The 57,671-nt window shown below is 44.0% G+C and carries 51 protein-coding genes and 3 pseudogenes (2 of these 54 running past the window's edge); 36 read left to right on the forward strand and 18 right to left on the reverse strand.

The genetic code is table 11. The annotated features are described in order from the left end of the window. The 7 genes and pseudogenes from DWU89_RS02290 to DWU89_RS02315 all read left to right on the forward strand — a co-directional run. Window positions 1–201 carry the 3' portion of a carboxymuconolactone decarboxylase family protein gene (locus DWU89_RS02290; protein WP_392391917.1) on the forward strand. It extends 627 nt beyond the left edge of the window, so the window shows 201 of its 828 coding nt (coding positions 628–828); its start codon lies off the left edge, out of view; it ends in the stop codon at window positions 199–201. Between the two features lie 11 nt (window positions 202–212). Continuing rightward, on the forward strand, window positions 213–782 hold the full coding sequence (locus DWU89_RS02295) for a flavodoxin (RefSeq protein ID WP_115498056.1): 570 nt from the start codon (window positions 213–215) through the stop codon (window positions 780–782). Between the two features lie 37 nt (window positions 783–819). Then, window positions 820–1,074: pseudogene (locus DWU89_RS02300) on the forward strand (twin-arginine translocase subunit TatC); the annotation flags it as partial. Window positions 1,075–1,084: 10 nt separating this feature from the next. Further along, window positions 1,085–3,418, forward strand: coding sequence for an ATP-binding protein (locus DWU89_RS02305; protein WP_115498058.1), 2,334 nt, complete (start codon window positions 1,085–1,087; stop codon window positions 3,416–3,418). Beyond that, window positions 3,393–4,709: a sigma-54-dependent transcriptional regulator gene (locus DWU89_RS02310; protein WP_115498059.1), complete on the forward strand. Its 1,317-nt coding sequence runs from the start codon at window positions 3,393–3,395 to the stop codon at window positions 4,707–4,709. The genes DWU89_RS02305 and DWU89_RS02310 overlap by 26 nt, the downstream gene beginning before the upstream one ends. Before the next feature lie 368 nt (window positions 4,710–5,077). Beyond that, a complete protein-coding gene (locus DWU89_RS20730) occupies window positions 5,078–5,242 on the forward strand; it encodes a hypothetical protein (protein WP_167451614.1) in 165 nt (54 codons plus the stop codon). Window positions 5,243–5,477: 235 nt separating this feature from the next. Then, a complete protein-coding gene (locus tag DWU89_RS02315) occupies window positions 5,478–5,975 on the forward strand; it encodes a DUF3408 domain-containing protein (RefSeq protein ID WP_115498060.1) in 498 nt (165 codons plus the stop codon). A 94-nt stretch (window positions 5,976–6,069) separates the two neighbouring features. On the opposite strand, the gene DWU89_RS02320 is transcribed toward DWU89_RS02315, so the two are convergent. Both DWU89_RS02320 and DWU89_RS02325 read right to left on the reverse strand, forming a co-directional pair. Continuing rightward, the gene (locus DWU89_RS02320; protein WP_115498110.1) at window positions 6,070–6,483 is read right to left on the reverse strand and encodes a hypothetical protein; all 414 of its coding nucleotides are present in this window, start codon (window positions 6,481–6,483) and stop codon (window positions 6,070–6,072) included. A gap of 45 nt (window positions 6,484–6,528) precedes the next feature. Continuing rightward, on the reverse strand, window positions 6,529–7,086 hold the full coding sequence (locus tag DWU89_RS02325) for a sigma-70 RNA polymerase sigma factor region 4 domain-containing protein (RefSeq protein WP_115498061.1): 558 nt from the start codon (window positions 7,084–7,086) through the stop codon (window positions 6,529–6,531). A 414-nt stretch (window positions 7,087–7,500) separates the two neighbouring features. Between DWU89_RS02325 and DWU89_RS02335 the strand changes: the two genes are divergently transcribed. After that, entirely contained in the window at window positions 7,501–7,821 is a 321-nt protein-coding gene (locus DWU89_RS02335; RefSeq protein ID WP_115498062.1) for a helix-turn-helix domain-containing protein, read from the forward strand. 22 nt (window positions 7,822–7,843) lie between these two features. Continuing rightward, entirely contained in the window at window positions 7,844–8,164 is a 321-nt protein-coding gene (locus DWU89_RS02340; RefSeq protein WP_115498063.1) for a helix-turn-helix domain-containing protein, read from the forward strand. 226 nt (window positions 8,165–8,390) lie between these two features. On the opposite strand, the gene DWU89_RS02345 is transcribed toward DWU89_RS02340, so the two are convergent. The 6 genes from DWU89_RS02345 to DWU89_RS02375 all read right to left on the reverse strand — a co-directional run bounded on the left by DWU89_RS02345 (window position 8,391) and on the right by DWU89_RS02375 (window position 16,644). Further along, window positions 8,391–10,109 (reverse strand): ATP-binding protein, encoded by a 1,719-nt coding sequence (locus tag DWU89_RS02345; protein ID WP_115498064.1) that lies wholly within the window; start codon window positions 10,107–10,109, stop codon window positions 8,391–8,393. Further along, complete coding sequence (locus tag DWU89_RS02350; RefSeq protein ID WP_115498111.1) at window positions 10,096–11,349, reverse strand: SIR2 family protein; 1,254 nt, start codon at window positions 11,347–11,349, stop codon at window positions 10,096–10,098. Before DWU89_RS02350 ends, DWU89_RS02345 begins: the two co-directional genes overlap by 14 nt. Before the next feature lies 1 nt (window position 11,350). Continuing rightward, window positions 11,351–11,956 (reverse strand): RloB family protein, encoded by a 606-nt coding sequence (locus DWU89_RS02355; RefSeq protein WP_115498112.1) that lies wholly within the window; start codon window positions 11,954–11,956, stop codon window positions 11,351–11,353. Window positions 11,957–11,960: 4 nt separating this feature from the next. Beyond that, on the reverse strand, window positions 11,961–13,259 hold the full coding sequence (locus DWU89_RS02360; RefSeq protein WP_115498065.1) for an AAA family ATPase: 1,299 nt from the start codon (window positions 13,257–13,259) through the stop codon (window positions 11,961–11,963). A 931-nt stretch (window positions 13,260–14,190) separates the two neighbouring features. After that, a complete protein-coding gene (locus DWU89_RS02370; protein ID WP_115498066.1) occupies window positions 14,191–15,393 on the reverse strand; it encodes a site-specific integrase in 1,203 nt (400 codons plus the stop codon). 21 nt (window positions 15,394–15,414) lie between these two features. After that, the gene (locus tag DWU89_RS02375) at window positions 15,415–16,644 is read right to left on the reverse strand and encodes a site-specific integrase (protein ID WP_115498067.1); all 1,230 of its coding nucleotides are present in this window, start codon (window positions 16,642–16,644) and stop codon (window positions 15,415–15,417) included. Between the two features lie 279 nt (window positions 16,645–16,923). On the opposite strand from DWU89_RS02375, the pseudogene DWU89_RS02380 reads away from it, so the two are divergent. Next, a pseudogene (locus DWU89_RS02380) lies at window positions 16,924–17,109 on the forward strand (tyrosine-type recombinase/integrase); the annotation flags it as partial. Between the two features lie 104 nt (window positions 17,110–17,213). On the opposite strand, the gene DWU89_RS02385 reads toward DWU89_RS02380, so the two are convergent. The 3 genes from DWU89_RS02385 to DWU89_RS02395 all read right to left on the reverse strand — a co-directional run bounded on the left by DWU89_RS02385 (window position 17,214) and on the right by DWU89_RS02395 (window position 18,675). After that, window positions 17,214–18,023, reverse strand: coding sequence for a hypothetical protein (locus DWU89_RS02385; protein ID WP_115498069.1), 810 nt, complete (start codon window positions 18,021–18,023; stop codon window positions 17,214–17,216). Between the two features lie 65 nt (window positions 18,024–18,088). Further along, entirely contained in the window at window positions 18,089–18,382 is a 294-nt protein-coding gene (locus DWU89_RS02390) for a helix-turn-helix domain-containing protein (RefSeq protein ID WP_115498070.1), read from the reverse strand. A 5-nt stretch (window positions 18,383–18,387) separates the two neighbouring features. After that, window positions 18,388–18,675: a helix-turn-helix domain-containing protein gene (locus DWU89_RS02395; RefSeq protein WP_035449922.1), complete on the reverse strand. Its 288-nt coding sequence runs from the start codon at window positions 18,673–18,675 to the stop codon at window positions 18,388–18,390. Window positions 18,676–19,017: 342 nt separating this feature from the next. On the opposite strand from DWU89_RS02395, the gene DWU89_RS02400 reads away from it, so the two are divergent. The 6 genes from DWU89_RS02400 to DWU89_RS02425 all read left to right on the forward strand — a co-directional run bounded on the left by DWU89_RS02400 (window position 19,018) and on the right by DWU89_RS02425 (window position 24,057). Further along, window positions 19,018–19,323: a helix-turn-helix domain-containing protein gene (locus DWU89_RS02400; protein WP_115498071.1), complete on the forward strand. Its 306-nt coding sequence runs from the start codon at window positions 19,018–19,020 to the stop codon at window positions 19,321–19,323. Continuing rightward, window positions 19,304–20,536, forward strand: coding sequence for a VapE domain-containing protein (locus DWU89_RS02405; RefSeq protein ID WP_115498072.1), 1,233 nt, complete (start codon window positions 19,304–19,306; stop codon window positions 20,534–20,536). Before DWU89_RS02400 ends, DWU89_RS02405 begins: the two co-directional genes overlap by 20 nt. A 335-nt stretch (window positions 20,537–20,871) precedes the next feature. Beyond that, complete coding sequence (locus tag DWU89_RS02410) at window positions 20,872–21,903, forward strand: toprim domain-containing protein (RefSeq protein ID WP_115498113.1); 1,032 nt, start codon at window positions 20,872–20,874, stop codon at window positions 21,901–21,903. 157 nt (window positions 21,904–22,060) lie between these two features. Then, window positions 22,061–22,444: a MobC family plasmid mobilization relaxosome protein gene (locus DWU89_RS02415; RefSeq protein WP_115498073.1), complete on the forward strand. Its 384-nt coding sequence runs from the start codon at window positions 22,061–22,063 to the stop codon at window positions 22,442–22,444. After that, on the forward strand, window positions 22,410–23,327 hold the full coding sequence (locus DWU89_RS02420) for a relaxase/mobilization nuclease domain-containing protein (RefSeq protein ID WP_115498074.1): 918 nt from the start codon (window positions 22,410–22,412) through the stop codon (window positions 23,325–23,327). The genes DWU89_RS02415 and DWU89_RS02420 overlap by 35 nt, the downstream gene beginning before the upstream one ends. 4 nt (window positions 23,328–23,331) lie before the next feature. Next, on the forward strand, window positions 23,332–24,057 hold the full coding sequence (locus DWU89_RS02425; protein ID WP_115498075.1) for a hypothetical protein: 726 nt from the start codon (window positions 23,332–23,334) through the stop codon (window positions 24,055–24,057). 49 nt (window positions 24,058–24,106) lie between these two features. On the opposite strand, the gene DWU89_RS02430 is transcribed toward DWU89_RS02425, so the two are convergent. The 5 genes from DWU89_RS02430 to DWU89_RS02450 all read right to left on the reverse strand — a co-directional run bounded on the left by DWU89_RS02430 (window position 24,107) and on the right by DWU89_RS02450 (window position 26,460). Next, the gene (locus DWU89_RS02430) at window positions 24,107–24,433 is read right to left on the reverse strand and encodes a helix-turn-helix domain-containing protein (RefSeq protein ID WP_115498114.1); all 327 of its coding nucleotides are present in this window, start codon (window positions 24,431–24,433) and stop codon (window positions 24,107–24,109) included. A gap of 130 nt (window positions 24,434–24,563) precedes the next feature. Continuing rightward, entirely contained in the window at window positions 24,564–24,983 is a 420-nt protein-coding gene (locus DWU89_RS02435; protein ID WP_035450064.1) for an RteC domain-containing protein, read from the reverse strand. Then, entirely contained in the window at window positions 24,937–25,176 is a 240-nt protein-coding gene (locus tag DWU89_RS20975; protein WP_115498076.1) for a hypothetical protein, read from the reverse strand. The genes DWU89_RS02435 and DWU89_RS20975 overlap by 47 nt, the downstream gene beginning before the upstream one ends. A 44-nt stretch (window positions 25,177–25,220) precedes the next feature. Continuing rightward, a complete protein-coding gene (locus tag DWU89_RS02445; RefSeq protein ID WP_115498077.1) occupies window positions 25,221–25,859 on the reverse strand; it encodes an HAD family hydrolase in 639 nt (212 codons plus the stop codon). Between the two features lie 4 nt (window positions 25,860–25,863). Further along, the gene (locus DWU89_RS02450) at window positions 25,864–26,460 is read right to left on the reverse strand and encodes a sugar O-acetyltransferase (RefSeq protein ID WP_087375414.1); all 597 of its coding nucleotides are present in this window, start codon (window positions 26,458–26,460) and stop codon (window positions 25,864–25,866) included. Between the two features lie 110 nt (window positions 26,461–26,570). Between DWU89_RS02450 and DWU89_RS02455 the strand changes: the two genes are divergently transcribed. From DWU89_RS02455 to DWU89_RS02465, 3 genes are all read left to right on the forward strand, one after another. Beyond that, window positions 26,571–27,410, forward strand: a complete 840-nt coding sequence (locus DWU89_RS02455; RefSeq protein WP_008656803.1) for an AraC family transcriptional regulator — start codon at window positions 26,571–26,573, stop codon at window positions 27,408–27,410. Window positions 27,411–27,487: 77 nt separating this feature from the next. Further along, window positions 27,488–28,867 (forward strand): AlbA family DNA-binding domain-containing protein, encoded by a 1,380-nt coding sequence (locus DWU89_RS02460; RefSeq protein WP_115498115.1) that lies wholly within the window; start codon window positions 27,488–27,490, stop codon window positions 28,865–28,867. Next, window positions 28,864–30,771 (forward strand): DUF4435 domain-containing protein, encoded by a 1,908-nt coding sequence (locus DWU89_RS02465; RefSeq protein ID WP_115498078.1) that lies wholly within the window; start codon window positions 28,864–28,866, stop codon window positions 30,769–30,771. Before DWU89_RS02460 ends, DWU89_RS02465 begins: the two co-directional genes overlap by 4 nt. 435 nt (window positions 30,772–31,206) lie before the next feature. Here DWU89_RS02465 and DWU89_RS02470 read toward each other — a convergent pair whose 3' ends face one another. After that, window positions 31,207–31,857, reverse strand: a complete 651-nt coding sequence (locus tag DWU89_RS02470; RefSeq protein WP_115498079.1) for a DUF1349 domain-containing protein — start codon at window positions 31,855–31,857, stop codon at window positions 31,207–31,209. A 28-nt stretch (window positions 31,858–31,885) separates the two neighbouring features. After that, entirely contained in the window at window positions 31,886–32,545 is a 660-nt protein-coding gene (locus tag DWU89_RS02475; protein WP_115498080.1) for an NAD(P)-dependent oxidoreductase, read from the reverse strand. 236 nt (window positions 32,546–32,781) lie between these two features. Here DWU89_RS02475 and DWU89_RS02480 point away from each other — a divergent pair, with 236 nt between their 5' ends. The 17 genes and pseudogenes from DWU89_RS02480 to DWU89_RS02560 form a co-directional block, all read left to right on the forward strand. After that, window positions 32,782–33,156, forward strand: coding sequence for a winged helix-turn-helix transcriptional regulator (locus tag DWU89_RS02480; RefSeq protein ID WP_115498081.1), 375 nt, complete (start codon window positions 32,782–32,784; stop codon window positions 33,154–33,156). 80 nt (window positions 33,157–33,236) lie between these two features. Next, window positions 33,237–33,514, forward strand: a pseudogene (locus DWU89_RS02485) (hypothetical protein); the annotation flags it as partial. Window positions 33,515–33,782: 268 nt separating this feature from the next. Further along, window positions 33,783–35,720: a 1-deoxy-D-xylulose-5-phosphate synthase gene (gene dxs / locus DWU89_RS02490; protein ID WP_115498082.1), complete on the forward strand. Its 1,938-nt coding sequence runs from the start codon at window positions 33,783–33,785 to the stop codon at window positions 35,718–35,720. A gap of 1 nt (window position 35,721) precedes the next feature. Further along, the gene (trkA, locus tag DWU89_RS02495; protein ID WP_115498083.1) at window positions 35,722–37,059 is read left to right on the forward strand and encodes a Trk system potassium transporter TrkA; all 1,338 of its coding nucleotides are present in this window, start codon (window positions 35,722–35,724) and stop codon (window positions 37,057–37,059) included. A gap of 1 nt (window position 37,060) precedes the next feature. After that, window positions 37,061–38,515 (forward strand): TrkH family potassium uptake protein, encoded by a 1,455-nt coding sequence (locus DWU89_RS02500; protein WP_115498084.1) that lies wholly within the window; start codon window positions 37,061–37,063, stop codon window positions 38,513–38,515. A gap of 203 nt (window positions 38,516–38,718) precedes the next feature. Beyond that, on the forward strand, window positions 38,719–39,312 hold the full coding sequence (ruvA, locus tag DWU89_RS02505; RefSeq protein WP_115498085.1) for a Holliday junction branch migration protein RuvA: 594 nt from the start codon (window positions 38,719–38,721) through the stop codon (window positions 39,310–39,312). Between the two features lie 144 nt (window positions 39,313–39,456). Beyond that, on the forward strand, window positions 39,457–46,884 hold the full coding sequence (gene sov, locus DWU89_RS02510) for a T9SS outer membrane translocon Sov/SprA (RefSeq protein WP_115498086.1): 7,428 nt from the start codon (window positions 39,457–39,459) through the stop codon (window positions 46,882–46,884). Window positions 46,885–47,033: 149 nt separating this feature from the next. Continuing rightward, complete coding sequence (locus DWU89_RS02515) at window positions 47,034–47,414, forward strand: hypothetical protein (RefSeq protein WP_115498087.1); 381 nt, start codon at window positions 47,034–47,036, stop codon at window positions 47,412–47,414. Between the two features lie 187 nt (window positions 47,415–47,601). After that, window positions 47,602–47,874: an Rpn family recombination-promoting nuclease/putative transposase gene (locus DWU89_RS02520; protein WP_244205832.1), complete on the forward strand. Its 273-nt coding sequence runs from the start codon at window positions 47,602–47,604 to the stop codon at window positions 47,872–47,874. 413 nt (window positions 47,875–48,287) lie between these two features. After that, complete coding sequence (locus tag DWU89_RS02525; protein WP_244205833.1) at window positions 48,288–51,353, forward strand: SusC/RagA family TonB-linked outer membrane protein; 3,066 nt, start codon at window positions 48,288–48,290, stop codon at window positions 51,351–51,353. A gap of 30 nt (window positions 51,354–51,383) precedes the next feature. Beyond that, the gene (locus tag DWU89_RS02530; protein WP_115498089.1) at window positions 51,384–53,249 is read left to right on the forward strand and encodes a RagB/SusD family nutrient uptake outer membrane protein; all 1,866 of its coding nucleotides are present in this window, start codon (window positions 51,384–51,386) and stop codon (window positions 53,247–53,249) included. A 269-nt stretch (window positions 53,250–53,518) separates the two neighbouring features. Beyond that, entirely contained in the window at window positions 53,519–54,109 is a 591-nt protein-coding gene (gene hisH, locus DWU89_RS02535) for an imidazole glycerol phosphate synthase subunit HisH (RefSeq protein WP_115498090.1), read from the forward strand. A 6-nt stretch (window positions 54,110–54,115) separates the two neighbouring features. Then, a complete protein-coding gene (gene hisA / locus DWU89_RS02540; RefSeq protein WP_115498091.1) occupies window positions 54,116–54,835 on the forward strand; it encodes a 1-(5-phosphoribosyl)-5-[(5-phosphoribosylamino)methylideneamino]imidazole-4-carboxamide isomerase in 720 nt (239 codons plus the stop codon). Between the two features lie 18 nt (window positions 54,836–54,853). After that, the gene (gene hisF / locus DWU89_RS02545; RefSeq protein ID WP_115498092.1) at window positions 54,854–55,609 is read left to right on the forward strand and encodes an imidazole glycerol phosphate synthase subunit HisF; all 756 of its coding nucleotides are present in this window, start codon (window positions 54,854–54,856) and stop codon (window positions 55,607–55,609) included. Window positions 55,610–55,763: 154 nt separating this feature from the next. Next, window positions 55,764–56,360, forward strand: a complete 597-nt coding sequence (gene hisIE / locus DWU89_RS02550; protein WP_115498093.1) for a bifunctional phosphoribosyl-AMP cyclohydrolase/phosphoribosyl-ATP diphosphatase HisIE — start codon at window positions 55,764–55,766, stop codon at window positions 56,358–56,360. Between the two features lie 5 nt (window positions 56,361–56,365). Beyond that, window positions 56,366–57,043, forward strand: coding sequence for a cell division ATP-binding protein FtsE (locus DWU89_RS02555; protein ID WP_115498094.1), 678 nt, complete (start codon window positions 56,366–56,368; stop codon window positions 57,041–57,043). Window positions 57,044–57,107: 64 nt separating this feature from the next. Then, window positions 57,108–57,671, forward strand: the 5' portion of a protein-coding gene (locus DWU89_RS02560) for an aspartate kinase (protein ID WP_115498095.1). 750 nt of this gene lie beyond the right edge of the window; only the first 564 of its 1,314 coding nucleotides appear in the window; it begins with the start codon at window positions 57,108–57,110; its stop codon lies beyond the right edge, outside the window.

Raw genomic sequence — 57,671 nt, forward strand, 5'->3', positions numbered from 1 at the left:
TGGTATCAGGAGGAAGGCAAACCTGCTGTGGAGATTTTGCCCGGCACGGTAATCCATATTCCGACTAATGTAAAACACTGGCACGGTGCAGCCGCAGACAGTTGGTTTGCACACCTTGCCTTCGAGATTTCCGGTGAAAACACCTCCAACGAATGGCTGGAACCCGTTACGGATAAAGAGTATGACAAACTTCAAGAATAAAACGTGTTCTTATGTATAAAATCCTTTTGATATTGCTTTCGGTCATCGGTATGGCGACTGAAACTTACGCACAACAAAAACAGGATATGAACAACAAACAATCAAACCATAAAATCCTTATTGCCTATTTTTCGGCGACAGGAACGACTACTCATATAGCAGAAAGACTGGCAGACGTTACGGGCGGAGAACTTTATGCGATTACGCCTGCCAAACCTTATACAAGTGCTGACCTTGACTGGCACGACAAACAATCGCGTAGTTCGGTTGAGATGAACAATGCGAAAGTGCGGCCGTCAATCAAAAGCAAAAAGGAAAATATCGCTGATTACGATGTTCTTTTTATCGGTTATCCTATCTGGCGGAATCTCGCTCCGCGAATAGTCAATACGTTTATCGAGAGCCACGACCTGAAGGGCAAGACCGTAATTCCATTTGCCACATCAGGTGGAAACAGTATTGAAAATAGTGTAGTGATATTGAAAAAATCCTATCCCAGTCTGAATTGGAAAGAAGGGAGGTTGCTCAATCGTACCAATGAGAAGAATATCCATGAATGGATCAGCAACTTGAAATATTGACCGCTTAAAATGAAAGAATAATGATGATTTCCCTATGCTTGTCATGATGTGTCTTGCGATGGGGCTTGTTTTTGAAATTTTCATGCTTTCGTGGCTCTTTGCCAAATTAGGATTTCTTTCGGACAGTTTCATGCGCCGATGCCGGAAACATGCCGTTGTGATCATTCTTGTCATGTCGGCAATCATTACTCCGACTTCGGATGTCTTCACACTATCGCTTGTCGCATTGCCGATGTGGATATTGTATGAAGTGAGTATTTTAATTGTGAAAAGAACTGTTACACATAAATGACAGGAATAAAATGGCGAGATTTTTACTGCAATATAAGATTCTTTTTGGCTACATACTCCTAATGATAATAATCGGCTGCATGGCAGCCGTTTTATTTCATGAACGTCATCGGATACGTGAGATAGAGGAGGATGCCAATGCCATCCGTCTGGTACGCCGTGAAATCAATAATATCCATCGCCATATAACAGACCTCGCCCTGTCCGGTGAATCGGTTATGGCATGGGAACAGGCTGATTACGAATCCTACCACGAAGACAGGCTGGATGTGGATATACTGTTACAAAATCTGCAACGGAGCCACGGCGACTTTGTCCTGTCGGATCAGATAGATACCTTGCGTAACCTGTTGGAGGATAAAGAAACGCATTTGTTACATATCATGGAGGCATACCACCGCCAGGAAATCGCCGACAGCCTGCTGCTTCACCGTCTGCCAGTCGAAACCGAACGTGTGACAAGTCCCCGTACCATTACCCAAAAGAAAAAAGGGATTGCAGGATTTTTCGGAAAGAAGGAGACCGTACAGGTTCCGCCTTCGGCTGATGCCATACGTTCTCTGAACGAACAGCTGATAACCATACAGGAGGAGCGCATACGCAACATAGATGCATATTCGGACAGTCTCCGGCTCCAAAACAAGGAACTGAACCGCAAACTGCACATGCTGATTAACACCCTGAACAATCATACACAAGAGGTTTTTCAGTATAGGGAAAAACATATCGAGGCATCACACGAACTTTCCACCCGAATCATAACCGGATTGATTATAGCCGCACTTATCCTGCTGGCAATCTTTTATATGGTTATCCAGCAGGACCTGAAACGCGACACGAGGCTCAGGCTGAAAATGGAGGAAATAATAAACAGGAACCACGAACTGCTGGAGACACGCAAGAATATCATCCTTACCATCTCACATGATATACGCGCCCCGCTGAATATCATCAACGGCAGCGCGGAACTGGCGGCAGATACCCGTGACAGGAAAAGGCGGAACCGCCATCTGGCCAATATCGGAATAGTAAGCAGGCATATCCTGCACCTGCTGAACAACCTGTTGGACGTGTACCGCCTGAACGAGTCCAAGGAGACCTGCAACAACGTACCGTTCAGCCTGAATGATTTGTTGGAGCGTATCTCTACTGGTTTTTCCAATGTGGTGAACAACAAAGGCATCCTTTTCCTTTGTGATTTCAAGGATACGGATGTCGTGCTGCACGGTGACGTGGACCGCATCGAACAAATCATAGACAACCTGCTGGCAAATGCCGTCAAGTTCACGGATACCGGAACTATACATTTCAATGCCTCCTATAAAGACGGAAATCTCTCCCTGGAGATAAAAGACACGGGAATAGGTATGGATGAGAATACCCTTTCACGCATATTCCGCCCGTTCGAGCGTCTGGCCTCGGAAACGAACGCCGACGGCTTCGGGCTGGGACTCCCTATCACGCAAGGATTGGTCAATCTTTTAGGCGGGAAAATAGATGTCGAAAGTGAAATCGGATGCGGTTCTACCTTCCGGGTATCATTGCCATTGCCGCTTTCCGACGAGAGGATAGAACACGAGGTATCGGCATTGCCGGCAACATTGTCGTTGCCCCAGAGCGTCCTTGTCATCGACAACGACCGTCTGCAACTGGAAATCGTCAAGGAGATGCTGGAGCGTAACGGGGTGTCCTGTACTGCCTGTTCCAACGCCAGGGAACTCGTGAAGGAGATGCGCAAGCGGGATTACGACCTGCTGCTGTCCGACATACAGATGCCGGGCACCAACGGTTTCGAGATATTGAATCTGCTGCGCAATTCCAATATCGGCAACTCACGCACGATTCCCGTCATAGCCATGACGGCAAGGGGTGACCGGGAAAAGGAAGCGTTCACCGGCAGCGGTTTTGCCGACTGCATTTACAAGCCCTTTTCGATGAATGAACTGCTGAATACCATATCCGCAGCCATGCCCCATAAAGAACCGGAAGGACCCTGCACTCCCGATTTCGACACGTTCACGGCGGATGTCCGGGACAAGCGGAAACTGCTCAGGACGTTCATTTCCCAATCTCGTCAGGATATAGAAGATCTTAGTTCTGCCATGGAAGCCGGAGACAGAGCCGGATTACGGGAAATCGCCCACAAGATACAGCCCTCATTGGAACTGTTGCAAGCGGAAGGACCTTTATCCGATTTTCGCGCTGCCCTGAAAAGCGAGCCTGTCAATCAAGGGACTGTCAATGACTACACGAAACGGATTATAGAACATATCTCCATGCTGGTAACGGAAGCGGAGAACACTATAAACAGAATGACCCATGAAACGGAAAATACTGATAGTTGAAGACAATGTAAGCCTTTCTCAGCGGCAGAAAGACTGGTTCGAGCAGGCAGGCTATGATACAATGACCGCCATGAACGAACCGGCAGCCCGCGCGTTGATACGCAGACACCAGTTCGACCTGATATTGTCGGATGTCCGGCTGCCGGAAGGCGACGGAATATCCCTGCTGGAATGGCTTAAAAAAGAGAAAAGGGACATACCCTTCATCATAACCACGGAATACGTGTCGGTGCCGGACGTGGTACGCACCATCAAATTGGGAGCGAAGGACTACCTGCCCAAGCCAGTACACCGGGAACATCTGCTGGAACTGGCGGAAGAGATATTCCGTCCGCTCGCGACTGTCCGCACGAAACCGAAGGACCTGTTCAAGCGTACCTGTCCCAGAATACTTGAGGTGGAACGATTCGCAAGATTAGTCGCCCCTTCGGACATGTCGGTGTTGATACTCGGTGCCAACGGGACGGGCAAGGAGTCTGTGGCCCAAAGCATCCACGAGAACAGCGAGCGTGTGGGAATGCCGTTCGTGGCAGTCAATTGTAGTATTCTGCCACGTGATCTTGCCCCTTCCATGCTGTTCGGGCACGAGAAAGGGGCTTTCACGGGTGCGGATGCGGCCAAACCCGGTTTCTTCGACATGGCGAAAGGCGGTACGCTGTTCCTGGACGAAATCGGAACGATGTCGTTCGAGATACAATCCATGCTACTGCGGGTATTGCAGGAGAACGTCTATATGCCTATAGGCGGTCAAAAGGAAAAATTTGCGGACGTGAGAGTGGTAGCCGCCACGAATGAGAACATGGAACGGGCGATTAAAGAAGGAAAGTTTCGGGAAGACCTCTACCATCGCCTATGCGAGTTTGAGATACGACAACCATCTCTGGCTGAATGTCCGGGCGACATCCTGCCTTTGGCCGAATTTTTCCGTGAACGCTTCTCGAAGGAGCTCAAACGGGACACACGCGGCTTTTCCGACGATGCCATATACCGCCTGCGCTCCTATTCATGGCCGGGCAATGTCAGGGAGTTGCAGAACATGGTAAAGAGAGCCGTGCTGCTCGCGGAAAACCCGTTGCTGGATATGAAAAATTTGGTGCCTGGAAATCCATCCGACGATTCGGGGAAGGATACAATGCCGGTCATAGTCCCGTTGAAAAACGAAGATGTAGAGAAAGAATCCATCAGCAATGCCCTGCAAGCGTGTAACGGACACCGCGAACAAGCGGCACGATTGCTGAAAATAAATCCCGCTACATTGTACCGAAAGATGAAAAAATACGGGCTGAGATAGATTAAAAACACAAATAAAGCTCATTCCCTTTTCCAATAGTGGCCATTTTCTGAGAGGCGGTCTGTATATTACGGCAGTCATTTTTCAAGTTTCTGTTCCTGTTTTTCCGCTTTCAGGCGCAACGACTTCGGAGTGGAGCCCGTCCCGAGCCTTCAGGCGAGCGGCAAGTTGTTTTGGGGTGCCGGAAATAATTTCTGGCAGCCGAAAACACAACTTGCCATGTTCGCTTGAACATGAATTTTTCATCCGAAAAATTGTAATATGGCGGATCATCCTCTTCCCTTCAGGAAAATCTGTTCTCCGCCTTCTTTTTCACTCCTTGGATACCACTAATAGGAACCATCGGGACACCGGAACGGTGTAACAGGATGACACACGGTGTCACAGACCGTCAGCAGGCCGCCATGATAGTGGAAATCCGGGAATTTTATCGTTATTTTGCCGCATGTCCGAGTGCGTCCGGTCGCACAAGTATCCATGTGTTCGTCAGGTACGGGATGTATGGTCACCTCAAACCGTTCGGTAATGTGTGAATGGGGGCATATAAGGACATAATAATGTAACCGTTCCCCCATGTGTGAATGCGTGAATGGCTTAATGGCAGACGGAACATGTGGGGGATTGGGCATATGACCGACTTACCTGATGGATGTACATACCCATCAGATATTGTAAACAGGTATGAATGGTCGTATCCCTATGTTCACAACGTGGGGAAAATGCAGGAGTGACGGAAAAGAATTGTTCAACTATCTAAAATATGGAATTATGGTAAAGAGAAAAGAAGTCAAGATCGACGAGGAGCAGATACGCCGCGTAATGGCCGGGGATATTCCCGCCTCTGTCCTGGAAAATCGTTATGGGAGCAACGCTGCCGAATCCCAAAAAGAAGATGACAAGGAACCGGAAACGGAAAACCGGTCCGGGATTCCTGCCGAACCCGACAAGGTGGAAGCTCCCGGTTCCGGTGTGTCCGGCAGTGAGGAAGAAACGCCGTCCCCGGTCATCCGGGAGAAAACACGCCGGAAAAAGAACATCCTTCAGGAGTATCCCGGACATCTGTTTGACAACAACGTTGTGAAAGAACGCCGCCAGACCTATGTCAGCAGCGACAACTACGAACGGGTGCGTACCCTGCTTTCCGTGATCGCACCCACACTCAGCATCTCGTGCTATATCGACAATATCCTTTCGGCCCATCTGGAGCAGTACCGTGACGAGCTGAACGCCATCTACAGCAGCCGTATCAACCTGAAACCGTTATGATTCCGCGTGTGGCCGCATGAAAAAAGGGACACCCGAAGGTCGGAATCTCTTCCTTCCTCCGGATGTCCCTCGCTTTTTCTTCCCTGTATTGGGCTTATCTTACACAGTTAGCTCTCAACCCTTTCGGTATCGGGTTGTCAAGGATTATCCTGTAGCAGAGCTTGCCGTCCACTTTTACCGGTTCTCTTGCTACCATGAAACCCGCGGATTTCTCGACCTTCGCCGCATCGAGTATCATGCCGGCTATGAAGCTGTTCGAGAAACGGGCGCAACGCGGGTCGTTCCATATCGTGAAGCCGTTCTCGTCGTCCGAGACGAACATGTACCAGTCTTTCGGCCTGTCGTCGTCCCTTGCGATGCACAGCCTGTTTCCTGCGTGCAGGCTCAGCTCCCTGCTCAGTATCCTGCTCAGGTACATGCTGCCGTCGCGGCATACCGTGATGATCCGTTTCCCCTTGTAGGTCAGTGCCGGATGGGAATTGCTCTTGTCATAAACTGTCAGTCTCATAATCATTCGTATTTTATAGTTATACATTGTCTGCCATTATACTTGTCATGCCGCCTCTCCGGCCATTATCAGCCTTCTTCTGGCGATGAACTTCCGGTTTGCCCTAAGGGATTCCATCATCGCCTGTGCCCGGCGTGTCACCACCGATGTTTTCTCGCCTATGTGTCTGGCAATGGTGCGGAACGAACTGCCGGTCTCGTAGAACCGCAGCATGAATATCCTGTAATCCTCGTATGAGAAGTGCCGCCTGAGGAAATTCTGTATGTCCCTTACCAGCCTGTCACATCCGGTAAGCACCTCTTCCCGTTTCTCCGGCTCTTCCGCGTCGTCGGTCTCCTCCAGTTTCACGAAATATTCGTCCCCGGGAAAGTCGTAGCGGCTGCTGTCCCTCGTTCCCGCCTGTAGCATTCTCCGGTAACACCCGAAGAAGTAGGATTCCCAATCTTCTATTCCATCGGAGAACATCACCTGCTTCCTGACTGCCAGGTAAGCGTCATGGAATATGTCCTCATCGACCTTTCCATAGAGTGACAGTCTCTCTTTCAGCCTCGCGTATGAACGGTTGAACCATTCGTTGAATTCTTTTACCTCTTTTGTTGCCATATCCTTTTGGTTTTATCTGTTAGACATCCGGCCCGTGGTACGGGCACTCTTGTTTCTTTGTATGCCTTACAGCCGTTCTCCCGCCGGAAAGGCGTCAAGGCTCGGCAGGAAAAAATACCGGAGCGCGAAGCGTGAGGATGATTTTTTCCCCGCCGACCCGTAGGGCCCCGGCCTTGCGCCCCGGTGGGGAACGGCTACCTTTGCTTCAAAGAAATGAGGGTGCCTTTTCTTGTTTCCCACCTTTGGAATTATCACCTGCCGATGAAAAGGAATGTCTGCCGGTGACACCTCTCGTCCGGTTTGCGGCCCGTCTTGATTTTTTTATTTTCTTCGCACAGGAAACGGTTGGGACAGCATTATTCCACCGTTCCGTTTCACAGTAAAAATCAATGTCAAACTTAAATTTGCAGGAATATGGAAGTAGTGGTCATAGAGAAGTCGACTTTCGAGAGGATGCTCTCGGGGTTCGAGAATTTAGCGGAAAAGGTGGAACGGCTCTGCCGGGAACATGAGGACTTGGGAGAAAGGGAGTGGCTTGACAGCGGGGACGTGTGCAGGCTGCTCGGCATCAGCCCGAGAACCCTACAGACGATGCGGGAGAACGGAACGCTGGCTTACACGAAGATAAGCCACAAGGTGTACTACAGACCGGAGGACGTGAAGGCCGTCTTTCCCGCAGCAGGAATGAAACGGCGTATGACCGTCGGTAAGGGAAGAGAATGTAATGTAATATAATCAACCAATAAATATCAGACTTATGAACGACAATGAAAATATCCGGCTGCTGACACCGGAAAACGACATGCGCGTGAGATCCTTTTTTTCGTCGCTTGAAAACCTTTCAAAGAAGGTGGAAAAAATACGCAAAGACAATAAACCCTCGCTGGACGGGGAACGCTATTATACCGACAAGGAACTGGCAGTGATGCTTAAAGTCAGCCGCAGGAGCCTCCAAGACTACCGCAACAACGGCATACTGCCATATACCCAGATCGGTGGCAGAATCCTGTATAGGGCTTCCGACATAGAACGCACCTTGACGGACGGGTACAAGGAGGCATACCGTCTGAATAGATGAAATTAACTTTAATATAACTCCCTGTCATGGATATCCGTTAAGTTCAACACTTTATTTCTAAATCTGCATCATAGGTTCACAAAATGATGCGGATTTATTATGTAATATATTGTATATATAACACAAATACACCCTTTATTGTGTATATCTTAATATTACAACCTTTTTAAGGTATATTTCTTGGCAATCTTATGAATACTTTGCCTATATTGAGATTTCAATTTTATCATTTTTTGAGTTTTGGGGTTCTTGAATCTGGTTTCCTCGTTGGAGCATTGATTTTCATAATGAGAGGCATTGGAAAATCAACTCCAACGATTAAAGCTTCTCCCTCTCCCAATATTGGAAGGAAAGAGAGAATATTTCTATTTGCTGCAGATGCGGCACTTTCAACGGCTTTTTTATCTTGCTCATTAATTAACCTATGAACCAGAAATGTTCCCATTTGGCTTAATGTTCCTAGGGGTATATCACGAGGCATTTGTGTTGCAATACATAAAAACAAGCCATATTTACGTGCTTCTTTTGATATTTGTTCAAAAGCATCAAGAGGTTTGGCTGAAAAATATTCGTCCGCAATACTCTTATTTAGGAATTGATGTGCTTCATCTATAAAAACAACAATTGGATTATCTTTATATTTACCTTCTCTTGCTTCATTTAATAAATAGCTTCCAATGGCATTTACGAGTATTTCCCGTACTTGGTAATCAAAACTCACTTTGGAAAAATCCAATCTTAATACGCTCTTATCACTCTCTAAGAATTCGTTAATTCCAATTTTTAAATCTTTTGCGTCTTGAATAGATTGTCTTCTAAATCCGAAAATCTTATTATATTCCGAGGTGGACATTACGTTATTGACACGGGATATAAGGCTTATGCAATTTGACACGTCTGTATCGTTCCTACCTCCCCATAATATTGAATTACTTTTATCAGTATCCCAAATACATTCATTTGTTATTTGGAAAGCTAACATATTGAAATCAAAATTGCAGAATTTATCTTCAATTTCTACTATATGTTTGTAATAGAATACTTCAAATGTCCTTTTTTCTTTGCCGGCTTTTACAATATTACCCTTAATTTGCTTTCCATTTTTATCTGTTTTATAATACAGAGATAATTCCAAATTATCATCAATTGCAACCATTTTTAACGATCTGATTGCTTCCATTAATTTTGGAACTTGTGTTTTTGAAGATGGATGTAATAAATAATACAACTCATCAATAGACAAATTCTTATAATCGAATATATATTTCCCCGTGCCCAATTCTATACTTTCCATACTTTCGCAGACACTGCTATATTCACCAGTTGCATCAATAAGAATACATTTATTGGAGGTTTGAGAAGAAAGAAGTTCTAATAATTTTGCTATTGTCCAACTTTTTCCACCCCCAGTAGTTCCTAATACTGCACAATGACGGCCAAACAATGAATTTAAAGAAATATTGCACAATGAATCATTTGAAGTCAACTTTCCCAAGGGAGCTAAAGGTGCATCAAGTTCATCTTTTTTGACACCAAATTTTGAAATATACATCCCCATTTGTTCATCAGAGCAAGAATAAACTTTTGCACCGACAGATGGGTACCGAGATACAGTTTTGTTAATCACTTCCGGCTTATAAACATCAAATAAAGCAAGTAATTCAATTTTTGCTATAGGATGAAACATTGTGTCCTTTTCGTTAATGTTTTTATCCGTTATTTCTGTTCTTTCACCTTGAGGAAGGCTTTGCTCAAAAATTCGACCAAGAAATCCATATTCTTGACCTTCAATAACAACAAAACTTCCAACAGATCCACCGAAATATATTTCCCCATTAAAATAAAATGAGTGTAAAAGTCTAGCTGAAGGAATTTGCATGCGGACATGTTGTGGAGTTACTTCACAAATGTATCCTACAAACTTATTATGATCAAATGGTTTCATCTTGATTTGGCAGGTTAATGTTATATGAATCGTTGTATGGATAATTCTCTACAAAGGCTTTGAACTTTGAGAAAAGGACTGTAACATTAGGCATAACCTTTCCGTCTTCAGAAACATATTCAGGTACTAACTGATGAGTTATCCCACTATCAATCCATTCTTCTTTTTCGTTTTCTTCTTTCTTTGTTCTTTTTTTCATTCCATAGCATACTATGAGCAAGTGGAAATTGGGATTTTGAAATACAGCTTCTTTTATTGCATTCTGAATATGTTTATCTTGAAATCCAAAGCCGGCAACTATCAATAATGTCCCCTCTTTTCGCAATGTAGTTTGTAAATGAGACATCATTTCAAAATAAGGTTGCTCGTAACTACTTTCATACTTTTCGCTCGCCGGGTAGATAATGCAAGGATGTTCTGTACTTTCTTTTTGGTATATATTATCACCTGCTTTTTCCCAATCTATGCTTCCGTGTAACTTAAATAATTGTATTACATTAGGAATAAAACTTTCTTCTTGTTTAACCCTTGTATGTTCTCTAAATACAATGTCATGGTTAAAATTAGCTCCATTGAATATACGAGGATAAGAAAATGAGAACCCGTCAATTATTGTATAATTCATTTTTTGCGCAGCTTGTTCAAACAGTGTGTCATAGTTTGTTGTATATAACTGCACTCGTGGCTCCGAAGGCTTGCGGGCTGTCAACTTCCTAATAAAGTCTTGATGATGCTTGTTTGTTACATCTAATTTCAGCCGACAAGCGTCTGCAATTTTCTTCTCCAATTTATTCCTTAAAGAATCTCCATTTTTATCTTTTATTTCTCCATTCAATTTTTCATATAAGATTGTGAATGATAAAAAATCCTCTATATTTTTAGATTGAATTATCGAAGAACATTTTTCTTTTAAGCACCCTTCTGTTGCCATAAGGACATTTCCTATCGCTTCTATTTCCTCCTTATAGCTATCCCATAGTTCTGTTCTTGTTTTTCCTCCATTCTCCCCATTTTCCATAGATGTCCCTGCCGCCGTTAAGACGGCGACATTTTTAAAGTGGCTTGTGTAACGAACAATATCATTCGCTATTATACGGAAAGACTCAGCACTTGCATTTGACTTAAATTCAGCGATTCCATCACCATCCTTTTGAGGTTGCGGTTCATCGTTTATATACCAATGAGTTTCATCATATGAAACAGACTTTACAGCAGTTTTATATAAATAAATTTTATCCATACTATAATTCACCATTTAGTAGTTTTATAACCTTATGAATCTCAGAGTACGCCTTCAAATCCTCTGGCGATTCCTTACAGAGCTGACACAACTTTTCGGAATTTGACATCGCCCGTTCCATGTCTCCATTCTCTGTCAGGTATTTATAGAGGTTGGTGCGTATGAAATATCGTTTTGTCTTTTCATAGCCCGGCATATATTTCTGCAATTCGGGAAGTAGCTGTTCGTAACTATCATATCGCCGACAAACCATATTAGGCAAAAAGTGGAGCAAAAACCAAAATTCCGTACATGGATTCGTTTCTACAAACATTATCCTTTTGGCATATTTCTTTGCACCATATTTCTTCTTTGCCCGTTGATACAACTGCATTTCAGATGGAAACTGAAACAGCCTATCCATATCAAACAAGCAGACGATATAATCATACTGCTTGTTTAGATAGGACTCTACCAGTTTCAGAATATGATTGATGTCGCTGTGCTGTGGAAAATCAGGCGCAACCTTGAAAGGATAGCGGCACGCAATCCTCAACGAATCGAAATAGAACCATTCTGTTTCTCCCTCGCCTATGATGGCAATGCTTTTTGTTACTGTTCGCCCCATATCATTAGTCATTTAAGTTGATATACTGACTACCCAAGAACGGCAACTTCACTAATTTCCCCTGCTTGTAGGCATTATATGGGGAAAGATTCTTATGCAGCCCAAGAGAAGAAAGACGCACTATTTTTGTTTCGCCTAGTTCGTCTTTATCAGTGAACCATATCGTATCACGGCGAATGAAATCCTCGTTGAGAAGATTGATGTCATGGGTTGTCAGAAGCATCTGGGACGTTCCATTGCTGTTTGCCAAAAACACTTTTATGAAATAAGCTAATAGCTCATAATGAATACTCGTTTCCACTTCATCTATAGACACAAACCGATTGGTCTTTAACAGGAAATTCAGTATCACCGCCATTCCCAAGAACCTTATGGTGCCATTGGATTCGTATTCTTCCGACAAATCATATACTTTATCGCCAGCCTTATGCTTGAAGGTCAGTTCCGTATTTGTAATTTTACCCTTTCTTAGCATTTCTGCCTTTGCGTCCTTATCAATAGGGGCATTCTGAATTAATTGTTCCAATTCAGGAGTAATCAGTTCTTCCTCTTTGTGTAATACCACATCTTCTATGTTGAAATCGGACGCTTTCAGGAAGTTTAAAATAAATTTCTTCAAATCTCCTGTTTCGTCTTTATCCAATCTTGATTTGACATATCCCGAAAGCAGCATACCGGGAGCCAACACATCTTTTACCTGTTTGGCAAAGTAATCGTACACATCATTCAGCTTGGTACGTTCCACGTTGCTTTTACCAAATGCGGCAAGCACACTGCAATTATTGATAGTATTGCCTGAAATCACATCTTGGCTTTTCTTTGTCATTTTCAGATTTACGCCAAAGTCGATGGCCGTGGAATCTCTTGCGGCATCATAACTTCGGTTATACAACCTAGTAGGACGAATGGAATCATAAACAATCAATGTCTCGGAATAGATATGCTTGGCATCCAACTCAAAACTAAGGATATACTTCGATTGATTGATATAAAAAACCATAGACATCTTCGTTATTTCACTCCTCGAAATGTCATCCAGCATGAAAGGAACCACTCCGGTTTTCTCATTCCGGTCTTTAGGCATTCTTAAAACCAGCATCTTGAAGAATTCGATGGCATTTAATATATTTGTTTTGCCGGAAGCATTGGCACCATAGATAATGCCCACTTTCAGCAATCTTACCCCCTCTTTAACTTCATACGAATACTCATCAGACATAAAAGTATCTACTGATGGCTCAAAACTGATTTTCTGAGCCGATTTAATAGAGAAAAAATTCTCAATGCTGAACTCTGCTATCATAATTGTTAAATTTATCTGTTATATAGCACAAAGGTAGAAATAAAATTCCATATAATAAATTATAATCCATATTATCGTAATAAAATTACGAAATACGCAACAAAAATAAATCTATCTGCTTATTTGGACTGTTTTTAGAAGTATTGATAGTTTTGAGATTTTCTCAAAATGCCAGGGATTATTCATAAAGGTCGTACCAAAATTATCGTTATGCTCATGTGTCATAGACAAATCTACTATTTGGTACGGTAGCGTCAGTATTCTTGGCTTCCAACAGAAGAAGATAGTATTATAAAAATTACAGACATCAAACTTGCAAACGAACTTTTGGATGTCATTTACAACAATAGAGAAAAGTAATATGAAAAACTCAAGAAGTAAGGAGAAACCGGCAAAAGATATGAAGAAGAAATGAAAAGTAAGGAGAAAATCATCACTATGCTTTCTAAGAACAACACACCAAGCGCAACAGTTTTTGCCGAACAACGCTGTAGAAAAGCAGATAGCCGGACTGAATACCGACAACGTGACGGAGTGCGTCGGAGTGGACAAAGGCGGATATTCGCAGGCACGAAAAATCTTGGTTGATTTTTCTGGAGGGAGCGCAGTTTGCCGCCTGCCCGCTTTATTCAACTTTCAAAAAATATCCCTCCTATGGAATATCAGAACAGCATACGGACCGGTAGTATTCTACTGACTGTACGCTGTTTCTCTTTTGTTTTTTGTTCCGACTTTTCCGTCGGTCGCTTGTTTCCGCTGCCGTCGGCGTCCATTGTACAGACGTGAAAGGGAAAAAGTTTTCGGGCAGAATACGCTCCGAAGGAGGAAGATTCTGCCCGAAACGGCCTGCCGCCCGACTTTTTCACTTTCAATGAAGTCTGTACTAACTTCCATGGGCGGCGAGGAAGCGGGCGACCACGAAACGGTAGTCCTATTGTGAACATGTGCCGTTCCCACTTCTTCTTGCCATCAGCTTATCCATATCCTCGGAGATTTTGTCATCGGTCACTTTGGCATAGCCTTGCGTGGTCCTGATATTCGTGTGCCCCATCATCTTGCTGATGCTCTCGATTGGCACACCTGCCGAAAGCGTCAAGGTTCCGAACGAATGTCTGCTTGCGTGGTAGCTGAGATTCTCTTTCACACCGGTCAATATGCCTATCTCGTGGATGCAGTACCAAAGTCTGTTCCGGTTGGGCAAAGGGAATACCGGCCTGCCGTCATCGGTTGTATTGTACAGGGACAGTATCTGTTCGGCTACGGGGTGTAACGGTATAAAGGACTCCACGTCGGTCTTTTTCCGATTAATACGAATGAACCGCCTTCCGTCCGCGGTCGTTCCGATATGCGAGGGGTAAAGCCGTTTTACATCGACATATGACAGCCCCGTGAAGGCGGAAAAGATGAACACTCTACGGGTAAGTTCCTGCAACCTCTCCGGCATGGGCTGTTCCATGATCCGTTGCAGTTCCACCCTGCTGATATGCCTCAACTTATAGTCGGGCTTCTTTTCGTATGGGACATCCGCGAGCGGGTTGAAGCGGATAACCTCCCTGTCCACGGCAATATAGATAAGCCTGTTCAGCCATGTAAGGCAGTGGTTGATGTGTCCCGCCCCGCAATCTTTGGATTTCAGATAAAGCTTATAGCCCCAGCCGAAGTCTTCGGTAATGTCCTCAAAGGCGATGTCACGCATACCCAAAGACAGCAGATACTCGTGCAGGTATGCCTGAGAGGATTTGGACTGGCGGTAAGAGGAAGTGGAATTTATCACTTCGGAACGGATTCTCAACCTTTCCCGTTCCTCTTCCCCGGCTTTCAGCAATGTGACCGGAACGGTGGCCACGCAGATAATCTCGTTCTTCAACATTTCTGCTGTGACCATGCCCGCATCTTTCAACAGATTATCATATGAGGTCTCTATTCTGGATCGGAGTTCTTCAAGGAGGCTATTTGTCCTTGCGTCCCTTACCTCTCCGGTCTTGGCTTTCCAGTCTTTTGGATTGCAGTAGCAACCCGTGGCAAACACGCTGTTCTTGCCGTCAATGGTGACACGGCACATGATGGCGGTAGTCCCGTCCGCTTTGACCTTGCCGCGGTTGATGTAGTATAGAATATTGAATGTACTTCGCATGATTGAATCGTTTTTTAAGGGTTAGAGAACAAGTTTCAGATCCTTTGTCGCCTCGATGTATTTGTCCATGTCCTCGAAAAGTTTCTTAGGGGTTACACGGGCATACACCTGGGTGGTTCTTATATCCGCGTGGCCTAACATTTTACTGACAGTCTCGATGGGGACACCGTTTTCAAGGGTCATGAGGGTCGAGAACGAGTGCCGTCCCATGTGGTAGGACAGATGCCCCTTGATACCCGCTTTCATTTTTATACTCGTCAGGCACCATTTCAGGGCCTGGTACGGGATTACGGGAAACAATGTAGCCCGTGTATCGTCATGGTATTTCTCAATAAGGGCTACCGCTTCAGGCAGCAGTTTCACCCGGCTCAGTTGTCCGTTCTTGCCCCTACGGTATTTTAGCCATAGCGCACCGTTATCGTCCCTTGAGAGATTATCGGGCGTAATAGCTACAACATCCACATATGAGGTTCCGGCATAACAGGCGAAAAGGAACATGTCCCTGGCGATTGTATGTTCTATGCGGCATCCGGTAAGTTCTATATCCCGTATCTTCTCGAAATCCTCCTTGCTTAACGCCCTTGGAGGTGTTTCCTTCTGTTTGGGTAATTTGTAGTGTTCAAAATAGAACTTGTCCGAGTGCCCCTCCTTGAATGCCATGCGGCAAATCTTCTTCAGTATAGCCAGGTAGTGACGTACCGTCTGGACGCCCAAGCCTTTCTCTATCACGACATACTCCTGAAATTCCCGGATGAACAGTTCGTTGAGCTGGCAGAAAGCAAGGTCGGATACCTTGAACCTGCTGCTGACGAAATCAGCGAGGCGGTTGCGGGTATAGAGGTAGTTGGGCAAGGTGCGGTGAGACACATCGATGCCTACACGTGCCCTGATTTCCTCAATATGTCTGTCGAAGAGTTTGAACAATGTCATCTGTGTGTCCTTGCTGCCTTGAAAGGTGTCTTTGACATCCGTCGCATCAAAATCGGTCTTTCGTTCCAGAAGGGAATCGAAAGCGGAATTCACCGCTAACAGCAACTTGTCGATTTTCGCGTTGACTTCCACCGCCTCCTTGCTCTTGCCGTTCAGACGGCTTTCACGGGGATTCCACAGTCCGGGAGTGCAGGAGAGTTTGCAACTGAATTGCGCCATCGTCCGGTTCACGGTGATACGTCCCATTATCGGGGCTTTACCCGACTTGTCCAGTCCGCTCTTTTTGAGGTAGAGCAACACCTTGAATTTTTCTACTTTCATACGCTCATAATTTTAGTGGCAAATTTACCTGTTTTATAAGCGTTCTTTGATATGCAAAACTATGACAATCAGTGCAATATATCGCTGTTTCAAATTATTTGATCCGCTCTGCGTTACCTTATCCCCACAGGTAACAGCTCTGCTAACGATTTGGTAACTGAATATCCTCAACAAGCCTCGCTTTTTTGCTTTTTCCTCATGTGGAAGAATATAGAGAAATAGCTAATTACCAACAAATTGCGTTATGATTTCTTTTCGTTTCCATTATTCATATTACTTCTTTCTTTCCATACCGCCCGGCACAGCTTTGCAAGCGTCATCGCACTGGCTAACAATGTATCACTTCCAAATGTGTCTAAAATGTTGGGACATTCATCTACGAGAATGACACAGCATTATGCTAAGGTATTAGACCAAACGATATTAAGGGATATGCAAGAAGTTGAGAAACAACTTTCCGTATAGCAATGAATAAAGTCAGCAATACTGTTTTCAATAAAACAAGATTGCTGACTTTCAATCAACCAAGACATCACAAGATAGTAATATTTCAAGTTCTCCAGTTTTATCTATTTTCGTATATATCCAAATAATCTGCTTGATAAAATCGTTGCAGTAGGATTTAATGTATCAACCAAAGATTCAATAATTATTTTATCTGCATCATTACAGCAAGGACTCATGGTGATTTCCATTCGTCCCAATGCTTCTTCAGATAATTTTAAGTCATAATACATCATTGATAAATCTATTCCATGTTGCATAGCTTGAATAATTTCAAAATGATGAGTAATTGGGTTTATCTGCATTGGGACAATTGTTAATGCAAAGCGTACCTCTTCTTGAAATGCCCATCTTTTATTTTTATATTTTCCAACTTTAGATGTATCTACATTTAATTTGTATTCACCGTTAATCAATTCAAACTGAATCGCCTCTTTTCCTGAATCCACACAAGTGTCAACATATTCAATTGCTCGAAAGAAATTAGGGTCATTTCTCCCTTGAAATAAAATACCATACTGCTCATTGAACTGTTCTTCAGGAGAAAATAATGATTCTAATTCTCCCTCAATATTAAGAGTTCCTATTGGCGTTTGATATGTACCCGTTTGTATTTTTTTCATTAAGAACATATCAGAATCCATAGTAATTCGGACTCCTTTCATTTGTGGTGTATACATTTTCCACAAAGGTATACTTTCTTCGTCACTATTTGTCCAACAAGACACAAATGTATATTTTCCCATTGGCACAGTCTGCTCATACATAGAAGCCTCTTCTATATCATCAACTCTATCAAGCCGACTAAAGCGTATAGTTCTATTTTTCAGGATAAGAGCTAAATTTTCTATTGATGTGTAGTGATGTAGTTTCATTTATAATTTGCTTAAATTACAGCAAAAATACAGATAAAATCTATTAGCCACAATCAAAACAGATATTATATAGAGCTGAATTTTCGATAATATTTTAGCAGCATTCTTTCTATATCCGACTCTTTATAAATGATTTTTCCCGGAAGCTGTACATATCCCAGCAATCCCGTATCTCTGTAATCCTGCAAAGTCCGCTTACTGATACACAGTTTTTGGCAGACTTCCTCACTTGTCAAGTAATGTTCGCCACCCAGTACCGGACGATAATTCGTTATCATGTATTCCACATTCTCCAACACCCGGTCAAGGGATGAAAACAATACTTGTGTTGTATTGGAATCTTTTGTTATCAAATCCATAGGTTCTATTTTTTAGAGTTATTCTTCACGTGATTTTGCATAAAGGTTTCCACATCCGAAATCTTATAATAAATCTTGTTATTGATTTGCGAATAAGGTAATTTGCCCGTATCACGATAGGTTTGCATCGTCCGGGCAGACACATTCAGCAAACGGCAGGTTTCGCAGTTATCCAGCCACTTATCCTGTTTTCTCCGCAAAGGAATACACAGGGCATCCATACGATTGATAAAGTGGTTAAACTTTTCCTGCCAAAGTTCGAATGTTTTCTTTTCAATGGTTACTATTTCCATATTTCATTATGTTTTGATATTACTTCTTTTTTCTTGTTTGATGCAAATATATAGCCTTGAATAATAACTTGTTTCGGACTGTCCGCAGATGTCCTTATATGTCCTCACTTGTCCCACTTGCATAGAGAAAAGAATAAGAAAAACCGAAAAAGGTAAGCGATATAAAGAACTTCGTTCACGTTCCATTCCCTATTATAATAAGGTGAAGAACACAAACGAACTTTCACGGTCTGATAGTATTTTGAAGCAGAGCCGAGCAAAGCAATTCCAAACGCCTGACACTTTGTTTTTTACCATTTTTTCTTATTTTATTTGTGGTGCTAATTCAAAAAACAAAGCACCATGAACAATCCTTTTGAAGAAATTTTCAAGCGGCTGGAAAACATCGAAAAGATGATTTCCCCCGTAATCAGTTCTTCATCCGAAGAACCGGACAGCAACCAGTCCGTTTTAGTCAAAATATCCGTAGCCAGCCGGATAACCGGATATTCAGTTAATTACCTCTACCACTTAGCCAGCAGCGGAGCAATACCATGTGTCAAACGTGGACGCTCCTTACGTTTCGATGTGGACGAGTTGCAGCGGTGGATGCAGCAGCAATATGTACCAGCTTCCAACAAACTATCCGATGAAAGAGAAAAGGGATAACGAAGCGGAACACATCGAGGGCAGGCTATCCAAGAACGAGCGCATTGAAAGGCAGCTTAATTCCTTGTACGACTTCCGGTTTAATATTGTGAAAAGCAGGACAGAATACCGGGCTGCAAATACTTCCGGTTTGTATCAGCCAGTCACAAAGTTTGCTTTGAACTCTTTCAGGCGCAAACTGGATGTTACCGCAGGTGTTGCCACCTCTGCCGAAAACATCCGTATGATATTGGAAAGCGATTTCGCAAATAAGGTGCATCCCATACGGGAATACCTTACTGCTCTACCCTTGTTGAATCCTGCCGGACATGGATATATCAAAAGACTGTTGAACACGGTGCAAGTAGCCAATCCCGGCAAGTGGGAGGAGTATTTTACGAAATGGCTTGTCGGTATGGTAGCTAATGCCATGAATGATACAGGCTGTCAAAACCATACTTGTTTAGTCCTTACTGGCGACAAGCAGGGACAGTTCAAAACATGGTGGCTGGATAACCTTTGCCCGTCACCGCTAAAAAATTATCTCTTTACCGGGAAGATAGACCCACAAAGTAAAGACATCCTGACACTGATAGCCGAATATCTGTTTATCAATATTGACGACCAGCTAAAAGAACTCAACAAGCAGAATGAAAACGCACTAAAGAACCTGATAACCACCCCGGCAGTCAAATACCGTAGACCGTATGATATTTACATAGAGGAATATCCGCATTTAGCCAGCTTCATGGCTTCGGTGAACGGAAACGAGTTCTTGACAGACCCGACAGGGAACAGACGATTTCTGCCCTTTGAAGTCCTGCACATTGATAAACCGACAGCAGAAAGTATCAACATGGATAATGTCTACTCCGAAATCATGTACTTGTATCGGCAAGGTGTACGCTATTGGTTTAATGATGCGGAGATTGAAGAACTGCACCTGACAAATGCGGAATTTGAGGTGCAAACAGTTGAGTTTGAAATGCTGATGCAGTATTTTGAAAAGCCCACAGAGGAAGAAGAAAGTCTGTTCTTTATGACAACAGCGCAAATCCTCACTTGTTTACGGGACGTATGCCCTATGCAGTTATCTGAAAAACGGTTGGGGGAAGCATTGCGGAAAGCCGGATTCAAACGGGTACAAAAGCGTATCAGCAACTGCAATTATTCGGTATATGGGTACAGAATAAAACCTATTTCCATACCCTACACCGATAATGATTACGGTTAACACACAGCCGTTTTATAATTGGCAGTTACTCCCATGCAGTAACTACCGCAAAACATCTTACTGTGTTTTATTTACTGAATACCAATCATTTGCACAATGCGCAGTAAGGAGTAAGATAAAACCCTGAACTTTCAGGAAATTTGAGAAAAAAGAAAAGTCAGAAAACAACATAGGTAATATTTCTATCTCTTTTGTATAGAATAACTTACTTATCTTACTGCATAGAGTATAATCCGTTGAAAGGAAAAGAGATAGGTGCAGAAAGTTGGCTGTTTTTCTTCTTACTCGCTTCTTACTTCATTACTGCAATTTATAAACATTCAAAAATAAAGATTATGACTTATCAGGAAGCCAACCATATCAGTATCAAAGATTATCTGAAATCATTGGGCATTCTGCCCGCAGTGGATAAATATTATTACGGCATGTATCACAGCCCGTTCCGTCAGGATGATACGCCCAGTTTCAAGGTAGATTACGGTGTAAACCTGTGGTGTGACTTCGGTACGGGTGAGGGCGGCTCGCTCATCGACCTTGTTATGAAGCAGCACGGGTGCAACGCCTACGGTGCTATCTGTCGGCTGGAACAGCATTCAACCGGAAATTCTTTTTCTTTTCAAGGGAAAGATGTTTCAGAAAGGAATCAGCATGAAAGGAAACAACCGACCAGCCCGATAGAAATCCGTAAAATCCAGCCGTTGCAGAATCCGGCACTCATGGATTATTTGAGAAGCAGGAACATTCCACCTCAAATGGCAGCACACTATGTGCAAGAAATGTATTACCGTATCGGTGACAAGCCTTATTTTGCGCTTGCTTTCAAGAACGATGCCGGAGGTTACGAGCTTCGCAATCCACGTTTCAAAGGTAGTACATCACCCAAAGACATCACACATATACGGCAGTCAGGCAAAAAGAACGATAGCTGTTTTGTTTTCGAGGGAGTTATGGACTATCTTTCTTTTATCGCCATCCGGCAGAAAACAAATCCCACCTATCCTTGTCTTGACTGGCAGGATTACGTTATCCTGAACTCAACCACAAATGTAGATAAAGCCCTATACCCGTTAGCCGATTACGAGCATATCCACTGCCTTTTGGATAATGACGAAGCAGGACGTAAAGCCACCCAAACCATACAAAAGGAATATCGTTGGCATGTACGTGATTCATCACATCTGTACAGTGAATACAAGGACTTGAACGATTATCTGTGTGGGAAGAAGTTTAACCAAACAGAGGAAAGGCAACGGTCAATCCAACAAATGCAGCCGGAGAAACAAAAACAGTCTGCCAAGCAACAACAGCCGGAAGAGAAAAATAGACAAACTCCCGGTGAAAAAAGAAAAAGGGGCAGACGATTATAATCCGTAAAACAGGCAGAGCATAGCAACGGCAAGCGGTGTGATTTTGGGGAGCAAGGTTATGTTTCGGTAGACCGAAACCCCTTGCTTTGCTCATCGCAAAGGGAAATTTCTCCCGTTGGTCGCAATTTCTAAGATACCACCTAAAAAGCAAAAACGTATGACAGAGATAAGAAACAAGTCAGGAGGTCGCCCGGCAAAGAACCGGATAGACAAACAAAAACGGGTAGTCAGTACAAAGCTGACAGAGTTACAGTATTACGCTATCAAGAAGCGAGCCGGAGAATCCGGTCTGCCTATTAGCGAATACGTCCGGCAAGCGGTTGTTTCGGCAGAGGTAACGCCCCGGCTCAATAGACAGGATGCAGACACTATCCGCAAATTAGCAGGAGAAGCGAACAACCTCAACCAGCTTGCACACCGAGCCAATGCAGGAGGTTTTGCGCTCGTGGCTGTGGAGCTTGTGAAACTGAAAAACAGGATTATTGAAATCATAAACCAGTTAACGGATGATTGGAAAAATAAAAAAGGGAAGCGGATTTAAAGGCTGTGTGAACTATGTACTCGGCAAGGAACAGGCAGCTTTGCTTCATGCGGAGGGAGTGTTAGCCGAAAGCAAGCAGGACATAATCCGTAGCTTCTGCATGCAAACAGAAATGAATCCCGGTTTGAAGAAGCCAGTCGGACATATTGCGCTAAGTTATTCAGTAGTGGATGCCCCAAAACTAACAGACGAGAAAATGATACAGTTGGCACAGGAGTACATGCGTGAAATGAAAATCACCGATACGCAGTATATCATCGTGCGGCATCAAGACCGGGAGCATCCGCATGTACATATTGTATTCAACCGGATAAATAATAACGGCAAAACCATTTCAGACAGCAACGATATGTACCGGAACGAGCAAGTTTGCAAAAAGCTGAAAGAAAAACACGGACTGTATTTTGCCAAAGGGAAAGAACAGGTGAAACAACACCGTCTAAGAGAGCCGGACAAAACGAGATACGAGATTTACACGGCTGTAAAGAATGAAATCGGAAAATCAAGGAACTGGCAGCAGTTACAGGAACAGTTAACGAAAAAGGGTATCGGCATCCAGTTTAAACACAAAGGGCAGACGGATGAGATACAGGGCATTTCCTTTTCTAAAGGTGAATACACGTTCAAAGGCTCGGAGATTGACCGCGGTTTCAGTTTTTCCAAACTGGATAAATATTTTGGGGATGCAGGATTGACAACAGCCGGAAGCAACAAGCAAACGATTACCGCACAAACACAGGAGCCAGCAATAAACAAAAGCGATAATTCGTTACTGGCAGGTTTAGGCGGTTTGTTTTCCGTTTCGTCCTCTCCGGTTGATGAAACGCCTGAAAATTCCGATTTGAGAAAGAAGAAGAAAAAGAAACGACAATTTAAGTTATAAGCGTATGGAAGAAAATTTGATTTTAGAGGGGCTTCTCTCTATGGTTACAGAACTGAAAGAAAAGCAGGAACAACAGGTGACACCAGCCAGTCGGGAGGAAACGATAAACCGACTGGATGTTATCGAGCAGCGTATTTTGGAATTACAGAGGAAACCTACTATTCCAGAAAACATAGTGCAGGAGATTTTAAGTCAAATCGCCAGTATCAAGCAAGGACAGTCCGAGAACCAAAAACAAGACCTTGAAGATATAAAGGGGCTTATCGTAGCTTCACACAGATATTTCAAGGAGAAACTAAAGATATTGTTTCCGGCTGACACGCAACAATCGGAAAAGGCAGAACCCGGTTCTTTATATGACAAAATTCTAAACCGGATTACTCCCTATCTACAACCGAAGTTCTTTCTTTTTTCAGCAGGAATACTCATTTGCCTTGTATCGTTAGTCCTGAATATCCGTTTTGCTGAACGGATGCAGCAGTTACAGGACAATGATATAAAATACCGTTATCTCTTGATGAAAGGAAAGGCAGACGGTCGCAGTTTAGATTTGCTGGAAATGAATTTCAGCCGGAAACGGGATAATGCTTTTATTCAAAGCGTAACAGATACGGTTATAGATTTTGAATATCGTAGCCATAAGCAAGCGGAAGCGTTGGAACGTGCAAGGCTGTTGGACGAGCAAGCCAAACAGTTAAAAAAGGAAGCAGATAAGTTAGGAAAACCATAGAAAAGAGAGAGCCGGAGTAAGTGATACCCACCACTCCGGCTTATCTGTCTTACTTCTTTTCCCCAAACTGCTTTTCAAAGTTACGGAGCATGACCGCATTAAACCGTTCCTTGATGAACTTCCGGACATCCGAAGCCCGGTAATAGACTTTTCCGCTAATCAACATATAGGGAAGCTCGTTTTTGCTTCGCAGCCGTTGTAAAGTTCTGATGCTAACTTTGAACAACAGGCATAAATCCTGATTATCCAGTAGGTTATCATCTTCGGACAGCACTTTATCTGCATTGCGCAATACCCGTACATCCTTGCAAAGCTCATCCAATTTGTCAAATAGCTTTTGCATCCATTCCTTGAAATCATAGTTTTCTATATACATATTTGCTTCATTTTTCAGATTATACATTCTTGTTTGTCAATCGATTGATGAAGCAAAGTTCAGAAAACCAGTGCAAAGAAATTACGGGGTAGCACATGGAATCCCCTATAAATTAAAGCTAAGTTATTGATTATCTATATCCTTTTTTATCATGTTCATTTCGGATAAGGTCAGATAGTCCATTAAGAAATTCGGTTATTTTGCCCGGCTTGCGCTTTATTACATCCTCATGCTTTTGGTGATAGTCTTTTAGTTGGACGTTAAACACCCATTCAAAGGCTTTAGATAAATCAGACAAGAAAGCTGGTTTGCCATTTTTATAGACGATACGTTTGGAAAGGAATAAACCGCTGATAATTTCCATTATATCAATCAGGTTTGTTTTGTCTGCCAAATAAAGAGGGGAAAAAGGTTGTTTGTTAAAGTGTGATTTGAATTGCTCCGGGTACTTGATACGCCATTCCACAAGGCGTATTTCATTGTTTAGTAGCCCAATCGCTTCATCAATGAGATACAAATAAGGCATTTTTTTCTTGCTCAAACCGCACATGATACGATTTAAGTCTATACAATCCGAAAGAAAGGTAGCGTAGTAAAACGCTATTATTCTGTTCATTAATACTAAAATCAGCCAAGTGAATAGCCAATTCCTCAATAGCTTCCATAAATTCTGATACGGAAACTTTACGTTGTGAGCATTCCGATAATAATCGAAAGAAACTCAAATCTGATATTCTGTTCATACAATAGAAATACTAAATGTTTCTTTATTAAGCATATATATTTGTCATCCCATTAAATAGCATTCAAGTGAAGCTATTGAATAAAAAACATTCCCAGCATTGTGAGCTTCTAATTTTTGTGCATCTAAGCAAGAAGTTACCCATGAAGCAGATAAACATCGTATTCCAACTTCCCTACAAGACACAATATCTGAAACTGTATCACCTATATATATCATTTCATCCGGTTGTAACTTATAATCTGCGAGCAATTCCCTAAAATTCTCTGCTTTATTATTTTTGAAAGGATTTCCAGTTTTTACTTTATCAAAACACGTGTCCATATTAAATTGACGTAATGTTATCGCACAGCTCTTTTCTCCTTTTCCTGTAACCAAAGCAATAAGAATAGATTTCTTTTTTAACTTCTCAATCAGTTCTGTTATACCGTCAAAAGGACGAGGGCACATTATATGCATTTGTTCGTATATCACGTAGAAGTCATCCAAAGCATTTTCCCAATTATAACCAACAAGTTTTTTTATCATCCCTTTTTCATTTAACCCAAAAGTTTCTAAAATATCATTTTCGGATACATCATTAAGAGTAACATAAGGAGTTACTGCCTTTCTTAAGGCTTTGAGGCACATGGGAATTGTATCTCCGATTGTACCGTCTAAATCAAAGGCTACTAATTTAATCATAGCCCTACATTTGATTGATTTTCCGTATCACCCGGCAAGGATTTCCTACCGCCAAGCTATTTGCCGGAATATCTTTGGTTACAACACTTCCTGCACCAATCACACTTTTTTGCCCTATTGTCACACCCGGTAAAATAATCACTCCACCCCCAATCCAGCAGCCATCCTCTATCATGACAGGGAGTGCAAAAGTTCGACGGACATATTTACAGCCATCCGGGGTTTCTGTCCATACAAGCCGTTCATTAAACTCTACCGGGTGGGTTGCCGTATAGATTTGCACATTAGGTGCTACCAGCACATTGTTCCCTATGGTAATCTTATTGCAATCGACAAATGTACAACCAGTATTTACGGTGACATTATCACCGATATGTATATTGCATCCATAATCACATATAAACGAATGACCGACAGAAACATTTGCGCCTATACTTCCAAACATTTCCTTTAGTACGGCATATTTTTCAGTCTTTTGTTCATACGGCAAAGAATTATATTTCATCAACAAGTGATGAGCTTTACTTTTCAAATCCATAAAAAACGGGTCGTGGCAATCATACCATTCACCTGCCAAACATTTTTCCATTTCAGTTTTCATAAGCTATGATTTTAAATATATTGCAAAGTTATACCGATTTTTCGGCTAATTTCAGGTATTATTTTTCGTTATTTTGGTATTAATCCGTTTTTTAGGGCTATATTTATGGCATGAAAAGAGAAAACCTACATCAACCATTCGAAATTAGTTTTAGCGAGCTTGACGAATCCTTGCTAAAAGAGCATGAACATACCTTTTTTGAATTAGTATATATTCTTTCAGGAACAGGCATCCAATGGATTAACAACAATATGTTTCCTTATCATGACGGACATTTGTTTATGATTACTCCCGGAGATACGCATTCTTTCGAAATCCATACAACAACTAAGTTTGTCGACATCAAGTTTAACGACATATATATACATTCTTCTGTTTTCGGTGCTGAAAATATCCAAAGACTGGAGTTTATTCTTCAACATGCTAATCATCAACCCGGTTGTATACTAAGAAATAAAGTAGATAAGTTACTGGTGAAACCTATGATTGAAGCGATTATCAGGGAATATATTAACCGAAATTTATACAGCAAGGAGATTATAACACAAATAATTAATACGATTATTATTGTGGTAGCACGCAATATCGCAATGTTCTTGCCTGAACAGGTGGATGAATGCTCTGAGGACAAATCACTTGACATATTGCAGTATATTCAAGCAAACATCTATAAAACAGGTAAAATCAGAGCAAAAGATATTAGCCAACATTTTGGCATTTCGGAGAATTATTTAGGACGATATATCAAAAAACATACTAATGAAACTATGCAGCAATACATTTTAAACTACAAACTAAAGTTAGTAGAAAATAGATTATTGCATAGTCAAATGAGAATTTGTGAAATCGTTGAAGAATTGGGATTTACCGATGAGAGCCATCTTAATAAGTTTTTCAAAAAGTATAGAGGATGCAGCCCCTCTAATTTCAGAAAGAACAATTTGAAGTAAACCATATACATATCCTTGTTTTTAGAGTTATTGAAACAATAGAAATGACTATTTTTGCATTATATTTATAGATGTCTATGACAAATACAGAAACCATACAATCACTCATCAATAGCGGAGAAGGCTATAATGTAGAATTTAAAGTTCGTGTTCCTTCAAAAGTTCGTGAACTAACAGAGGAAATTTGCGCTTTTGCTAATGCCGACGGAGGATATTTACTCATTGGTGTAGATGATAACGGTCAGATTATTGGCACAGATTTAGAGAATGACAAACGTTCAGCCATTCAAGGCTCTATCAGTGAAATATCCCCGGTTCTTCATTGTGAGATGTATGCGGTAAGTATAGAAGATAAGACAGTTTGGGTAATTGATGTTCCGTCAGGTAAAGATAAACCTTATATATTTTCTGGCTCTATCTTTGTGCGTGAGGGAGCAAACTCACAGAAACTTCGCACTATCGAAGAAATGCGCAGCTTTTTTCAAGAATGCAACAAAATCTTTTTTGATGCTATCCCTTGCTCATGGTTCAACATCTATACAGATGCAGACGAACAAGCGATAAAAGACTTTCGCACGGAAGCAAAGTTAAGCCCATCGACTGCCAACAAACAGATTTTTGAGAATTTGGAACTGTTTACTGATAAAGGAGTAGCCAAGAACGGTGCAGCCATGTTCTTTGGAAAACAACCTGAACGAAAATTTCCACACGCAGTAACAAGATGTGTCCTTTTCAAAGGAACTACTAAGGTATATATCATAGATGATAAAACCTTTGGCGGTCCACTATATCAGCAATATTTGCAGGCTATGGCATGGCTGGAAAGCAAACTGCAAGTAGCTTATAAAATTGAGGGAGCAGGACCAAGAGAAGAAATTTGGGAAATTCCTCTTACTGTGTTCAAAGAAGCCATTATTAACGCTCTCTCACATCGTGATTATTACGAACAGGGAGCAACCATTACAATAGAAATGTTTGATGACCGGGTAGAGGTTTCTAATCCCGGAGGGCTTTTGCCTATCGTAGCTAAAGATTTCGGGCACAAGAGTATGACACGTAACCCCTTAATCTTTGGATTATTTACCCGCATGCATTTGGTTGAAAGGGTAGCATCTGGCATTCCCCGTATGCAGGAAGCTATGAAAGAAGCCAATCTTCCTGAGCCTGAATTTCATACGGACGGGATGTTTACGGTTATATTCAAAAGAGGTATCAGTATCAAGAATGATACTGTAAATGATACTGTAAATGATACTGTAAACTCAAAAGAACAAGAAGTTCTAAATATCATCAAGCAATATCCGGGACTTAATTCGTCTAAGATAGCAGAGTTAATAAACAAAAGTATACCTACGGCTAAACGCTACTTAAATTCTTTAGTAAAATTAGGATTGATAGAGTTTAAAGGGGCTCAAAAGACAGGTGGGTATTTCACAAAATATAATACAAAAATATGACGAAAGACGAATTATCAAAATACATCAATACTGCTATTTCAAATGTTGACTTTATAAGCAATATTTGCGCTGAACTAAAGATTAACGATAAAAATGTCGAGTTTTTTCAGAATGTATTAATAGCTAAGAACTATCTATCAATAGTTTTTACGGATTTAGCAAATAATATAATACCTGTTCTATTTTACGATAAAATTTTTCATAACATAGAAGAATTGAAACTTGATGTGCTACTCTCTAATCAAATGTTTAGGCAAAAAGATAAAACCACTATTGATATTTCAAGACTTAAAAATTTATTAGCTCAATGTGATTTAAAAAAATCGTATAGCTTTTTCTCTACATATAAATTCTATAGTAGTCTTCATTTTTTTCAGGATAATATTGTTATAGTAGGAGCTAATGGATGTGGAAAATCCACTTTATCATCAATGCTAAAAGACACAATTGATGAAAGAGATGGTGTAGTCATTCCAGCACAAAAGCTACTGATTGTTCCAACATTTGATAATACACCCAATTTTAATAGTTCATCCAAAGAGTATGAAGAATTTGAGAAAAATTACACAGATAGTAAAACAACATATAATGCTTCTCAAAGTAATGATATTCCCTATAATGACACACAACGATATGGTCGAGAATATAAGGTCGTACTAAAAAAATTATTAGCAGATAGAGGCTACATCAGAAATATTTTTTGCAATAAAATACAAAGAGGAGAGTCTCCTAGTAGTAATGATTTGTATAGTAAGTTAGATAAAGCTATTGATATATGGAATTCTTTGATTGAACATCGAACTATGTTTTGCGATGACAATAATCAAATACAACTAAAAACAAAAGATACTGATGAAATATATCCTGCTTACAAAATGAGCGATGGGGAAAAAATCATACTCTATTTAATAGGACGTGTCTTATTGGCTCATGCTAATGCGCTAATTATTATTGATGAGCCCGAGATATATCTTCACAAAGCAATTGTAAACAAGCTATGGGATAAACTGGAAGCTGAAAGAAATGATTGCTTATTTGTCTATTTAACACATGATTTAGATTTTGCTTCAACAAGAGAAGCTTACAAATACTGGATTAGTTCTTTTAGACATCCTATGTTTTGGACATTTGACCCCATTCCTAAAAATGGCATACCAGAAAATCTTTTGATGAAATTATTAGGGAGTAGAAAAAAAATATTATTCTGTGAGGGGAAAAAAGGAAGTTGGGATAAACAAATATACGAAATATTATTCCCGGAATATACTATAACTCCATTAGAAACATGCAGCGATGTTATCAATTATACGCGGGCATTTAATAAGATACCCAATAAAGATAGTGAAGCATTCGGAATAATAGACCGAGATTTTAGAGTTGAAGAACAAATAGAAAAACTAAAGATTGAAAATATATATTCATATTTTGTAGCAGAAATTGAAAATCTTTTCTTATCAGAGCAATTTATTATAGAATACGAAAAGTTCAAAAACGAAGAAAACAAAGTAGAAAAAATTAAAGAAAAAATATTTTCTCTGCTTGAGAAGCATAAAAAATTGCAAATTTCAAATTACGTATCATCGTATATTAATTATTGTTTTAAAGAGTCCCATATAAAAAAAGGAAACACAAAAGAGGATGTTATTTCTAACTATAATATTTTTAATGAGAAAATAAAAATTGAAGAATGGTTTAGTGATAGAGAAGCTTTAATTGATAAAGTAATTCGTGAAAAAGATTACAAGAAAGCCATTTTGCTATACAATAACAAAGGGCTGCATTCAGCAGTTGAAGATGTACACGGACTAAAACCAAATACATATAGAGAAAAGGCTCTATCTTTTTTGAGAAATAGTGAAGTAGCAAAACAAATTCTCAAAGCCTATTTTCCAGATATTGTATAATAATTAACCATTCTCAAATATCATATATTCGCTAAAAAATTATTTGTTTTTAAATATAGTCTTATCTTTGTCCTCAGAAATCGTACTCAAGATACAAACTTGTGTTGAACGGTGCAAAGCTGTGAAAACCTTATTCAAGGGACTTACATCGTAGCAAAGATATAACTTACTGAAAGATAGTGCCATATCAATCCGTTTTCGGTTGCTGGTGGCACCACCTTTAAAAGACTTCAAATTTGGTAAATCCCTGAAAATTAAACATTTCAGGGATTTTCTTTTTCTCCCAATCCGCATATTTTTGGCAAAATAACGCACTTCCGCAGTGCTAAATCGTGGACAATTTTAGTCTCGAAAAAATGCCCACGATTTGTGCTGTAAGTCGTTGATTGTATTATCGTTTGATATCAGATATAGAAGATTCACGCTGTGAGTATTCTATTCTGCATTCTTTTTTAGCCATTCCAGCCTACGATGGTCAGGTAGATGTTTTACTTTGAAGTGTTCAAAGGTAACATTAAATCCTTTTCCGTCCGGACAAGCCGCCATCAGTCCTACTTGCACAGGCGTATTGTCCTGCAACCAGGCATTGCGCATAAGCGTGTACTCCTTATCATCAAACGAATAGAAGATTTCCACAGCATCCAATCGTCTGATGGCCTTTATCCATACATATGGAACAGCTTTTTCTAATGTAATTACGCTCCAATCCGATGTTTTATGGGTAACAACGGTACTCAAATTGAATTTACCGTCTACGAACTCGATACCTGCTTTGATGTAGTTTTCATGGTTAATACGAAGCATTAAACCTGCTTGGTCGAAACGTACTTTATAGTCTCCTGTAACCTTAACTTTTACTTCAAATTCTCCTCCATAGGTGGTGTAATAAAAAGGTGCATCATCAACAGTAAAACCATAATGAGAAATCCGCCAATAGTCACTTTGAGGCGTGACAAACATAGAAAGAGATTTGTCACTGATTTTCCATTGCTCTGGCTCATTGAACCATTGCATTTTTTCTAATGACTGTGCCATACAAAGTTGTGATGACATAAGAATTGCTAAGAAAAAAAACGACTTTTTCATTTTACTTTTTATCATAATTAAAAATGAATCAATAACCGATTGTGAAACGTTCCTGATGATGTTTTTCCTGTTCCAACTCGTCCACCATTGCCATAGCATAGTCTTCTACAGAAATGAAACTTTCACCCTTTTCATCTACAATCAGGTCGTCTTTCCCTAAGCGGAACTTACCAGTGCGTACACCGGCTGTCAAATTACCAAGATTTGCCGCCGGAGAGAAGAATACCCAATCAAGCTCTTTTTCATTGACTAATGTTTCAAGAAAGAACTTCGCCATAGACTTAACACCGGGCAACCACGCATCCGGCAAAGTTCCCGTATCAACCAAACGCAGGCCGGGTTTAACAAACAGACTACCTGCGCCACCCACAACCTGAAAGCGTTTTACACCCGATGCTTTCACCTCATCCAAAATCTTTGGATAGACACGTAGTGTGTCCTCATACATATTTGGATTTGACCACCCCGGATTATATGCACTTATAATCGCATCCTTACCTTTTAATGTCTCAATCATTGCGGAAGTATTTTCCACATCAATTTCTTTAATCTCCAAATTTGGAGAACTTACTTTCATTTTGGCGGCATTGCGTACAATAGCCGTTACATAATGCCCTCTGTTCAACAATTCATTCAGAATTGCGTTACCTACAAAACCACTTGCACCGATTAATGCTACATTCTTCATGACAAATATTTTTTTAATGAATACGACGTTGTTCTTTGATGATGCAAAGTTCTATACTTTAAAAAACAAATACAAGTAGATACTGAACTCTCATATACTTACCATACAGAAACTAATACTGAACCTGAATGAATTACATTTTCTACTTTAACCTACTTTGACACAATAAATAAGGTGTATTTGCATCTAATTAGTTTTTAAGTTACTTTTGTATAGCAATTAAAGCACAATACCTTATGGAAGCAGATAAATTAAAAGATGAAATATTCATTCAGAATTGCCCGATAAGAAACATTCTTTCCCGCATTAGTGATAAATGGTCGATATTGACTATATTTACATTGGAACAAATTCCCGTCATGAGATTTGGAGAACTCCAAAGAACAATACCCGACATCTCACAAAAGATGCTAACTGTAACATTACGTACCTTGGAACAGGACGGCATTGTAAAACGTCAAGTCTATGCACAAATCCCTCCAAAAGTGGAATACTCTTTAACCCCACGAGGATTGTCATTATTACCCCATTTGAACTCTCTTATCTATTGGGCTAAAGACCAAATGGATAGTATAATGAAAGACCGAAAACGAAATGAATCGAAAGACTAACCATAATACTACATCATGTTCGTGGTTCAATATCTACACAGATGCAGACAACGAGCGATAAAAGACTTCCGCATGGAAGCAAAGCCATCGCTTCTCATATTGACAAAGCATTTATTGTCCAAAGTCTGGATAGCAGCTTCAATGTACGCAGAATCGAACGCTTTATGCTGCAACTCTCACCGGAGAATATTCAACCCGTAGGGAGATGGTGCTATTGCCGGATTCAGGTGTACTGATTGATACGCCAGGGGTAAAGCTATTCGGTGTTACCAATGACAACACGGATAATTTGTCGGAAATCTTGGATATATCCGATTATGAGGGAAAATGCAGAGATATAAAGGCAAAGCAACTGTCATATACGATATTAAAGGCCTGCATTATCCATATAATCAGGAAAAGTTCCGCTCCTCTCAAGCAACTGTTTCTGTCACGATAGACGACAACCAGCCTTAACCTCCGGGCTATGCCTATGAATAGAACTAATTCAGAGTAGATCAGTAATATTGGAGGCATAAAAAGAATGGAAGATATGATGTAATTGTGTCATACTGCTAAAGAATGACATACTAAAACTATTTTATCTCCCGTTAATTCTTTACATTTGCCACAAAATTACAGCGATTATGACAGAATGCAAGGATGAACACATATTAAGTTCCATTGATTACCCGGAGGATTTGCGGAAATTGTCCCCCGATAAACTGGAAGAGGTATGTGCAGAGTTGCGTCAATATATAATAGATATACTCTCTGAAACCCCCGGGCATTTGGGGGCAAGCCTCGGTACAGTAGAACTGACAGTCGCTTTACATTATGTATTTAATACCCCTTACGATCGTATTGTCTGGGACGTGGGGCATCAGGCTTATGGCCATAAAATACTGACCGGCCGGCGGGAAGCATTTCATACTTTACGGAAGTTTAAAGGCATCAGCGGTTTCCCCAATCCGCAGGAAAGCCCGTATGATGCGTTTATTGCCGGCCATGCCTCAAACTCTATTTCGGCAGCAATGGGTATGTCGGTCGCTTCGGCATTAAAAAATGAAGCGAACAGGCATGTGATTGCAGTAATCGGTGATGGAGCCATGACGGGCGGATTGGCATTTGAGGGGCTGAACAATGCATCGGCCAATCCGAACAACCTGTTGATTATCCTTAATGATAACGACATGGCGATAGACCGCGCTGTCGGTGGCTTGAGCCAATATTTAGTTGATATTACGACCAGCCAGGCATATAATAAGATGCGCTATGACGTCTATCGCGGCTTGCGTAAGATGAAGCTGATCAATAATGACCGGCGGGAGAATATCCTGCGTTTTAACAATAGCCTGAAGGCATTGCTTACACAGCAGCATAATTTGTTCGAGGGATTCAGCATCCGCTACTTTGGTCCTATTGACGGGCATGATGTCGGGTATCTGACTAAGGTTCTGAATGACATAAAGGATATGCAAGGCCCCAAGCTGTTGCATATCAAAACGAAGAAAGGCAAAGGCTTCAGACCTGCCGAAGAATCGGCAACGGAATGGCATGCCCCCGGTCTTTTTAATAAGGAAACGGGCGAGCGTATTATCGTCCACAAGCTGAATGAGCCCCAACTCTATCAGGATGTCTTCGGGCATACCCTCGTCGAGCTGGCGGAACAGGACGAACGGATCGTCGGGATCACTCCCGCCATGCCAACCGGTTGTTCTATGACCTATATGATGAAAGCATTCCCCAAACGTGCCTTTGATGTCGGCATTGCGGAAGGCCATGCGGTGACCTTCTCTGCCGGGCTTGCCAAAGAGGGAATGATTCCTTTCTGCAACATCTATTCCTCTTTCATGCAGCGGGCCTACGACATGGTGATACACGACGTTGCCCTGCAGAACCTGCATATGGTGATTTGTCTGGATCGTGCCGGTCTGGTCGGTGAAGACGGAGCCACCCATCACGGGGTGTTCGACCTGGCCTATTTGCGTCCGGTTCCGAACCTGATTATATCGTCTCCGCTGAACGAACTGGATTTGCGGAACCTGATGTACACCGGATATAAGGAAAACAACGGCCCGTTTGTGATCCGTTATCCCCGGGGGAAAGGCGAGATGGCCGACTGGAGGAATGAAATGCACGTCCTGCCGATTGGAAAGGGGAAGAAGCTCCGCGATGGGGATGATATTGCAATCCTTTCGCTTGGCCCTATCGGAAACGAAGTGATAAAGGCAATAAAGATGGTTGAGGGTGAAGGTCTGTCGGTCGCCCACTACGATATGATATATTTGAAACCGATAGACGAAGACCTGTTGCATGAAGTTGGCAAGAAGTTCGATCGTATCATCACCGTCGAGAACGGTGTGATCAAAGGCGGACTTGGCAGTGCTGTCCTGGAGTTTATGGCGGATAACGGCTATACTCCGCGAGTAAAAAGAATCGGTGTGCCGGATGAATTTATCGAACATGGCCCGATACCCGAACAGTACAAACTATGTGGCATGGATGCCCAAAGCATCACTGATGAAATAAAGAAGATGGTTATCAGGGGGAAGGCAACTCCCCATACATTAATCACTATATAAAATGAAAATTATTATAGCCGGAGCCGGTGAAGTAGGAACCCACCTGGCAAAGATGTTATCACAGGAAAAGCAGGATATTATCCTGATGGACCCGAATGAGGAACGTTTGAATTTCACAAATTCAAGCATGGAGATCCTGCCTATGGTTGGGAATCCGACTTCTATCCGGGACCTGGAAGAAGCCGGTATCAGAAAGGCCGACCTGTTCGTAAGCGTCACTCCGGAAGAAACGACCAATGTAGCAGCCAGTATCCTGGCCTCCAAATTAGGCGCTCGTAAGACGTTGACGCGCATCAATAACTACGAATACCTCTTACCCAAGAATAAGGAACTGTTTGAAAAGATGGGGATCAACTCCATGATCTATCCCGAGATGCTGGCAGCCAGGGAGATTGTGACAGCCGTAAAACGTCCCTGGACCCGTCAGTATTGGGAGCTGTTCGGAGGCGCATTGATCCTGCTCGGCGTGAAAGTGCGCGACAATTCCCGGCTTGTGAACAAGCATCTATATGAATTGCTGAACGAACAGAAGCTCTATCATATTGTTGCCATCAAGCGGCAGAACGAAACAATCATTCCGCGTGGTACCGACCGGATAGAATCCGGCGATATCGTTTTCTTTACCACGACTAAAAGTCATATAGAAGATGTCCGTTTGCACGCAGGTAAGCGGGACCCGGAAGTGAAGAAAGTGATCATCATGGGAGGGAGCCGTATCGCCATCCGCACCAGCCAGTATTTGCCGAACAATATCCGCGTGAAAGTGATCGAAACGAACAAGGACAAGAGCCACCGCATAGCAGAGGTCGTCCCCGGAAACGTACTGATCATAAACGGAGACGGGCGCGATACCGACCTGCTGATGCAGGAAGGCATCAAAGATGCGCAGGCCTTCATCGCACTGACGGAAAACTCGAGTACAAATATCCTGGCCTGTCTCGCCGCCAAACGTGCCGGCGTGTTCAAGACGATTGCCAAGATTGAAAATATAGATTATATACCACTGGCAGAGAGTATGGATATCGGTTCGGTTATCAACAAGAAGTTGATTGCCGCCAGCTATATTTACCAGTTCCTGCTGGATGCGGACGTGTCGAACGTGAAATGCCTAACCTTTGCCAATGCTGATGTGGCAGAACTCGTTGCCCGTCCCGATTCCAAAATCACCCGCAAACAGGTCAAGGACCTGAACTTGCCGAAAGATATGACGTTAGGAGGACTGATCCGTGACGGCGAGCCGATGATGATTAAAGGTGATACGCAGATCCAGGCCTACGACCACGTCGTCGTCTTCTGCTTAGATACGGCAATGCGCAAATTGGAGGATTACTTTAATTGATATGCTGAACATCCGTTTTATAATCAAGATGCTGGGGATGATGTTTATCCTCGAGACATTGTTTATGCTGGCAGCTACGGCAGTCGCTTTCCTGTATAAAGGCAGTGACTTCTATCCGCTACTGCAATCGAGCGGTATCATGTTCGGAACAGGCGTCCTTTTTACCTTGATCGGGTTGCGGGCCAACGAGCATACCGCCGGACGTCGCGAAGGGATGCTGACCGTCAGCCTGACATGGGCTCTTTTCTCCCTGTTGGGGATGCTGCCTTTCTATCTGGGCGGCTATATCGACAACATCACGGATGCCTACTTTGAAACTATGTCCGGTTTCACCACGACGGGCTCTACCATACTGACCGACATCGAGACGCTCCCCCACGGCATTCTTTTCTGGCGAAGCCTCACCCAGTGGCAGGGCGGTATCGGAATGATTGTCTTTACCGTAGCCCTGATGCCTATCATCGGCGGGGGAGCTACGCAGATGTTCAATGCCGAGACGCCGGGTATTACACACGAACGCTTCCGTCCGCGTGTGACGCAGGTCGCCAAACGTCTTTGGGGTGTCTATCTTTTCCTGACGATTGTCCTGATCGGTATGCTGTGGGCAGGTCCCATGAACTTGTACGATGCCGTCAACCACGCGCTCACTTGTATCTCGACGGGTGGATATTCGACCAAGAATGCCAGTATAGCTTATTGGGATTCCGCCTACATCGAATATGTCATAACAGCCTTCATGTTTATCGGGGCAACCAATATCACGCTGATTTATTTCTTCTTCAACGGCAACCCAAAGCGGTTGTTTAAAGACGAGGAGATGCGTTGGTTCTTTTGGTTCGTATTGATCATCACGGCTATGACGACAGCCTGGATCATGTACCGGGGGATCGTGGATGATTTCGGCACAGCTTTCCGGGAATCCATCTTCCAGGTTGTGACGCTGGTTTCCACCTGCGGTTTTGCAACGGCGGACTATATCCCCTGGGGGCCGTTCTTCTGGTTGCTGGCACTCGTCCTGATGGTGGTCTGCGGCTGTGCAGGGTCAACCTGCGGCGGGTTGAAGATGGGGCGTTTCGTAATCCTTGCCAAAAATCTGTTCAATGAGTTTAAGAAACAAACCCATCCCCATGCGATTATCCCGGTACGGATGAACGGACATGCGATTTCCGGTGATATCGTCCACCGGGTTCTGGCTTTTGCTTTTGCCTATATCGCTTTGATCTTCGTCAGTTGCATGGTGCTGATGCTCGACGGAATGGGGTTTGAGGAGACCATCGGGGCGACGATTTCCTCTATCAGCAATGTCGGTCCGGGACTTGGCAGCCTGGGGCCTGTCGGCAACTATGCCGATGTCCCGACGGTATCGAAATGGTTCCTGTCGTTCCTGATGATGGTAGGTCGTCTGGAGATATTCACGGTGCTGACGATTCTGTTGCCGGGGTTCTGGAAACAATAGTCGGATATCGGTCTGTTTGCATAGGCATTCTGTCTAAAACCGATAAGCATCGGATAATAAACGAATAGGCATTGGTTTCTTAACCGGTGCCTATTCGTTTTTATTTCGGAGAAGCAGGTCTGAATTTTATTTAGGAGATATATACGCTTTTGCGTATTTTTGCGTTATAATAGGTGCGAATCATTAATAAGATGTGAGATAAGATGATAGAATATATCAAGGGGGAAATAGTGGAACTGACACCGGCCCGGATCGTGGTGGAATGCGCGGGGATCGGTTACGAACTCAATATTTCCCTGAATACATATAGCTTTTACAACGGGAAACAGACGGGGAAGATTTACGTGTACGAGGTGATACGTGAAGACGCCCACCTGCTCTTCGGCTTTGCCGGACGGGAGGAAAGGGAGCTGTTTCTGATGCTTACCAGCGTTTCGGGGGTAGGCCCTAATACGGCGCGGATGATCCTGTCGTCGCTCTCGCCGGCCGAACTGGTGCGGGTGATAGCCGACAAGAACGAGACGGCCCTGACAGGTGTGAAAGGCATCGGGCTGAAGACGGCCCAACGTATCCTTGTCGACCTCAAAAACAAGGTGAAACCGATCGAGGGGATGGCGGCTGCAAAAGGGACTTCGTCTGCTCTGGCCGGTAGTGCCGTGTCGGAGGAGGCTGTTGCTGCATTGGTGATGTTGGGTTTCCAGAAGACTGCTTCGCAAAAGGCTGTCAATACGATCCTGAAAGGGTCGCCTGCATTGGCTGTTGAACAAGTAATTAAAACTGCATTACGAATGCTTTAGGAAATAGCCACTCTGTCATGGCGGGCTTGCCCCGCCATCCCATCCTAATAACAGGAAATCAGTATAGGATGAGGTTGCGGGTCAAGCCCGCAATGACACGACGGGGCATAGATGATTATTGGGTCAACCCATTATCAATTAAAAATGAGAAGGACACTAAAATATATACTCTGGATAACAATTCTACTGTTTGGCGTGGGGCTGTATTCGTTGAATGCGGACTTCAATGCCTACACGGCTTCGTTGCCGGAGGTGGAGCCGCTTGCAGCGCCGGATGATACGGTGCCGAAGGTGCAGACCCGTTTCCCGGTAGCTAAGACCATCCCCGAAGAATACGAGGAGATCGGCAAGCAGTCGCCCGCCGACCTGAAGACGCCGGACAATGTCAAGACGACCATCGAATATGACTTGAAAACCGGTACTTACGTGGTCCGTACCCGCTTGGGAGATGCCGATCTGACCACTCCTTTCTCGCTGACACCGGAGGAATACCAGGACTACAGTTTCCAGAAATCCCTGCAGTCTTACTATCGCCAGAAGAACGAAGAAGAGTTCCAGAAGGCAGCCGAGAAGCAGTTCAACCTGACCGATATGCAGTTTGGCATCGGTGCGGCCGAGCGTATCTTCGGTCCGGGCGGTGTGAGGGTGAGGACGCAGGGATCGGCTGAGGTGGAAATGGGCTTGAAACAGAGCAAGACCAAGAACCCGTCACTGCCGGAAAGGGCGCGTAACCGTACCTTCTTCAACTTCGACGAGAGCGTGCAACTCAATGTGCAGGCTTCGGTCGGCAGCAAGGTGAACTTCGATATGAACTATAACACCGAGACCTCTTTCGACTTCGACTCGAAGAAGCTGAAGCTTGCCTATACCGGTGAGGAAGATGAGATTATCAAATCCCTCGAGGCCGGTAATGTCAGCATGACGACCAGTAACTCGCTGATCAATGGCGGGGCGGCGCTGTTCGGTATGAAAGCCGACCTTCAATTCGGGAAGCTGCGGGTTAACACCTTGTTTGCCCAGCAGGAATCGGAATCCAAAACGGTCAGTTCCAAAGGGGGCGTGCAGACGAAGCCTTTCGAGCTGACGATCGACCAGTACGACGAGAACCGCCACTTCTTCCTCTCGCACTACTTCCGCGACCGGTACGACGAGGCGGTCAGAAGCCTGCCGTCCGTATCTTCGCCTGTCAAGATCAGTAAGGTGGAGGTCTGGATTACCAACAAACGGAGCAATTACGACCAGTCGCGTAACATCGTCGCTTTCTCCGACTTGGCCGAACACAAACATATTTATAATACATCCTTAGTTAGCAGTAGCGGTGCTTTGGCCATACCTTATAACAACAGCAACACATTATACGGTACCTTGAACCAGCAGTTTACCGGTGCCCGCGACATCAGTACCGTGAACCAGGCGATCAGCGGCACCTTTGTGAACGGTACCGAATATGAGAAAGTCGAGAGTGCCCGCCTGTTGGACGCATCGGAATATACGGTGAACACGCAATTGGGATACATCTCGCTGAAAACACAATTGCAGGCGGATGAGGTGTTGGGTGTGGCTTACAACTTTACCTATTCGGACGGGCAGACCTACCAGGTCGGTGAGTTCTCGACGGATAATCCCGCTTCGACAAACTCCTGCCTGTATGTGAAGTTGTTGAAGGGGACAGCCATGTCGCCTGGTTTGCCGTTCTGGGATCTGATGATGAAGAACGTCTATTCGTTAGGGGCTTATTCGGTGCAGAAGGAGAAGTTTAAACTGAACATCATGTACCAGAGCGATACGACCGGTACATACGTGAACTACTTGCCGGAAGGGGCGATTGCCAACCAAATCCTGCTCAGGGTCCTGAACCTGGATAACCTCGACTCGAACAATGAACGCCATCCGGATGGTATCTTCGACTTTGTAGACGGCTACACTGTCTTGTCGGAGAATGGGAAGATCATCTTCCCCAGCGTGGAGCCGTTCGGTTCTTACCTGAGGAAGCAGATTAATAATGATGCGATTGCCGATAAATATGTGTTCCAGGAACTGTACGACTCGACGCTTACCGTCGCCCGCCAGATTGCCGAGAAAAACAAGTTCCGCCTGGAAGGTGAGTACAAGGCTTCTTCGGGTGCGGAGATACAGTTGGGGGCATCCAATGTGGCGCGCGGTTCCGTGAAGGTGACGGCGGGAGGTGCTATCCTGACGGAGAATGTGGATTATACGGTAGACTATACATCGGGTGTCGTCACCATCCTGAACGAGAGTATTATTTCGTCCGGAACGCCGGTCAGTGTGTCGTTGGAGAACCAGACAGCCTATAATATGCAGCGCAAGACGATGATGGGGTTGGACCTGAACTACCAGTTCAGCCCGAACCTGATGCTGGGTGCAACCATCATGCATATGTCCGAAATGCCGCTTACCACCAAGACGGCGATGGGGGATGAGGCCATCAAGAATACGCTGTGGGGTGTGAATATGGCCTATAAGGGGGAAAGCCAGTGGTTGACCAATATGTTCGACAAACTGCCGTTGCTGAACCTGAGCAAGCCGAGCCAGATAGCCTTCAATGCAGAGTTTGCACACCTGATAGCCGGTCATTATGAGAATAAGAACACGGGCGGCTATTCCTATCTGGATGATTTCGAGTCGACGCAGAGCAACTTCGATTTGTCGGACCCTTATCCCTGGCAGCTGTCGAGTGTCCCTTATGACGACGCAACGCCGATGAAGTTCCCGGAGGCGGGTCTGGTCAATAACATCGACTACGGGAAAAGCCGTGCCCTGTTGGCTTGGTACACGATCGACGGGCTGTTCACACGCCAGAATTCATCTTTGCGTCCGAAGCATATCACCCGGGATGATATCTCCGACCATTATGTGCGTGCCATACAGACGGACGAGTTGTTCCCTGAACGGCAACAGACCATCAGCGAGAGCAATACGCTGAACGTCCTGAACCTTGCCTATTACCCACAGGAACGTGGCCCGTATAACCTGGATGCCGATAACATCAATCCGGACGGTACGTTGCAGAACCCGGAAAAGCGGTTCGGAGGTATGATGCGTAAGATAGACCAGAGTGACTTCGAGACGGCTAACGTGGAGTATATCGAGTTCTGGATGCTTGATCCGTTTATCAAGAATCGCCAGTCGTCAGGAGGTGAGTTATACTTCAATCTCGGCGAGATATCAGAAGATATATTGAAGGATGAAAAGAAATTCTTTGAGAACGGACTTCCCATCGACGGTGATACGACCAAAGTCGATTTTACTGTTTGGGGTAAGGTGCCAAAACAGCAGAGTACGGTTTATGCATTCGATAACACAGCAGGTGCGCGTCAGTTGCAGGATGTCGGCTTGAACGGTCTGTCGTCGGAGGAAGAACAGGTATATCCGACCTATCAAGAGTATCTGAATAAATTGCGCCAGAAGTTGAGTGCGGAAACGTTGGCTAATATGGAAACCGACCCATTGCAGTTATCCCCGTTCTTTGACCCTGCCGGCGATAAGTTCCATTACTTCCGTGGGTCGGACTATGACCAAAATGATGTCGATATCTTAACCCGCTACAAACGCTATAACGGTACGGAAGGTAACTCGAAAGATATCAATGATTCGCCGGAGCGTTACAGCACATCTTCCAAAACCATACCGGATGTGGAAGATATCAACCAGGATAATACGCTGAATGAAAACGAGAAGTATTTCGAGTATAAAGTGGCTATTACTCCTAAAGATACAGTGGTAGGTTCTAACTTCATTGCAGACAAGCGTACGAGCACGGTTCGTCTGGCGAATAATAAGCAAGAGACTGTTACCTGGTACCAGTTTAAGATACCTATCAAGAAATACCAACGTCGTGTCGGTGCGATCAACGACTTCAAGACGATCCGTTTCATGCGTATGTATATGACCGGATTCCGGGAATCCGTCGTGTTGCGTTTCGGTACGTTGCAGTTGGTTCGCGGTGAATGGCGTAGCTATGAGCAAGACTTGTCCGACCCTAAAATGCCGCCGGCTGTCAAAGGTACACTGGAAGTTTCGACTGTCAATATAGAAGAAAACAGCGATCGCGATCCGGTCAACTACGTCCTGCCTCCGGGTATTACTCGCGTATTGGACCCGAGCCAGCCGCAAATACGCCAGGAGAACGAACAGTCTCTTTCTCTGAAAGTAACAGATCTGGCAGCGATGGATGCACGCGCCGTCTATAAGAATACGAACTACGACCTGCGTCAGTATAAACGCTTGCAACTGTTTACGCATGCTGAGGCTCCGAAGTTCGATGTCAATAACCTTGCCAACGGTGACTTGTCTGTTTTCATCCGTTTGGGGTCGGATTATAAGAATAACTATTATGAGTATGAAGTTCCGCTGACATTGACTCAGCATGGGGAGATAGATCCAAAGATGGTTTGGCCAACAGAGAACACACTGGACTTCCAGTTGGAGGTATTGACAAACCTGAAGTTGGAACGTAACCGGCAGAAACGTTCGGGCGAGAATGGCGTGAACTTTCAAACTGAATTTACCGGCAGGGACGGAACTAATATGATCCGTGTCAAAGGTAACCCCAGTCTTGCCGAAGTAAAGACGATTATGATCGGTGTCCGCAATAACTCGAAAGATATCAAGAGCGGGGAAGTCTGGGTGAACGAATTACGCCTGACGGACTTCAATGAAGAAGGCGGATGGGCTGCCAATGCCAACCTGAATGTTGCGCTGTCCGACCTGGGTACGGTGAACGTAGGCGGACGTATCGAGACGTCCGGTTTCGGAGCCCTCGACCAGTCGCTGAACGAGCGCAGGATGGAAGACTTCAAGCAGTATAACGTCGCCACTTCCATCGAGCTGGGTAAACTGTTCCCGGAAAAGGCACAGGTCAGCATTCCGTTCTACTATGCTTATTCAAAGGAAACATACGATCCGAAGTATAATCCGTTGGATCAGGATATCAAATTGAAGGATGCTATCGACAGGGCGGACACGAAAGCGGAGAAAGATTCGATCCGCAGTTATTCGCAGGATAAGACTGTGATCAAAAGCGTGTCTTTCAATAATGTGCGTGTGAATATCAAGAGCAAGAACCCGATGCCTTACGATCCGGCGAACTTTACGCTCGGATATTCGTACAGCATCAACGACAAGAAGAATCCGGAGACGGAATATGAGACGACAAAAGACTATCGGGCGAACTTCGCATACAGCTATGTCCCGTATATGAAGCCGATCAAGCCGTTCGACAAGATGTTGAAGAAGAACAACGGCTATACCCGCTATGCCAAGCAGTTAGCGTTGAATCTGGCGCCGTCTATCAATTTCCAGACGGCGATGATGCGTAACTACTATGAGATCAAGCTGCGCGACCTGACAGGGGCGACTACGGGTGTCACGAACGATATCCCGGTCACGTTCAGCCAGAACTTCTATTGGGACCGTGCGTTCAGTCTGAACTGGGCGTTTACCAATAACCTGAACCTCTCGTTCAGTTCCGGTACGAATGCCCGTATCGAGGAACCGTATGTACAGGTGAACAAAGAGCTTAATCCGGACGATTACCAATTGTGGAAAGACTCCGTAAAGAAGAGTATTGCCGACCTCGGAACTCCGATGAAGTACGACCAGCAGTTTATGGTGACCTGGCAGCTGCCGTTGCAAATGATTCCGGTACTCGACTGGACAAACGCTTCCTTAAGCTACAACGCAACCTACAACTGGGATCGCGGCGCTACGGTGAGCGAAGGTTTCGAGTTGGGTAACACGATCAAGAACCAGCGCCAGTTCGACCTGCAGGCGAATCTGAACCTGCTGTCGCTTTACAACAAAAACAAGTATCTGAAGAAGGTAAACCAGAAGTTCAATAATACCCGTAACACCACGGCGAAAAAGCCGGAGAAGAAGAAAAAACCGAAGCTGGAGAAGGAAATAACCCTGAATCCGGACAGCGGTACAGTTGTGGAACACGGAATGTTTACGAAGAAGGTCCAGATCACAGCCCGTGGTGCGGACGGACGCGTTTACAGGATCAAGTACAAACCGCTCAACTTTGCACAGGTAATGATTCTGAACCAGGATACGGCGCATCTTAAACTGACGATCATACCGGGGCCTGCGCCTACGGAAGACTTCCTTTATAAGGCGGTCGAACATAGCGCCCGGTTCCTGATGATGGTACGGCGTTTCAATATCCAGTTTACCAACTCGGCCGGTATGATGTTGCCCGGTTTCCGTCCGGAGATCGGTGACATATTCGGGCAGGGGCATTCTTCATTCGGTCTTACACCGGGACTTGGATTTGCCTTTGGTAGCGTCCGCCGCAGTTATATCGATGAGGCTTCCGATAGGGGCTGGTTGGTAGATAATACGGAAAGCAACCTCAGTTCTGCCGTTATGACCAGCACGAAGAATCTGAACATACGGGCGAACCTTGAACCGATAACCGGTTTGAAGATCGACCTGAACGCCCTTCGCAACGATACCCGCAATACGGAAATACAATATATGTATGCCGGTATGCCGGAAATTATGGGAGGTAACTTCACCATGACGACAATCGCGTTAGGGAGTGCTTTCGGTGGCAGTGGCAATGCGATGAACAACTACTCCTCCAAAGCATTCGACAAGTTCGTGGCGAACCGTGAAATTATCGCGCAGCGGCTGGAGAATATGTATTCCTCCATGAGATATCCGAATGCTGGCTTTATTGCGGAAAAAGGTATGGGAGGGATGCCATACAACCCGGGAGAAGACAATGTGAACGGCGTGAATCCGAACTCGGCAGATGTCCTGATCCCGGCATTCCTGGCTGCTTATACAGGGAAAGACCCGAAGAAGGTGGGATTGTCTCCTTTCCCGTCCCTGAAGAGTATGCTGCCGAACTGGCGTGTGACATACGACGGATTAGTCCGCATACCGGCTGTCAAGAAATATTTCAAGAGCGTGACGTTGAGCCATCAGTATCGTTGTTCTTATACGGTCGGCGCTTTCACCTCTTTCCTGAACTGGGTGGATGCCGGACAGGACGGATTGGGATATATACAGTCGATCCTGAATGATAACCCGACGCCGTCGTCTCCTTATTCGATCTCGTCTGTCAGCATCACGGAAGCATTCAGTCCGCTGTTGGGAGCCGATGCGACTTTGCTGAATAATGTCACGGTCCGTGCCGACTATTCGACGACCCGCAATCTGAGCTTGAATACGACCTCTTACCAGTTGGTAGAAGCTCTTTCCAATAAAATAACGATTGGTTTGGGGTATAAGTTAGCCGAGTTCAACAAGGTGTTGAAGATGAAGAAGACACGCGACTTCAGCAACGACCTGACTGTCCGCCTGGACTTCTCGTACAACAAGATGCAGTCGTTGATCCGGAAAATCGATACGCAGTTGACGCAGGCTACCAGCGGTAACATCGCCAAGACAGTGTCGTTCTCTGCCGATTACGGTCTGAGCCGGGCATTGACGATCCGTGCTTTCTACGATATCCAGATCAACGAACCTCTTATCTCGAGCGCTTCCTATCCGACGTCCAACTCGAACTACGGAATCAGCCTGCGGTTCTCGCTTGCACAGTAAGTGAGAACCGCCCAAAAGCGTGTATCATTTATGGTTTCTAAATACGTCCCATCTAACTTTCAACTCTTAACTTTCAACTTTCAACTATCCCGGGGGCTTATTGTATAAAACGCTTTTTTCTGACATAAAAGAGGTCCGAAATTAAACGAATGTTAATCCACTTTTCCGCCGCCAGAAAAGAGCTTTTTCCCCTTTTCCGGGAGTTTATTGCCGGGAAGTCAACCTTTATTTCATTTTTCCGGCACTTTATCGCCCTGAAGACGGTCGTCATACCCTATGAAGACGGTCGCCATTCAAATGAAGACGGTCGCGACGGCGATGAAGACGGTCGTCATGGCGACAAGGCCCTAAAACTTCCTTTGCATATTTGGAACGCAGTCCGTCTTCGTTTTGCTACAGGCGATTCTCCGGGAGTTAAGCTTTATCACTTTGCCGGTGTTTCTGTTTTTCGGCAATCAAATTGCACGCTTTCCGGAACGGGCTGCGCACTTCATCTCCTCTGTTGTCAGTCGAACAGGTTAAAACCATGAAAAAAGTCAATTCAAAATCGATCAACTTTTCGGACGAAATAGAAAAACATCCCGGGAAGGGGGTTATTGTCAATTTTAATATATTTGGAATGAAGATTTATTGTTCCCCTTCTATAGAATTTTAAATAAATACATCTTTCTTTACCCTTTATGTAAATATAATGTCTACATTTGGGCACGTCTACGAATGGACCGTTTACCCGAAGAACTGAACAACCAGCTGTTCCGCAAGCTGAAAAGCATCGTGGAAATCGAGCGGATGTCAGCCAACGAACGTTTGGAATACGAACTGAGTTTGGCTGTCGAGCGCGATATGCTCTCCGCTCTTGACGCCAGTCGCGAAGAAGGCTTGGCGGAAGGAGTACGTCAAACAGCCATGAACATGAAACGTACGGGGCTGGATATAGGAACCATTGCCGATTGTACCGGTTTATCTAAAGAGACAATTCAGGCACTATAAGCCTATGGCATGGGGTAACGCCTCATTTCCTATTTTTACATTATTTTTCCCTTTTTCTTTGTTTATTGAAAACTAAGGCCTACTTTTGCCTCCATGTACACCTGCATGGCGTTGTGGGTCAATGCATTTTATTAGATAAACGAGAAGCGTTTTTAAGATATTATCTATTGAAACTTCGACAATTTCATAGAAGATGGATAATAGACAACAAAACGCTCGCGTTCCTTTTCTTGTTATATACACATGTGCCAGCATGTACGCGTATACAAGCTAAAAGGGCGTGGGCTGTTGTTTATATCATCTTCTAGGGCAGTCGAAGGCCTCAATATAAGATATATCAACAGTTCCCACGCCTCTTTTTATGAAAAAATCATTCAGTCCGGGAATTGCTGAATACCTAATTTACTATTATTATGAACAAAACGGAAACGTTTAAAAGGCTGCATCTGTCTATGTTAGTCTTTTTGTTTTGTGTGTGTACGACCACGCTCTCCTATGCCCAGCATATGGTTTCAGGCGTTGTCAAGGATGTGACTGGTGAGCCTATCATCGGTGCAAACGTAGTCGAAAAAGGGACTACGAACGGATCTATTACCGATATTGACGGTAAATTCTCCTTTACTATTTCTAAACCGGCTGTGACACTGGCCGTTTCCTACATCGGTTATCAACCACAGGACTATTCTTACAAAGGACAGGAAAATGTGATTATTACATTGAAAGAAGATTTGCAAAATCTGGATGAAGTAGTTGTTGTCGGCTATGGTGTTGCCAAGAAGCGTGACCTGACAGGCTCTGTCGCCTCTGTCAAAGGGGAGAAGTTACAGGAGACTGCTTCGCTGAGCGCGGTGCAGGCCATGCAGGGACGAGCAGCCGGCGTAACCATTATACAGACGAGTGCAAAGCCGGGTGAAGAAGCGAATATACGTGTTCGTGGAAACCGTTCGTTAAAGGCGACAAACGATCCGCTATATGTGGTGGATGGTATTCCTATCGTTGTCGGTTTGAATGAGATGAGTCCTTCGGATATTGAATCCATAGAGGTCCTGAAAGATGCGTCGGCTACTGCTATTTACGGTTCACGCGGTGCCAATGGCGTTATTTTGGTGACGACCAAAAAAGGTAAGGAAGGAAAAGTCCAGATCGATTATAACGGCTATGTCGGAGTGCAGCAGGCCGCCCGTACGATAGATATGTTTGATGGAGCCGAATGGGTTGACTTGGTGCGCGAAGCAAACCGGGCAACGTCGAAAACAACTCCATACCCGCTTGTCCCGACTTTGGATTGGGATAGGAAAATCGGTTATTTCAATGCCGACCCGAATGTAATTGGAAAAATAGAACAAGCTTATGATGAAAATGGGAACTGGTGTCCTGACCGTTTGCCTTACAATAGCTGGACGGACGAGGCATTACGGATTGCTCCTATTCATAATCATGAAGTCAGTGTACGAGGGGGAACAGAGAAGTTGAAGATGCTGGCTTCTGCCACTTATTTCGGACAGGATGGTATTGTGAAAGGGCAGGATTACCGCCGTTATTCGGTTCGTGTCAATTTTGACTGGACACTGAATAAGTATGTCAAAGTGGGTGGTTCGACTTCATTTTCCCATATTGACCGGAATAATGGAGGAAACCTGTATAGTGATGTGAAAAACGTTTATCCTTTAGCGGATATCTATGATGCGGATGGGAATATAATCACCTCGCGTCCGGGAAATGACCCGCAGCTTTGGAATCAGTTCCTGAATTTGGAACATCAAAAGAAGGAGATTAAAAAGGATCGTTTTTTGGGTAGTTACTATTTGGAAGTGAAATTGCCTTTCGATATTAACTACCGTTCCAATGTGGGTATAGATATCGGTCCCTGGTATGGTAATGAATTTTATGGAGCACTCAGTGCAGACCGTTCCGGCAGTGCAGCCCGCGCTGTCAATGCTCGTGATAATCGCCGCATGTACACGTGGGAAAACCTTTTGTTCTATAACAAAACATTCCATAAAGACCATACCCTCGGCCTGACATTCCTGCAATCTATCCAGCAGGAGACATATGAAAAGTCTGAAATTAAAGTGAAAGATTTGCCTTACGAGAATCAACAGTGGAATAACGTGGGATCGGCACAGACGATCGAATCCGTATCAAGCGACTATCAGCGTTGGAACTTAGCCTCTTTTATGGGACGCATCAACTATAACTTTAAGGATCGCTACTTGTTGACTGTTTCAGCCCGTTACGATGGCTCTTCCCGCCTGGCTCCGGGGCATAAGTGGGTATTATTCCCTTCTGCCGCTCTTGCATGGCGTATCAAAGAAGAGTCGTTCTTGAAAGATGTCGATGTATTGAGTAACCTGAAGTTGCGAGTTGGTTGGGGTATCACCGGTAACACAGCCATCGATCCGTATAAGACACAAGGTAGCCTGGAATACGGTCGCTATAGCTATGGTTCGAATGGTGTCTTGGCCTTTTATCAGAAAGAAATGCCGAATCCGAACTTGTCATGGGAAAAAACAGAACAGTGGAATGCCGGTCTCGATTTTGGCTTTTTGAACGGACGTATCGGGGGTAGTGTAGACCTTTATCTCCAGAATACGAAAGATCTGTTGATGGACCGCCAGTTACCAATCGTATCCGGTTTCGGTAATGTTACGACCAATATCGGACATATCCGTAACAAAGGTTTGGAAGTCACCTTGAATACCGTAAATATCGAAGCGAAGGATTTTAAATGGACGACCGACTTGATGTTTTCCGTAAATAAGGAAGAGATCGTTGAACTATATAATGGTAAAGTTGATGATGAAGGTAATAAATGGTTTATAGGACAGCCTGTAAAGGTCTTTTATGACTATAAGGCTGATGGTATCTGGCAATTGGAAGATGCCGCCGAACTGGAAAAATGGGGAGGAGTTTTTAAACCGGGTGATATCAAGATTGTCGATCGTAACGGAGATTATAAGATCACTTCTGAAGATCGCTTTATCCTGGGACATGAAGATCCGACTGTGAACTTAAGCATGAGCAACTATTTTAATTATAAGGATTTTGATTTTAACTTTTTCCTGAATGGAGCCTTCGGACAAACAAAATCTTTTGATCGGGGATGGAGTTTGAACGGACGTTATAACGGTGCAAAGGTCAATTATTGGCGTATTATTGGTGAAGACGAAAACGGTAATCCGATCAGTAATCGCAGTAATGAGGCTCCGCGTCCGAATATTGATTACGAAAATCCGAACTACATATCCTCTCTTTATAAAGAAGATGCATCTTTCCTTAGAATCGGGCAGGTGACTTTAGGATATACGTTGCCGAAGACTTTGTTGCAGAGTATGGGTGTCCAGAAACTTCGTGTGTATGCCACCGTGCAGAACGCCTACGTGTTTACAAGCTATTCAGGTACGGACCCGGAAAGTGGCGGTGACTTCAACGAGCCGATGCCGAGAACTTATCTTTTTGGCGTAAACCTTAGTTTCTAATAGTACTAACATTAATAAATAGACGATATTATGAAGAATATAATAAAATATAGTGTGTTGTCTTTATTGGCAGTAGCCGGTGTGTCGTGCGAATCGTTCCTGAACGAAAAGGTTGTCAGCGGCGTTTCGTATGACTATCTGGAAACAAAGACAGGTATTGAAACAGCTGTGAATGGCGTTTATTCGACCATGCGTTGGTATGTCGGGGGCGAACGTTATTATTGCTTGACCGAATATGGTGTGGATTATGTATGGGAAGGTGCCGATGGCGGCAATAAGGATGCTTTTAACAAGTATAGTAACCAGTTGAATTCTTCTTTCGGGATGTTATATGAATTCTGGGAAAATGCATTTAAAGGGATCACACGTGCCAATACGGCTTTGATGTATCTGCCGGAAGTGGGAGATATGACGGATGCCGAGAAAGTGTCCCGTGAAGGTGAATTGCGTTTTATGCGTGCTTATTTCTATTTTGACCTGGTTCAGCAGTTCGGACGTGTCCCTTTATTGAGCGAGGGAAATGTTTCCCAGATTATAACTGATTTTCCACGTGCTTCGGTTGCCGATCTGTATGCATTTATCATTAACGATCTGCGTTATTCATTTGATGTCTTACCCGATGTTGCCATGCAGCCGGATCGTGGTCGTGCCACTAAATGGGCAGCAGCCAATTTGCTCTCAAAGGTTTATCTGACAAGAGGGAGTGCCGTAAAAGACCAACGTGGACAACAGCCCACCGATATGGATAGCACGGCTTATTTTGCCGAAGCGGTAATCAACTCCGGAAAGTTTGCATTGGAAGCCGATTATCTGTCTACTATCGACCAGGACAGGCAGAAAGTATCATCTGAAACAATCTGGGGTGTCGAGTTTACAAACGATGTGTTGTTTAATGGCTCTGAAGGAAACAAGATGCACTTGTATTGGGTTCCGACTTATGAAAAGTTACCGGGATTACAGCGTGACCTTCAACAGGGACGTGCTTGGAAACGTGTGAAGCCGACTCCTTATTTACAGACCGAACTGTTCGATCACCTGAACGATTCCCGTATGTATAAAATGTTCAGCTGGGTATTCTATGCAAATAAAGAATCCTCTATCCCTGTATGGGAAGATAAATATTATTATGTGGATGAAAACGGTAAGACCACCAACGATTTGTTGTATGAAACTCCTGCTGAATTAGTTGGTAAACCGAAGTTCACATTGGGTGATACAGCTGCTTATTTTATTCCGAAATATTATGGAGCAAAGGATTATAAAGGTGCTGTGATTGACAAGGCAAAAGATCGTCTAATGCAGTTGGATATTGCCAAGTGCCGTTATACCCTGATTCCGGTGGATGAGAATACGAACCACTATTTCCCTTGCCTGAAAAAATGGTTGGATACGCAACGTCCGGATATGAACTATGAACAGGGAGGGCGTAACTTTGTTCGTATGCGTCTGGGTGAAACTTATCTGATTGCAGCCGAGGCTTATGGCCGTAAGGGGAACTTTGAGAAAGCTGCAGAATTGATAAATGTCGTTCGCAAGCGTGCCGCCTATAAGGAAGGTGAAGCAAAACCGCAGGAATGGTGGCAGGTCGACGGTGGCAATATGGCTGATGTAGCCGGTTCAACCGAAAAGGCTATGCTGGTAACTTCTGCTGATTTGAGTAATGATTTTATCAATTTCATGCTGGATGAACGTGCCCGTGAGACTTATGGCGAAATGAACCGTTGGGAAGATTTGGTACGTACGGAGACTTTGTACGAACGTGTGAAGAAATTTAATCCGGATGCCGCTCCTAACATAAAGGAATATCACAAACTTCGTCCGATCCCGCAGAATCATATCGACCGCCTGTCGCCAAAACCATCTCCAGAGGAGGCTCAAAATGAAGGGTATTATTAATACTGCCATATAGGCAGGCCGTATCGGCAATTCTAAGATTTTAAGAAAGGGGGATGTGTCACGCTATAAATGGGGCTTTTGACGCATCCCCCTACAAATCTGGGTACTTTGACAAACACACCGAAATCATCATGACAGGTTCGCATTCTTTGGACGAACTCTGCAGTTTATCACAAATAGCATCTATTCTGCAACTTTTCATAAAGCATACATCTATATGTCATGATAATTTGTTAGTTTTGCAGCTCAATATAAAAAAGGGAGCAACAATGGATGTCGCCATTATCAAATATAATGCCGGAAATATCTACTCCGTAAGTTATGCACTGAAAAGGCTGGGAGTCGAAGCAACTGTCACGGCAGATCCGGAACTGCTATGTAAAGCGGATAAAGTAATCTTTCCGGGCGTTGGTGAAGCCCAGACTACAATGGATCACCTGAAAGAACATAAACTGGATGCGATCATAAAAGGATTGAAGCAGCCGGTTTTAGGCATTTGCCTGGGTATGCAGTTGATGTGTCGCCATTCGGAAGAAGGAGACGCCGATTGCCTGGGCATTTTCGATACGGAGGTCAAGCGTTTTATTCCGCAAAAACATACGGACAAGGTTCCGCACATGGGATGGAATACGATTACGGATGTTAAAGACGGGCTGTTCAACAAGCAATTGGAGAACAAATTTGTTTACTTCGTACATAGTTTCTATGTACCTGTGAATGATTATACCGCAGCTACGACCGAATATATCCTTCCGTTCAGTGCATCTCTGCATAAAGATAATTTCTATGCGACCCAGTTTCACCCGGAAAAGAGCGGTTCGGTTGGTGAGGTTATATTGAGTAACTTTTTAAAACTGTAAGCTGATATGATAGAGTTGATTCCGGCTATAGATATGATCGACGGCAAATGCGTTCGTCTCACGCAGGGTGATTACGACACCAAGAAAGTGTATAACGAAGATCCCTTGGAGGTTGCCAAGATGTTTGAAGATCATGGCATCCGCCGTTTGCATATGGTAGACCTTGACGGCGCGCGCCAGGGACGGATCATCAATTACCGGACACTGGAACGCGTGGCGACCCGCACATCGCTGATTATCGATTTCGGCGGCGGACTGAAGCAGGATGGCGACCTCGAGATCGCTTTCGAGAGCGGCGCACAGATGGTTACGGGCGGAAGCATCGCTGTAAAGAACCCGGAAGTGTTCGCTTCCTGGATCACGAAGTTCGGTCCGGAGAAGATTATCCTCGGAGCGGATGCCAAAGATAAAAAGATCGCAATAAGCGGGTGGGAGGAAACGACCGACAAGGAGTTGATCCCCTTTATCCGGGATTATTACGACAAAGGAATCACGAAAGCGATCTGTACGGACATCAGCCGCGACGGCATGTTGCAAGGTCCTGCGATCGACCTTTATAAAGAAATACGGGAACAAATACCTTTTCTCTGTCTGATAGCCAGCGGAGGGGTCAGTTCCATACAAGATATTGAGAAACTGGCTGAGGCGGGTATTCCGGCTGTTATCTTCGGTAAAGCGATTTACGAAGGGAAGATACAGCTGAAAGATCTGATCCGCTTCACCTGATAAAAACAACGATTATATATGCTTGCCAAAAGAATAGTCCCCTGTTTGGACATAAAAGATGGAAAGACTGTCAAAGGAATCAATTTCGTAAACTTCCGCGATGCCGGCGACCCGGTCGAACTGGGCGCACAATACAGCCGCGAGGGAGCCGACGAATTGGTTTATCTGGATATAACCGCCTCGCACGAAGGACGTAAAACGTTTACGGAATTGGTGAAAAAGGTAGCGGCTAATATCAGCATTCCTTTTACGGTTGGCGGCGGCATCAACGAGATGAAAGATGTGGACCGGCTGTTGAGTGCCGGAGCTGATAAGGTTTCCATTAACTCGGCTGCGCTGCGTAACCCGAAACTGATCGAAGAGATTGCAAAAAACTTCGGCAGCCAGGTATGCGTAGTTGCCATCGATGCCAATTTCGAGAACGGCGACTGGCTTTGTTACCTGAACGGAGGACGCATCCCGACGGAGAAGCATTTGTTCCAATGGGCTGCCGAAGCGGAAAGTTTGGGGGCGGGCGAAATCTTGTTCACCAGCATGACGCACGACGGCGTGAAAGACGGTTACGCCAACGAGGCGCTGTCGACGCTGGCCGACAACCTGCATATCCCGGTCATTGCTTCGGGTGGAGCAGGAAAGATGGAACATTTCCGTGACACTTTCGCTCTCGGAAAGGCGGATGCAGCATTGGCGGCAAGCGTTTTCCATTTCGGGGAGATCGGAATAGGCACTTTGAAGCAGTATCTCCGTGAGGAGGGAATCAACGTCCGTCTCTGAAGCCCACGGCTGGGAATGCCTGTTTCATATAGAAGAAACTTTTGTTCCATGCCCGTGAAACTTTAGTTTCATGCCCATGAAACTGGAAACGGATGCCCAGGGACAGGGAGACGCACACGAATGAATTAAGAACAATATAATAGTCAGATAAAAGATGAAATTAGATTTTGAAAAAATGGGCGGGCTGATTCCCGCCATCGTTCAGGACAACAACACAAACAAAGTATTGATGTTGGGCTTTATGAACGAAGAAGCTTACGAAGAAACAAAGGCTACCGGTAAAGTAACATTCTTCAGCCGTACGAAAAACCGTCTCTGGATGAAGGGTGAAACAAGCGGAAACACACTCCAGGTAGTCAACATCGCAGTCGATTGCGACAACGACACCTTGCTGATCAAGGCCATTCCGGCCGGTCCTGTATGCCATACAGGCGCCGATACTTGTTTTGGTGAGAAGAATGTGGAAGACATCATGTTCCTCAAATATCTGCAGAACTTCATCGAACAGCGCCGCCAGGAAATGCCGGAAGGTTCCTACACGACAACCCTGTTCCAGAAAGGCATCAACCGCATGGCACAGAAAGTCGGCGAAGAAGCGGTGGAAACCGTTATCGAAGCGACCAACGGAACTGACGACAGGCTTGTTTACGAGGCTGCCGACATGATCTATCACCTGATCGTATTATTGACGAGCAAAGGACTTCGCATCGAAGACCTCGCACGCGAACTGAAAAGCAGACATAAAGGATAACAGCAATGGAAGAGACAACCCTGCTCAAACTGGATAATGTGGAAATCTGCCGTGAAGAGAATGTGATCCTTCACGACGCCTCCTTCACGCTCCATAACGGAGAATTTGTGTATGTGATCGGAAAAGTAGGTTCCGGCAAGAGCAGCCTGTTGAAATCCTTGTACTGCGAAATTCCCATTGAACGCGGGGATGCATGGCTGCTGGACTATAACCTCTGCAAGATGAAGCGGAAAGACATTCCTTACCTTCGCAGGAAGTTAGGCATCGTCTTTCAGGATTTCCAATTGCTGACCGACCGTTCGGTAAACAAAAACCTCGAATTTGTCCTGAAGGCTACCGGATGGAAAAAGAAGAGCGAGATAACCGAACGGATCAATGACGTGCTGTCTCAGGTCGGCATGCAGGACAAAGGCTATAAGATGCCGCACGAACTTTCGGGTGGCGAGCAGCAGCGTATCGTGATCGCCCGCGCCCTGCTGAACGATCCGGTCTTGATTCTGGCCGACGAGCCTACCGGTAATCTGGACCCGGAAACAAGCGGACAGATCGTACAGCTTCTGCACGACATCTGCCGAAAAGGAACGGCTGTCATTATGACGACTCACAACTATACGTTAGTACATAATTATCCCGCGCGTATAGTAAAATGCGAGAATGCCTGCCTGAGTGATGTGGGAGAATAATTTTTTATGTAACTTTGCACACGCATTTAAAGCGAAGAAGAACAAATTAATATAGTAAAAGAAAATGAAAGTTTTAAAGTTTGGCGGTACTTCTGTGGGATCTGCACAGAGAATAAAAGGTGTAGCAAAACTGATTACGGGAGAGCGTAACATTGTAGTATTGTCTGCCATGTCCGGTACAACCAACTCATTGGTTGAAATTTCGGATTACTTGTACAAGAAAAACCCTGACGGAGCGAACGAGGTCATCAATAAACTGGCTCAGAAATACTACGGCCATATTGAAGAACTCTACAGCACCGACGAATATAAGCAGAAGGCCAAAGAACTGATAAAAACTCATTTCGATCATATCCGTACATTCACAAAGGACCTGTTCACGCTGTTTGAAGAAAAGGTTGTCCTGGCTCAGGGCGAACTGATCTCTACAGGCATGATGAACCTCTACCTGAACGAATGCGGAGTAAACTCCGTCCTGATTCCGGCATTGGACTATATGCGCACGGACAAGAATGCAGAACCGGATCCCGTATATATCAAAGAAAAGCTCGTCAAACTGCTGAACGAACATAAGGATGCCGACCTGTTTATCACACAAGGTTACATCTGCCGCAATGCTTACGGCGAA

This window comes from Parabacteroides acidifaciens (assembly GCF_003363715.1).
GTDB classification, from domain to species: Bacteria; Bacteroidota; Bacteroidia; order Bacteroidales; family Tannerellaceae; genus Parabacteroides; species Parabacteroides acidifaciens.

What these genes read in the sequence shown, in the direction of transcription:
- DWU89_RS02500 (WP_115498084.1), top strand. Translation starts at nt 37,061, where the DNA reads ATGCTGAACATCCGTTTTATAATCAAGATGCTGGGGATGATGTTTATC.
- DWU89_RS02470 (WP_115498079.1), bottom strand. Translation starts at nt 31,857, where the DNA reads ATGAAAAAGTCGTTTTTTTTCTTAGCAATTCTTATGTCATCACAACTT.
- DWU89_RS02465 (WP_115498078.1), top strand. Translation starts at nt 28,864, where the DNA reads ATGACGAAAGACGAATTATCAAAATACATCAATACTGCTATTTCAAAT.
- DWU89_RS02360 (WP_115498065.1), bottom strand. Translation starts at nt 13,259, where the DNA reads ATGATAGCAGAGTTCAGCATTGAGAATTTTTTCTCTATTAAATCGGCT.
- DWU89_RS02445 (WP_115498077.1), bottom strand. Translation starts at nt 25,859, where the DNA reads ATGATTAAATTAGTAGCCTTTGATTTAGACGGTACAATCGGAGATACA.
- DWU89_RS02325 (WP_115498061.1), bottom strand. Translation starts at nt 7,086, where the DNA reads ATGGCAACAAAAGAGGTAAAAGAATTCAACGAATGGTTCAACCGTTCA.
- trkA (WP_115498083.1), top strand. Translation starts at nt 35,722, where the DNA reads ATGAAAATTATTATAGCCGGAGCCGGTGAAGTAGGAACCCACCTGGCA.
- DWU89_RS02390 (WP_115498070.1), bottom strand. Translation starts at nt 18,382, where the DNA reads ATGGATTTGATAACAAAAGATTCCAATACAACACAAGTATTGTTTTCA.
- DWU89_RS02415 (WP_115498073.1), top strand. Translation starts at nt 22,061, where the DNA reads ATGACAGAGATAAGAAACAAGTCAGGAGGTCGCCCGGCAAAGAACCGG.
- DWU89_RS02350 (WP_115498111.1), bottom strand. Translation starts at nt 11,349, where the DNA reads ATGGATAAAATTTATTTATATAAAACTGCTGTAAAGTCTGTTTCATAT.
- hisH (WP_115498090.1), top strand. Translation starts at nt 53,519, where the DNA reads ATGGATGTCGCCATTATCAAATATAATGCCGGAAATATCTACTCCGTA.
- DWU89_RS02435 (WP_035450064.1), bottom strand. Translation starts at nt 24,983, where the DNA reads ATGTGCGGTTTGAGCAAGAAAAAAATGCCTTATTTGTATCTCATTGAT.
- DWU89_RS02555 (WP_115498094.1), top strand. Translation starts at nt 56,366, where the DNA reads ATGGAAGAGACAACCCTGCTCAAACTGGATAATGTGGAAATCTGCCGT.
- DWU89_RS02525 (WP_244205833.1), top strand. Translation starts at nt 48,288, where the DNA reads ATGAACAAAACGGAAACGTTTAAAAGGCTGCATCTGTCTATGTTAGTC.
- sov (WP_115498086.1), top strand. Translation starts at nt 39,457, where the DNA reads ATGAGAAGGACACTAAAATATATACTCTGGATAACAATTCTACTGTTT.
- DWU89_RS02345 (WP_115498064.1), bottom strand. Translation starts at nt 10,109, where the DNA reads ATGAAACCATTTGATCATAATAAGTTTGTAGGATACATTTGTGAAGTA.
- DWU89_RS20730 (WP_167451614.1), top strand. Translation starts at nt 5,078, where the DNA reads ATGACACACGGTGTCACAGACCGTCAGCAGGCCGCCATGATAGTGGAA.
- DWU89_RS02395 (WP_035449922.1), bottom strand. Translation starts at nt 18,675, where the DNA reads ATGGAAATAGTAACCATTGAAAAGAAAACATTCGAACTTTGGCAGGAA.
- hisF (WP_115498092.1), top strand. Translation starts at nt 54,854, where the DNA reads ATGCTTGCCAAAAGAATAGTCCCCTGTTTGGACATAAAAGATGGAAAG.
- DWU89_RS02320 (WP_115498110.1), bottom strand. Translation starts at nt 6,483, where the DNA reads ATGAGACTGACAGTTTATGACAAGAGCAATTCCCATCCGGCACTGACC.
- DWU89_RS02340 (WP_115498063.1), top strand. Translation starts at nt 7,844, where the DNA reads ATGAACGACAATGAAAATATCCGGCTGCTGACACCGGAAAACGACATG.
- DWU89_RS02530 (WP_115498089.1), top strand. Translation starts at nt 51,384, where the DNA reads ATGAAGAATATAATAAAATATAGTGTGTTGTCTTTATTGGCAGTAGCC.
- DWU89_RS02375 (WP_115498067.1), bottom strand. Translation starts at nt 16,644, where the DNA reads ATGAAAGTAGAAAAATTCAAGGTGTTGCTCTACCTCAAAAAGAGCGGA.
- DWU89_RS02475 (WP_115498080.1), bottom strand. Translation starts at nt 32,545, where the DNA reads ATGAAGAATGTAGCATTAATCGGTGCAAGTGGTTTTGTAGGTAACGCA.
- DWU89_RS02480 (WP_115498081.1), top strand. Translation starts at nt 32,782, where the DNA reads ATGGAAGCAGATAAATTAAAAGATGAAATATTCATTCAGAATTGCCCG.
- DWU89_RS02515 (WP_115498087.1), top strand. Translation starts at nt 47,034, where the DNA reads ATGTTAATCCACTTTTCCGCCGCCAGAAAAGAGCTTTTTCCCCTTTTC.
- dxs (WP_115498082.1), top strand. Translation starts at nt 33,783, where the DNA reads ATGACAGAATGCAAGGATGAACACATATTAAGTTCCATTGATTACCCG.
- DWU89_RS02370 (WP_115498066.1), bottom strand. Translation starts at nt 15,393, where the DNA reads ATGCGAAGTACATTCAATATTCTATACTACATCAACCGCGGCAAGGTC.
- DWU89_RS02425 (WP_115498075.1), top strand. Translation starts at nt 23,332, where the DNA reads ATGGAAGAAAATTTGATTTTAGAGGGGCTTCTCTCTATGGTTACAGAA.
- DWU89_RS02385 (WP_115498069.1), bottom strand. Translation starts at nt 18,023, where the DNA reads ATGAAACTACATCACTACACATCAATAGAAAATTTAGCTCTTATCCTG.
- DWU89_RS20975 (WP_115498076.1), bottom strand. Translation starts at nt 25,176, where the DNA reads ATGAACAGAATATCAGATTTGAGTTTCTTTCGATTATTATCGGAATGC.
- ruvA (WP_115498085.1), top strand. Translation starts at nt 38,719, where the DNA reads ATGATAGAATATATCAAGGGGGAAATAGTGGAACTGACACCGGCCCGG.
- DWU89_RS02355 (WP_115498112.1), bottom strand. Translation starts at nt 11,956, where the DNA reads ATGGGGCGAACAGTAACAAAAAGCATTGCCATCATAGGCGAGGGAGAA.
- DWU89_RS02450 (WP_087375414.1), bottom strand. Translation starts at nt 26,460, where the DNA reads ATGAAAACTGAAATGGAAAAATGTTTGGCAGGTGAATGGTATGATTGC.
- DWU89_RS02520 (WP_244205832.1), top strand. Translation starts at nt 47,602, where the DNA reads ATGGACCGTTTACCCGAAGAACTGAACAACCAGCTGTTCCGCAAGCTG.
- hisA (WP_115498091.1), top strand. Translation starts at nt 54,116, where the DNA reads ATGATAGAGTTGATTCCGGCTATAGATATGATCGACGGCAAATGCGTT.
- DWU89_RS02430 (WP_115498114.1), bottom strand. Translation starts at nt 24,433, where the DNA reads ATGTATATAGAAAACTATGATTTCAAGGAATGGATGCAAAAGCTATTT.
- DWU89_RS02305 (WP_115498058.1), top strand. Translation starts at nt 1,085, where the DNA reads ATGGCGAGATTTTTACTGCAATATAAGATTCTTTTTGGCTACATACTC.
- DWU89_RS02460 (WP_115498115.1), top strand. Translation starts at nt 27,488, where the DNA reads ATGACAAATACAGAAACCATACAATCACTCATCAATAGCGGAGAAGGC.
- hisIE (WP_115498093.1), top strand. Translation starts at nt 55,764, where the DNA reads ATGAAATTAGATTTTGAAAAAATGGGCGGGCTGATTCCCGCCATCGTT.
- DWU89_RS02295 (WP_115498056.1), top strand. Translation starts at nt 213, where the DNA reads ATGTATAAAATCCTTTTGATATTGCTTTCGGTCATCGGTATGGCGACT.
- DWU89_RS02455 (WP_008656803.1), top strand. Translation starts at nt 26,571, where the DNA reads ATGAAAAGAGAAAACCTACATCAACCATTCGAAATTAGTTTTAGCGAG.
- DWU89_RS02410 (WP_115498113.1), top strand. Translation starts at nt 20,872, where the DNA reads ATGACTTATCAGGAAGCCAACCATATCAGTATCAAAGATTATCTGAAA.
- DWU89_RS02315 (WP_115498060.1), top strand. Translation starts at nt 5,478, where the DNA reads ATGGTAAAGAGAAAAGAAGTCAAGATCGACGAGGAGCAGATACGCCGC.
- DWU89_RS02420 (WP_115498074.1), top strand. Translation starts at nt 22,410, where the DNA reads ATGATTGGAAAAATAAAAAAGGGAAGCGGATTTAAAGGCTGTGTGAAC.
- DWU89_RS02400 (WP_115498071.1), top strand. Translation starts at nt 19,018, where the DNA reads ATGAACAATCCTTTTGAAGAAATTTTCAAGCGGCTGGAAAACATCGAA.
- DWU89_RS02405 (WP_115498072.1), top strand. Translation starts at nt 19,304, where the DNA reads ATGAAAGAGAAAAGGGATAACGAAGCGGAACACATCGAGGGCAGGCTA.
- DWU89_RS02335 (WP_115498062.1), top strand. Translation starts at nt 7,501, where the DNA reads ATGGAAGTAGTGGTCATAGAGAAGTCGACTTTCGAGAGGATGCTCTCG.
- DWU89_RS02310 (WP_115498059.1), top strand. Translation starts at nt 3,393, where the DNA reads ATGAAACGGAAAATACTGATAGTTGAAGACAATGTAAGCCTTTCTCAG.